This is a genomic window from Streptomyces sp. NPDC087440 (assembly GCF_044744005.1).
Taxonomy (GTDB): domain Bacteria; phylum Actinomycetota; class Actinomycetes; order Streptomycetales; family Streptomycetaceae; genus Streptomyces.
This window is the reverse complement of record NZ_JBIUXN010000030.1, coordinates 49017-102301: the sequence shown is the minus strand read 5'-3', so window position 1 is coordinate 102301 and position 53285 is coordinate 49017. Positions and strand designations below refer to the sequence as shown.

The 53285-nt window shown below is 70.0% G+C and carries 35 protein-coding genes; 20 read left to right on the top strand and 15 right to left on the bottom strand.

Going from position 1 to position 53285, the window contains the following annotated elements; all coding sequences use genetic code 11:
- Positions 1-530 precede the first annotated feature (530 nt).
- Positions 531-1229: a transglycosylase SLT domain-containing protein gene (locus tag ACIO3O_RS38925; RefSeq protein ID WP_401754435.1), complete on the top strand. Its 699-nt coding sequence runs from the start codon at positions 531-533 to the stop codon at positions 1227-1229.
- A gap of 82 nt (positions 1230-1311) precedes the next feature.
- On the opposite strand, the gene ACIO3O_RS38920 is transcribed toward ACIO3O_RS38925, so the two are convergent.
- Positions 1312-3975 carry an FHA domain-containing protein gene (locus ACIO3O_RS38920; protein ID WP_401754432.1) on the bottom strand — a complete coding sequence of 888 codons (2664 nt, stop codon included), beginning with the start codon at positions 3973-3975 and terminating at the stop codon, positions 1312-1314.
- A gap of 327 nt (positions 3976-4302) precedes the next feature.
- Between ACIO3O_RS38920 and ACIO3O_RS38915 the strand changes: the two genes are divergently transcribed.
- Both ACIO3O_RS38915 and serB read left to right on the top strand, forming a co-directional pair.
- Complete coding sequence (locus ACIO3O_RS38915) at positions 4303-6111, top strand: streptophobe family protein (RefSeq protein WP_401754429.1); 1809 nt, start codon at positions 4303-4305, stop codon at positions 6109-6111.
- Between the two features lie 364 nt (positions 6112-6475).
- The gene (gene serB / locus ACIO3O_RS38910; RefSeq protein WP_401754426.1) at positions 6476-7690 is read left to right on the top strand and encodes a phosphoserine phosphatase SerB; all 1215 of its coding nucleotides are present in this window, start codon (positions 6476-6478) and stop codon (positions 7688-7690) included.
- A gap of 65 nt (positions 7691-7755) precedes the next feature.
- Here the strand turns inward: serB and ACIO3O_RS38905 are convergent, their stop codons facing one another.
- The 4 genes from ACIO3O_RS38905 to ACIO3O_RS38890 all read right to left on the bottom strand — a co-directional run bounded on the left by ACIO3O_RS38905 (position 7756) and on the right by ACIO3O_RS38890 (position 10298).
- The gene (locus tag ACIO3O_RS38905; RefSeq protein ID WP_401754423.1) at positions 7756-8274 is read right to left on the bottom strand and encodes a SixA phosphatase family protein; all 519 of its coding nucleotides are present in this window, start codon (positions 8272-8274) and stop codon (positions 7756-7758) included.
- 72 nt (positions 8275-8346) lie between these two features.
- Complete coding sequence (locus ACIO3O_RS38900) at positions 8347-8562, bottom strand: hypothetical protein (protein WP_401754421.1); 216 nt, start codon at positions 8560-8562, stop codon at positions 8347-8349.
- A 172-nt stretch (positions 8563-8734) separates the two neighbouring features.
- Positions 8735-8851, bottom strand: a complete 117-nt coding sequence (locus ACIO3O_RS38895) for an SGM_5486 family transporter-associated protein (RefSeq protein WP_401754418.1) — start codon at positions 8849-8851, stop codon at positions 8735-8737.
- A 91-nt stretch (positions 8852-8942) separates the two neighbouring features.
- On the bottom strand, positions 8943-10298 hold the full coding sequence (locus tag ACIO3O_RS38890) for a CynX/NimT family MFS transporter (protein WP_401754415.1): 1356 nt from the start codon (positions 10296-10298) through the stop codon (positions 8943-8945).
- Positions 10299-10389: 91 nt separating this feature from the next.
- Here ACIO3O_RS38890 and ACIO3O_RS38885 point away from each other — a divergent pair, with 91 nt between their 5' ends.
- A complete protein-coding gene (locus ACIO3O_RS38885; protein ID WP_401754412.1) occupies positions 10390-11088 on the top strand; it encodes a FadR/GntR family transcriptional regulator in 699 nt (232 codons plus the stop codon).
- Between the two features lie 67 nt (positions 11089-11155).
- On the opposite strand, the gene ACIO3O_RS38880 is transcribed toward ACIO3O_RS38885, so the two are convergent.
- Positions 11156-11605: a hypothetical protein gene (locus ACIO3O_RS38880; RefSeq protein WP_401754409.1), complete on the bottom strand. Its 450-nt coding sequence runs from the start codon at positions 11603-11605 to the stop codon at positions 11156-11158.
- A gap of 200 nt (positions 11606-11805) precedes the next feature.
- Between ACIO3O_RS38880 and ACIO3O_RS38875 the strand changes: the two genes are divergently transcribed.
- The 11 genes from ACIO3O_RS38875 to ACIO3O_RS38825 all read left to right on the top strand — a co-directional run bounded on the left by ACIO3O_RS38875 (position 11806) and on the right by ACIO3O_RS38825 (position 27320).
- On the top strand, positions 11806-13236 hold the full coding sequence (locus tag ACIO3O_RS38875; RefSeq protein ID WP_401754406.1) for an amidohydrolase family protein: 1431 nt from the start codon (positions 11806-11808) through the stop codon (positions 13234-13236).
- A gap of 176 nt (positions 13237-13412) precedes the next feature.
- Complete coding sequence (locus ACIO3O_RS38870) at positions 13413-14951, top strand: nucleobase:cation symporter-2 family protein (protein ID WP_401754403.1); 1539 nt, start codon at positions 13413-13415, stop codon at positions 14949-14951.
- Positions 14952-14983: 32 nt separating this feature from the next.
- Positions 14984-15727, top strand: coding sequence for a GntR family transcriptional regulator (locus tag ACIO3O_RS38865; protein ID WP_401754400.1), 744 nt, complete (start codon positions 14984-14986; stop codon positions 15725-15727).
- An 84-nt stretch (positions 15728-15811) separates the two neighbouring features.
- Positions 15812-18052, top strand: a complete 2241-nt coding sequence (locus ACIO3O_RS38860) for a molybdopterin cofactor-binding domain-containing protein (RefSeq protein WP_401754397.1) — start codon at positions 15812-15814, stop codon at positions 18050-18052.
- Between the two features lie 118 nt (positions 18053-18170).
- Positions 18171-19121: an amidohydrolase family protein gene (locus ACIO3O_RS38855; RefSeq protein ID WP_401754394.1), complete on the top strand. Its 951-nt coding sequence runs from the start codon at positions 18171-18173 to the stop codon at positions 19119-19121.
- 128 nt (positions 19122-19249) lie between these two features.
- Entirely contained in the window at positions 19250-19996 is a 747-nt protein-coding gene (locus ACIO3O_RS38850) for a hypothetical protein (protein WP_401754392.1), read from the top strand.
- Positions 19983-21356: a UbiD family decarboxylase gene (locus ACIO3O_RS38845; protein ID WP_401754389.1), complete on the top strand. Its 1374-nt coding sequence runs from the start codon at positions 19983-19985 to the stop codon at positions 21354-21356. The genes ACIO3O_RS38850 and ACIO3O_RS38845 overlap by 14 nt, the downstream gene beginning before the upstream one ends.
- A gap of 113 nt (positions 21357-21469) precedes the next feature.
- Positions 21470-22213, top strand: a complete 744-nt coding sequence (locus ACIO3O_RS38840) for a 3-hydroxybutyrate dehydrogenase (RefSeq protein WP_401754386.1) — start codon at positions 21470-21472, stop codon at positions 22211-22213.
- 38 nt (positions 22214-22251) lie between these two features.
- Positions 22252-23616: an MFS transporter gene (locus tag ACIO3O_RS38835; protein ID WP_401754383.1), complete on the top strand. Its 1365-nt coding sequence runs from the start codon at positions 22252-22254 to the stop codon at positions 23614-23616.
- A 130-nt stretch (positions 23617-23746) separates the two neighbouring features.
- Complete coding sequence (locus ACIO3O_RS38830; protein ID WP_401754380.1) at positions 23747-25696, top strand: helix-turn-helix domain-containing protein; 1950 nt, start codon at positions 23747-23749, stop codon at positions 25694-25696.
- A 112-nt stretch (positions 25697-25808) separates the two neighbouring features.
- Positions 25809-27320, top strand: a complete 1512-nt coding sequence (locus ACIO3O_RS38825) for a carboxylesterase/lipase family protein (RefSeq protein WP_401754377.1) — start codon at positions 25809-25811, stop codon at positions 27318-27320.
- Positions 27321-27397: 77 nt separating this feature from the next.
- Here the strand turns inward: ACIO3O_RS38825 and fabI are convergent, their stop codons facing one another.
- The 6 genes from fabI to ACIO3O_RS38795 all read right to left on the bottom strand — a co-directional run bounded on the left by fabI (position 27398) and on the right by ACIO3O_RS38795 (position 34508).
- Complete coding sequence (gene fabI, locus ACIO3O_RS38820) at positions 27398-28165, bottom strand: enoyl-ACP reductase FabI (RefSeq protein ID WP_401754374.1); 768 nt, start codon at positions 28163-28165, stop codon at positions 27398-27400.
- Positions 28166-28170: 5 nt separating this feature from the next.
- Positions 28171-28887 (bottom strand): 3-oxoacyl-[acyl-carrier-protein] reductase, encoded by a 717-nt coding sequence (fabG, locus tag ACIO3O_RS38815; RefSeq protein ID WP_401754371.1) that lies wholly within the window; start codon positions 28885-28887, stop codon positions 28171-28173.
- Positions 28888-28996: 109 nt separating this feature from the next.
- Entirely contained in the window at positions 28997-30265 is a 1269-nt protein-coding gene (locus ACIO3O_RS38810) for an McrC family protein (RefSeq protein ID WP_401754368.1), read from the bottom strand.
- A complete protein-coding gene (locus tag ACIO3O_RS38805; RefSeq protein ID WP_401754365.1) occupies positions 30262-32469 on the bottom strand; it encodes an McrB family protein in 2208 nt (735 codons plus the stop codon). The genes ACIO3O_RS38810 and ACIO3O_RS38805 overlap by 4 nt, the downstream gene beginning before the upstream one ends.
- Positions 32470-32539: 70 nt before the next feature.
- Positions 32540-33439: a helix-turn-helix transcriptional regulator gene (locus ACIO3O_RS38800; protein WP_401754362.1), complete on the bottom strand. Its 900-nt coding sequence runs from the start codon at positions 33437-33439 to the stop codon at positions 32540-32542.
- Positions 33440-34037: 598 nt separating this feature from the next.
- Positions 34038-34508 (bottom strand): ATP-binding protein, encoded by a 471-nt coding sequence (locus ACIO3O_RS38795; RefSeq protein WP_401754359.1) that lies wholly within the window; start codon positions 34506-34508, stop codon positions 34038-34040.
- A gap of 197 nt (positions 34509-34705) precedes the next feature.
- On the opposite strand from ACIO3O_RS38795, the gene ACIO3O_RS38790 reads away from it, so the two are divergent.
- Together ACIO3O_RS38790 and ACIO3O_RS38785 are read left to right on the top strand one after the other, a co-directional pair.
- Complete coding sequence (locus ACIO3O_RS38790) at positions 34706-35575, top strand: helix-turn-helix domain-containing protein (protein ID WP_401754356.1); 870 nt, start codon at positions 34706-34708, stop codon at positions 35573-35575.
- Positions 35572-35790 carry a DUF397 domain-containing protein gene (locus ACIO3O_RS38785; protein ID WP_401754353.1) on the top strand — a complete coding sequence of 73 codons (219 nt, stop codon included), beginning with the start codon at positions 35572-35574 and terminating at the stop codon, positions 35788-35790. The genes ACIO3O_RS38790 and ACIO3O_RS38785 overlap by 4 nt, the downstream gene beginning before the upstream one ends.
- Positions 35791-35869: 79 nt before the next feature.
- Here ACIO3O_RS38785 and ACIO3O_RS38780 read toward each other — a convergent pair whose 3' ends face one another.
- The 3 genes from ACIO3O_RS38780 to ACIO3O_RS38770 are packed head-to-tail and all read right to left on the bottom strand — an operon-like array spanning position 35870 to position 48656.
- Positions 35870-40369 carry an Eco57I restriction-modification methylase domain-containing protein gene (locus tag ACIO3O_RS38780; protein ID WP_401754350.1) on the bottom strand — a complete coding sequence of 1500 codons (4500 nt, stop codon included), beginning with the start codon at positions 40367-40369 and terminating at the stop codon, positions 35870-35872.
- Positions 40366-43344 (bottom strand): helicase-related protein, encoded by a 2979-nt coding sequence (locus ACIO3O_RS38775; protein ID WP_401754348.1) that lies wholly within the window; start codon positions 43342-43344, stop codon positions 40366-40368. Before ACIO3O_RS38775 ends, ACIO3O_RS38780 begins: the two co-directional genes overlap by 4 nt.
- Positions 43341-48656 carry a DEAD/DEAH box helicase gene (locus tag ACIO3O_RS38770; RefSeq protein WP_401754346.1) on the bottom strand — a complete coding sequence of 1772 codons (5316 nt, stop codon included), beginning with the start codon at positions 48654-48656 and terminating at the stop codon, positions 43341-43343. Before ACIO3O_RS38770 ends, ACIO3O_RS38775 begins: the two co-directional genes overlap by 4 nt.
- Positions 48657-48802: 146 nt before the next feature.
- Between ACIO3O_RS38770 and ACIO3O_RS38765 the strand changes: the two genes are divergently transcribed.
- The 3 genes from ACIO3O_RS38765 (at position 48803) to tyrS (ending at position 53150) form a co-directional block, all read left to right on the top strand.
- Positions 48803-50326, top strand: a complete 1524-nt coding sequence (locus tag ACIO3O_RS38765; protein WP_401754343.1) for a TldD/PmbA family protein — start codon at positions 48803-48805, stop codon at positions 50324-50326.
- A 91-nt stretch (positions 50327-50417) separates the two neighbouring features.
- On the top strand, positions 50418-51809 hold the full coding sequence (locus ACIO3O_RS38760; protein WP_401754340.1) for a metallopeptidase TldD-related protein: 1392 nt from the start codon (positions 50418-50420) through the stop codon (positions 51807-51809).
- Between the two features lie 66 nt (positions 51810-51875).
- On the top strand, positions 51876-53150 hold the full coding sequence (tyrS, locus tag ACIO3O_RS38755; RefSeq protein WP_401754337.1) for a tyrosine--tRNA ligase: 1275 nt from the start codon (positions 51876-51878) through the stop codon (positions 53148-53150).
- Positions 53151-53285: the final 135 nt, after the last annotated feature.

The following is a 53285-nucleotide window of genomic DNA, read 5'->3' as shown; positions in this document are numbered from 1 at the left end:
AGGGGCGGCACCCGGGTGGGCCGGGAGCGGGAGGGGCCGCCCCCTTGCCCGCCCGTCCCGCCCCCGGGGGGCGGCCCCGCCGCCCAAGGGGGCTACGGGGGAGGGTGGGGAGGGGCGGCCCCGTCGCCCAAGGGGGCTACGGGGGAGGGTGGGGAGGGGCGGCCCCGTCGCCCAAGGGGGCTGGGGGGAGGGTGGGGAGGGGCGGCCCTGCCGCCCGAGGAAGAGGGAGGGCGGTTTCGACGGTGTGGGAGGGGTTACGGAAGTGTTTGCGGGGGTTACGGGGGGTGAGGTTGTTACGTGGTTGATGTGAGGCCGGGCATAGGACGCAGGTCACTTACGAAGGGGCGTAGTGGAGGGATAAAGGGCGTGTGAGCGGGGGTGGCAGCGGTCCGGGACGGTCCTTCGGGGGGACGGGTCCACTATCGGGGTTCGTATGTGGGGTCTTTGCGCAGGGATTTTGCGGGCGCTAAGAATTGCGGTCGTCGCGGAGTCCGCGGCACTCCCCCGTCCCCTCCGAGAGGTACGTCTGCATGTCCTCCGCCTCTGGCCATCGTCGCCGCCTGACCAAGACCCACCGGGTCTCGATCACCGGAGTCGCCGCGCTCGGCGCCGCCTCCCTCGCCCTGACCCTCCTGCCCGGTGGCGGTTCCGCCGAGGCCGAGGCCGGGACGCAGGACATGGCCGCCGTCGCGATGGTCGCCCCCGAGGGCACCGGCACCATGCAGGCCAAGGTCGTCGAGCAGCACGCCGCCGCCGACAAGCGGGTCAAGGACCAGGCAGCCAAGGAGAAGGCCGCCGCCGAGGCGAAGGCCAAGGCGGACGCGAAAGCCAAGGCCGACGCCGACGCGAAGAAGCGCGCCGAGGAGAAGGCCGCCGCGAGCCGTGCCGCCGCGCGCAAGCCGGTGTACGCGAACAACCTCGACGGCTGGATCAAGGAAGCGCTGGACGTCATGAAGACGCGGGGCATCCCCGGTTCGTACGACGGGCTGCACCGCAACATCATGCGCGAGTCCACCGGCAACCCCCGCGCCATGAACGGCTGGGACGTCAACGCGCAGAACGGCACGCCGTCGATCGGCCTGCTCCAGGTCATCCAGCCGACGTTCAACGCGTACCACGTGCCGGGCACCCCGCACGACATCTACAACCCGGTCTCCAACATCACGGCCGCGGCCAACTACGCCGCCGCCCGTTACGGGTCGATCGACAACGTCAACGGCGCCTACTGAGCGACGTACGCACACGAGGAAGGGCGGCTCCCGGATCACTCCGGGGGCCGCCCTTCCTCGTATCGCCGTATCGGCTACCGCGTCACTTGCGCATGACCTCGGGCTCGTGGCGGCGCAGGAAGCGCGCCACGAGGATGCCGCAGAAGGCGCCGATCGCCAGCAGCGCACCCATGTCGATGAACCACTGGAGCACCTCGTGGTCCCAGAGCGGGTCCGGGTTTCCGGGGTCGTCGAGGTTCGGGCTGACCTTGTTGAAGTCGAGCGTGGTGCCGGCCGCGGCGACCGCCCAGCGGGACGGCATGACGTACGACAGGTAGTTGGCGAAGCCGCCGTTCAGGATGAACAGGCAGCCGGTGAAGACGACCTGGACGATCGCGAACATCACCAGCAGCGGCATCGTCTTCTCGGAGGTCTTCACCAGCGCCGAGATGATCAGGCCGAACATCATCGAGGTGAAGCCGAGCGCCATGATCGGCAGGCACAGTTCGAGGAGCGGGAGGCCCTTGAGGATCAGGCCCTCCTTGGGGATCTCGCGCTGCGTGAAGCCGATGAGCCCGACGATCACGCCCTGGAAGGCGGTGATCAGGCCGAGCACGATGACCTTGGACATCAGGTACGCGGAGCGGGAGAGGCCGGTGGCCCGTTCGCGCTCGTAGATGACCCGTTCCTTGATCAGCTCTCGTACGGAGTTGGCGGCACCGGCGAAGCAGGCGCCGACCGAGAGGATCAGCAGGACGGTGGTCGCGGTGCCGTTGGGGGCGATGCTGCCGTTGGCGCGCGGCTTGTTGGGCAGCATGTCCTCGCCGGGCTGGATGAGGAGGCTGACCACGCCCAGGACCGCGGGCAGGATCAGCATCAGCGCCATGAAGCCCTTGTCGGACGCGATGACGGAGACGTATCGCCGGACCAGCGTGGTGAGCTGGGAGAACCAGCCCTGCGGCTTCGGCGGGCGCATCTGCTGCGGGGGCGGCATGTGGACGGGCGTCGCGGCGACCGCGTCGATGTCCGCCGCGTACATCTGGTAGTGCTGCGAGCCGCGCCAGCGGCCCGCCCAGTCGTAGTCGCGGTAGTTCTCGAAGGCGGAGAAGACGTCGGCCCAGGTGCTGTAGCCGAAGAAGTTCAGGGCCTCCTCGGGCGGGCCGAAGTAGGCCACGGAGCCGCCGGGGGCCATCACCAGGAGCTTGTCGCAGATGGCGAGCTCGGCGACCGAGTGGGTCACCACCAGGACCGTGCGGCCGTCGTCGGCGAGGCCGCGGAGCAGCTGCATGACGTCGCGGTCCATGCCCGGGTCGAGGCCCGAGGTCGGCTCGTCGAGGAAGATCAGGGAGGGCTTGGTCAGCAGCTCCAGGGCGACCGAGACGCGCTTGCGCTGGCCGCCGGAGAGGGAGGTGACCTTCTTCTCCTTGTGGATGTCCAGCTTGAGCTCGCCGAGGACCTCGTCGATCCGCTGGTTGCGCTCGGCCTCGGAGGTGTCCGAGGGGAAGCGCAGCTTGGCGGCGTACTTGAGGGCCTTCTTGACGGTCAGTTCCTTGTGCAGGATGTCGTCCTGCGGGACCAGACCGATGCGCTGGCGCAGCTCGGCGAACTGCTTGTAGAGGTTCCGGTTGTCGTAGAGGACGTCGCCCTTGTTGGCGGGCCGGTAGCCGGTGAGCGCCTTGAGGAGGGTCGACTTTCCGGAGCCGGAGGGGCCGATGACCGCGATGAGGGACTTCTCGGGGACGCCGAAGGAGACGTCCTTGAGGATGTCCTTGCCGCCGTCGACCGTCACGGTCAGGTGGCGGGCGGAGAAGGAGACCTCACCGGTGTCGACGAACTCTTCGAGCCGGTCGCCGACGACGCGGAAGGTGGAGTGGCCGACGCCGACGATGTCGTTGGGGCCCAGCAGGGCCGTCCCCGACTTCTGCATCGGCTGGCCGTTGATGTACGTGCCGTTGTGCGAGCCGAGGTCGCGGATCTCCATCCGGCCGTCGGGCGTCGCGTGGAACTCGGCGTGCAGGCGCGAGACCTGGAGGTCGGAGACGACCAGCTCGTTCTCCAGGGCGCGGCCGATGCGCATGACGCGGCCGAGTGCCATCTGGTGGAACGTGGTCGGGCTGCGGTCGCCGTAGACCGGCGGAGCCCCCGCGACGCCGCCGGGCTGAGCGCTCTGCGCGGAGGCCTGGGGATTGTTCTGCTGGTACGAGGGCTGCTGACCCTGCGGAGGGCGCGGGGCGCCCTGCTGCTGGGGCGGCTGGTGGCCCTGGCCCTGCGGGGGCTGCTGCTGCCAGCTCGGCTGCTGGGGCTGCTGACGGGCGGCTTGGTGCTGCGGGGCCTGGTGCTGCGGAGCCTGGTGACCCTGGGGCGGCTGGTGACCCTGGGGCGGCTGGTGCTGGGCGGGCTGCTGCTGCCAGCTCGGCACCTGCTGGCCGCCGCCCCCGCCCTGCGGCTGTCGGGCCTGCTGCGCGGAGCCGCCGCCCGAGCCGGACAGGACCAGCTGCGGGCCGTCGGTGGCGTTGCCCAGGTGCACGGCGGAGCCGGGGCCGATCTCCATCTGGTGGATGCGCTGGCCCTGCACGTACGTGCCGTTGGTGCTGCCGTGGTCTTCGATCACCCAGCTACGGCCGCCCCAGCTGATCGTGGCGTGCCGCCAGGAGACCCTGGCGTCGTCTATGACCACGTCGCCCTGCGGGTCGCGCCCCACGGTGTACGACCTGGACGAATCGAGAGCCCAGGTCCTTCCATTCAATTCCAGTACGAGTTCCGGCACTCCATGCCCCACTAGTTGTCCCCCGTAGTTACGCCCGTCACCGGGAGTCTAGGGATGGTGAACATCGGGGGGAACTATTTCAGGCCCGGACTCGAATACGAAAGTCGGCCCATGTGAAAAGGGGGTGCGCACGGCCTCCGCACGCCCGTTGACTCGGCAGAAACACCACCGGAGAGTGGTAAGCGGCCATGAGTGCGTACGTCTGCGTACGGATCATGCGGGAACCGGGCGAAGAGGACTTACCGGTACGGATCGGGTGGTCTGATGGGTGGGAACGGTCGGGTCAAGGTGCGCTGGGGCGATGTTCTTCTCGCCTCAATTGCCGCTGTGAGCTGGGCTTTGGTCGGAATGGCGGGCACCGCGGCGCTCGGCCTGCACCTGCTCGGGGCGGATGCCGCCGGGTCGCTGCGGTCGATGACGGCCGCGGTCGTCGTCCTGGCGGTGGGCGGCTCCGTCACACCGACCGGGAGCGTCTCGGCCTTCGGGATGGAAGGCGCGGCGGCGCGAACAGCCGTCGACATTGCGCCACTTGGGGTGGGTCTGGTCGGGGCCCTGCTGCTCGGATTCTTCTTCCTGCGCTCGCTGAAGCGCGCCGGGCGGGAGATTCCGGGGAGCGAACTCGCGGTGCGGGCGGGGTCGTTGGTGGTGTTGTTCCTCGTCACGCTCGGTGGTCTCGCGTGGGCGGGTCACGACGTCATCACGATTGACGGCGCGAAGCTGGGACTCGACAAAATTCCCGGAAACGATCTTCCCGGAGGGATCGCGGACAAGCTCCCCGGCGATCTCGGCGGGCTGCTTCCGGACCGGATCTCCGACCTGGTCGACGCGAAGGCCACGGTCGGTTTCTCCGTGAATACGGGGACATCGCTGGTGAGTGGTGCGGTGTGGGTGGTGGGGGTGCTGATCATCGCGCTGCTCGCGTCGCGCAGGACCCCGTTGCCCCGGGGGTGGGACGCGGTGCACCGGGTGCTGCGGCCGGCCACGTCGGCGCTGACGGCCGTGCTGGTGATGGCAGTGCTCGCCGGTCTCGCGGCCGCGCTGTACGCCGCGATCGGGGACGACCGGCCGGGGCGGGTGCTGGGGGCCGCGCTGCTGGGGGCGCCGAACGGGGTGTGGCTGGCGGTGCCGCTGGGGCTCTTCGTGCCGTGGGAGGGGCGGGTGACGGGGTCGCTGGCGGGGGCGCTGCCGTCGCCGGTGGACGACCTGCTGTCGGGTTCCGACGTACGGCCGCTCTCCGTGCCGCGGCTCGCCGAGCTCGACGGGCGGGTGTGGCTGCTGGCCGTCGCGGTGATCGTGATGATGCTGTACGCCGGTGTGCTCGCGGCGGCCAGGACCCCGCGGGAGGAACTGTCCCGGATCGGGTACGCCGGGCAGTGCGCGGTGGCGCTCGGGACGGTGACCGGGGCCGCGCTGCCGCTGCTGGTGTGGCTGACCGGGGTGTCGGCGGACGCGTCGCTCTCGGTGCTGGGGTTCGACGCGGTCGGGGCGGGGCTCGCGCTGAGCGGGAGCGTGCCGATGGCGTTGCTGCTGGGTGTGGTGTGGGGGGCCGCGGCGGGGGCGGCCGGGGCGCTGCTGGCGTGCGTGGCGGGGGCGGAGGGGTCGCGGGCGGCTCCGTTGGCGTTGCCGCCGGGGGGTGTTCCGGGGCGCGGGGACCGGACGTATCCGGATCTGGCATATGTGCCGGGGCCGTATCGGCCGTCGCCGTCGTACGGGGAGGGGGGTGTCGGGGACGGTACGAATCCGTATTTGCGGCCGGTGCGGGAGGTGGGGGACGCGGTGCGGCCCGGGGGGCCGCCGGGGGCGGGGGCGGGGAGTGGTTGGAGGGCTGGGCCGGCGGTCCCGGCCCGGCCGCCTTCCGGGGCGGCGTCCGGGGGGCCTTCCGGGGCGGCGTCCGGGGCGCCTTCCGGGGGGTCCGCCGGCTCGTCGGCCGAGCCGCCGCCGACGGGGTCGATGGGGTCGGTTCCGCATCGGAAGACGAAGGACGGGAGGCATGCGGTGCCGACGATCACGGGGATTCCGGGGCCGCCTGTGGCGCCGGGGGCGCCGGGGAAGGGGCGTGAGGGGGCGGGGGCCTCGGCTCCGCCGGAGGAGGAGGGGCCTCCGCCGCCGGGGACTCCTGGGAGGGGGCGGAAGTAGGGCGTTGTACGGGGGTGGGTGGGTTGTCGGTGGGCCGGGGGTGGGGTGGGCGGTGGTCGGTTTCGCCCCAGCCCCGCCCCTTCACCTAAACCCGCGGGGCTGTGGACGGTTCCGTGCGGGTGGGTGGGTGGCTGGTCGCGCAGTTCCCCGCGCCCCTGAAGGGGCGCTGCTTGGCGGTGGCGAGCGTGCTGGGCGCGCCCGTGCGGCGGAGCCGCACATCGAAACAGCCCCGCGCGCCCGATGGGGCGCCCGTGCGGCGGAGCCGCACGTTGGGACAGTCCCGCGCCCCTGAGCTGTAGCCGCCTGTCCGGGGGGTAAGACGGGTGGGGACTCGGGGGTGGGGGGCCGATACGGTGGGGGGACCATGAGCGCACTGCCGAGTAATGATGTTCCGACCCTTCTCGTCAAGATCTTCGGGAAGGACCGGCCCGGGATCACCGCCGGGCTCTTCGACACCCTCGCCGCCTACTCCGTCGACGTCGTCGACATCGAGCAGGTCGTCACCCGTGGCCGCATCGTGCTGTGCGTGCTCGTGACCGAGCCGACCGTCGCCGCCGCCGGTGAGCTGCGGGCGACCGTGCACAGCTGGGCGGAGTCGCTGAAGCTCCAGGCCGAGATCATCTCCGGTGTCGGTGACAACCGGCCGCGTGGCAGCGGCCGTTCGCACGTGACCGTGCTCGGGCATCCGCTGACGGCGGAGTCCACGGCTGCCATAGCGGCCAGGATCACCGACACGGGCGGGAACATCGACCGTATCTTCCGGCTGGCGAAGTATCCGGTGACGGCTGTGGAGTTCGCCGTGTCGGGGGTGGAGACCGAGCCGCTGCGGACCGCGCTCGCACTGGAGGCGGCGGGTATCGGGGTGGATGTGGCCGTCGTGTCGGCGGGGTTGCACCGGCGGGCGCAGCGGCTGGTCGTGATGGATGTGGACTCGACGCTCATCCAGGATGAAGTGATCGAGCTGTTCGCGGCGCACGCCGGGTGCGAGGCGGAGGTCGCCGCCGTCACCGAGCAGGCGATGCGCGGGGAGCTGGACTTCGAGCAGTCGCTGCATGCGCGGGTGGCGCTGCTGGCCGGGCTCGACGCCGGGGTCGTGGAGAAGGTCCGGGCCGAGGTGCGGATGACGCCGGGCGCGCGGACGCTCGTACGGACGCTGAAGCGGCTCGGGTATCAAGTGGGCGTCGTTTCCGGGGGGTTCACCCAGGTCACGGATGCCTTGATGGAAGAGCTGTCGCTGGACTTCGCGCAGGCCAACACGTTGGAGATCGTCGACGGAAAGCTGACCGGGCGTGTGATCGGCGAGGTCGTGGACCGGGCCGGGAAGGCGCGGCTGCTGCGCCGGTTCGCGTCGGAGGCCGGGGTTCCGCTGGATCAGACCGTGGCGATCGGGGACGGTGCCAACGACCTCGACATGCTCAACGCGGCAGGCCTGGGTGTGGCGTTCAACGCCAAGCCGGTCGTACGGCAGGCCGCCGACACCGCGGTGAACGTGCCGTTCCTGGACACCGTGCTGTACCTGCTGGGCATCACGCGTGAAGAGGTCGAGGCCGCGGACGGGGATTCCGGGCTGGAGCACTGAGGGGTACGGGAAAGGGGGTGCGGGCAGTGGATTCGCTGCCCGCACCCCCTTCTGCGTAACGCCGATCAGTCGTGCGGCGCCCAGTAGTCGGTCAGCCGGGCCATGCCCAGTTCCACGGACTTCCAGGAGCCGGTGAATTCGAGGACCGCGTACGTCGCGGTCGGGAAGCCGCCCTTGGTCATCCGGGCCAGCGCGTCCGGGTCGGCCTGGCCCGCGAGGGAGTCGGCGACCGCGTGCATGCCCGGGTTGTGGGCGATGACCAGCAGGTTCGTGACGTCGTCGGGGGTCTCGTTGAGGACGGTGATGATCTCGCCGGTGGAGGCTTCGTAGAGCCGGTCCTCGTAGACGGTCTTCGGGCGGTGGCCCAGTTCCTGCACGGCCAGCTTCCACGTCTCACGGGTCCTGGCGGCGGTGGAGCACAGGGCCAGGTCGAAGGTGAGGCCCGTGTCGGCAAGCTTGCGGCCTGCGGTGGCCGCGTCCCGGCGGCCCCGCTCGGCGAGCGGCCGGTCGTGGTCGGACACCTGCGGCCAGTCGGCTTTGGCGTGCCGGAGAAGGACGATCCTGCGGGGTGTATCGACGCTCATGCACCCCAGCTTCGCACGAAACGCGCGCCGGGGCCCGGGGTGTTGGCACGGTCCCCCACCACGGGTGACGGGTCAGAGGGGCAGTACGTCGAGGAGTCGGCCCACCAGGTACGCGATGCCGGGACCGTCCTGCGTGGCGGGCGACGCGTGCGCCTGCCCGGGGCCCGCAACGAGGACCAGGAGCACGGCGAAGGAGAGCGCCGGGAGGACCACGGACCACCACGGCAGGCGCTTGCCGGTGGAGGTCCGGCGCGCGGCGCGGGCGGGGCTGTGAGCTGGGGCCGACATGGCCGCCTCCGTGAGGTCTGCGGGCGGTACCCGGTGGATACCTAGAACCTACGGAGTGCGGGCGCCGGGGCCCATCCGGTGAACTACCCACTCGACCCTGAGTCCAGCCCCCTAGGGGATGGTGGGGACAACCCCACCATCGCCCCCGAAGGACCGCGTCAGAAGGTCCGGGTCAGGGGGAGGCGATCGTGGCGATGACCGCGATGATCACCGTGACGAGAAGCATGGCGCCGAGCACGATCAGCAGCTTCTTCTGGCCGTTCGGGGGATTCGGGTCGAGTACAGGCATGGTGCCCAGTCTCGCACCCTTTGCCCGCTCCCCCGCCGCCGGGTCGACGCTCCCCCGGGCCACTCGCCGGGCCGCCGGCCCGTGCCCGGATTCAGGCGGCCAGTTCCTTCTCGATGGTGCGGTTGCGGCCGGCCAGGACGCCGACGACCATCTGCGGCAGCATGAGCGCCGCCATCAGCGCGATCGGCAGGCCCCAGCCGCCGCTGGCGTCGTGCAGCACGCCGATGAGCAGCGGGCCGGGGATGGAGATCAGGTAGCCGATGCTCTGCGCGAAAGCGGACAGCTTGACGACGCCCTGGTGGCTCTTGGCGCGCAGCCCGATCATCGTCAGGGCCAGCGGGAAGGCGCAGTTGGAGACGCCGAGCAGCAGCGCCCAGGCCCAGGCGCCGCCCGCCGGGGCGAGGTAGAGGCCCGCGTATCCGGTCAGCCCGCAGAGGCCGAGGACGAGGACGACCGGGCCCTGGTGGGTCAGCCGGGTCGCGACGCGCGGGATGACGAAGGCGAGCGGGATGCCCATGGCCATGGTGAGCGCGAGGAGGATGCCGGAGGTGCCGGCGGAGATGCCCGCGTCCCGGAAGATCTGCGGCATCCAGCCCATGGTGATGTACGCGGCCGTGGCCTGGAGGCCGAAGAAGCAGGCCAGTGCCCAGGCGGTGCGGGACTTGACCATGCGCAGACCGGGTGCGGGCACCGAGGCGGCCGACTCCAGGGCCTCGACCTCGGGGGTCTCGGCCTCGGCCCGGGCGGTGGCGGCCTTGCGGTCGCGGCCGTGCTTGACCGCGAGCGGCAGCCAGACGCAGAGCGCGAGGGCGCCGAGGATGCCCCAGACGGCGAGGCCGGTCTGCCAGCTGCCGCCGAGCGCCTTGGTGAGCGGGACGGTGGACAGGGCGGCCAGCGAGGTGCCGATCGCGAGGGCCATCGAGTAGAGGCCGGTCATGGTGGAGACCTTGTCCGGGAACCACTGCTTGACGATGGCCGGCAGCAGGATGTTGGACACGGCTATGCCGACGAGGGCGAGCGCGCTCGCGACCAGGAAGCCGGGGGTGCCGCCGAGGAAGGGCCGCAGGAAGAGTCCGGCGGCGATGGCGGTCATGCCCGCGCAGACGATGGACGCCGGACCGAAGCGGCGGGCCAGCCGCGGGGCCATGATGCCGAACACCGCGAAGCAGACCGACGGCACGGACGTGAGCAGACCGGCGACCGTGCCGCTCATCCCGAGCCCCTTGCGGACCTCTTCGAGGAGCGGGCCGAGGCTGGTGATGGCGGGGCGCAGGTTCAGCGCGGCGAGCACCAGGCCGACGACCATGAGCCGCACGAGCCATACGGAGTACGCGGGCGCCTTTTTCCGGGCGCTCTGCGCGTCCAGGGTCCGCTTGTCCGGGGCGGTGCGGGGGGTGTGTGCGGTGCTGGGCTCGGGGCTCAGGGTCCGGGTTTCGTCGACTGGCATAAGGTCCATCATAGAATCATGGGATGATTGGTTGTCCAATCGACGTCCCGTCCCCGTCCACCGCCGCATCCCGCCCCGAACGAGGAGCACCATGACGCTGACCTCTCCCCGGCGTTCCGCACTCTCCGACCAGGTGATCACCGCCCTGCGCAACCAGATCACCTCCGGCGAGTGGCCCGTGGGGTCACGCATTCCGACCGAGCCCGAGCTGGTCGAGCAGCTCGGGGTGGCGCGCAACACCGTCCGCGAGGCGGTGCGCGCCCTCGCGCACAACGGTCTGCTCGACATCCGGCAGGGCTCGGGCACCTACGTCCTGGCGACGAGCGAGCTGGCGGGGGTGATGCACCGCCGGTTCGCGGACGCCGATCCGCTGCACATCGCCGAGCTGCGCTCCACGCTGGAGTCCTCGGCCGGGCGGCTCGCGGCGCAGCGTCGTACGGACAAGGACGTACGCCAGTTGGACGCGCTGCTCGCGCGGCGCGAGGAGGCGTGGGCGTCGGGCGACGCCGAGCAGTTCGTCACGGCGGACGCCTCCCTGCACCTGGCGGTGGTGGCGGCCTCCCACAACGACGTGCTGATCGGGCTGTACGCGGACCTCGGCGACCTCCTGCGCGACTGGCTGCGCCTCGACGTCGGGCACGAGCTGCGGCCCGAGGACCACATGGACCACGCGCGGCTGATCGAGGCCATCCGGGTGGGCGACGCGGAGAGCGCGGCGGCCGAGGCGGCGGGCTACTCGCTGAAGTGCCTGGCGGAGCGGGGTGCGCTCACCGAGGGCGCGGCCGTCTGACGGTCGGCGTGCTCAGCGCGGGCGCGCGCTTGATGGTCAGCGCGGGCGCGCTTGATGGGCGGCACGCTCAGCGCGGACGTTCGCGCCTGACGAGTGGTGGGTGCGGCGGGTCGGGGGCGCGTTCGTGGGTGACCCACACGCTGCCGACCTCCTTCCAGCACCGGCCGGTCAGCCGTACGGTCTGGGCCGGGCCGACCTCCACCGGGCCGCCGTCGCCGTCGAGGTCCCACCAGCGTGCGCACTCGGTGTGCAGCCGGACGAGGTCGGCCTCGGGGTAGGGGTTGTGGCAGTACGCGACGGCCTTCGACCGTTCGATCACGGTGCGGCAGGCGGACCCGAAGCGCGCGGCGGGCTCGGCGGCAGCGGCGTAGGTCGCGGCGGGCGCGGGGTCCTCGTCGGGGAGGGCGGCGTGCACGGCCGCGGTGCCCGCGGCTCCGGCCAGGACTATGGAGCTCAGGACGAGCGCCACGGCCCGCCTGGTGTGTGCCGACACCCGTCGCCTCCTCCCCGTACGCATCGGGCGCACGCCGTGGGGGCGCACGCACAGAACCGGGCCGGGTTTGCCCCGGTTCGATCAGTCTGCGGGGAGTTCGCGGGGTTTTCGACTTGAGAGGGCTCTGACGAGCACGTTCCGTCGAAGAGGGTTGACAGGCCGTTTGGCCTGAATATGTTACATGCAACATTGAGCATGTCCGTGACCCTTCCGGGAGGACCTCCATGCAGCCCAGGCACACCCCTGATGTCTCCCGCCCCCTGCGGTGCGACCTCCTGCTGTCGGGCGGGCGGGTGGTGACCGTCGACGGACGGCGGTCCGTGTACGAGCCGGGCTCGGTGGCGATCGCGGGCAACCGGGTCGTGGCGATCGGTCCCGCCGCCGAGATCGACGCCCAGTGGGAGGCCGTACGGACCGTGGACTGCCGGGGCAAGGCGGTGCTCCCCGGTTTCGTCGACGGGCACTCGCACCTCTTCCAGGCGCTGGCCAGGGGCATGGGCGAGGGGCTGTCGATCTGGCCGTGGCTGTGCGAGTTCATGTGGCCGTACTCGATAGCCGTCGACCCCGAGGACGCCCGGGTGGCGGCCACGCTGGGCGCCGTCGAGGCCCTGCGCTCGGGCATCACCACCGTGATCGACAACCACTACGCGCCGACCGACGCGGACACCGTGCTCGCCGTGGCGCGGGCCGTCGAGGCGGCCGGACTGCGCGGTGCGATCGCCCGCGGGATGCTCGGCCACAAGACCGAGGTGGCGGTACGACGCGGGCTGCCGGATGCGCTCTACCGGTATTCCACGCAGGAGGAGCTGGACATCACGCGGGACTGCATGCGGCGCAGGCCGCCGCGCAGCTCGATGGTGGAGATCTGGCCCGCGCCGCTCAACCTCAGTTACGTCGACCAGGACCTCGTCCGGGGGGCGGTGGAGCTGGCCGCCGAGTTCGGGACGCGCTGGCACACGCACTGCTCGGAGGGGTCCAAGGACCCGGCGAGCTATCTGGAGGCGTACGGCGTCCGGCCGGTGGAGTGGCTGGCCCGCGAGGGGCTGCTGGACGAGCGGGCCACCCTGGCGCACGCGATCTGGCTGGACGACGCCGAGGTCAAGCACGTCGGCGAGCGCCGGGCCGGGATCTCCCACAACCCCACCTCCAACGCCTACCTCGCCTCCGGCGTGATGCGCCTGCGCGAGCTGCGGGACGCGGGCGCGGTGGTGTCGCTGGGCACCGACGGGCCGAGCGCCGGGCACCGGCAGGACATGTTCGAGGTGATGAAGCAGACCCTCTTCGGCCAGCGGCAGCACCACCTCGACCCGGCGTCCGCGCGCTGCGAGGAGGCGCTGGAACTGGCCACCCGCGAGGGCGGGAAGTACGCGGGCACCGGCACCGGCACGCTGTCCGTGGGCGCGGCGGCGGACGTCGTGGTCGTGGACCTGGACCGGCCGCACCTGCGCCCCGTGCACCGCACGGTCGCCACCCTCGTGTACTCCGCGCGCGGCAGCGACGTCGAGATGACGATCGTGGACGGCCGGGTGGTGTACGAGGAGGGCCGCTGCACCCTCGTGGACGAGACGTCCCTGCTGGCCGAGGCGCAGGAGCGGGCCGAACGGCTGGTGTCGCGGGCCGGGTTCGACGCCCTGCGCAGTTCCTGGCGGCACTGAGCCGTCCCGTACCCCCAGAGATTTCCCCCCACCGGCTTCCTCCCGGGCCGCACAGACCTCCCGAGCACCACAGCCTCCCGAGATCGCAGGACCCACGGCTGCCCGTCCGCGGCCACCGTACGTGCGCATACAAGGACCCCTGCCGTCACGGGCGGCGGGTGGAGGGAGAACGCACAATGTCCCGCACCACAGAACAGGGCTGTTCGGACGAAGAGCAGGACCGGGGAGCCCCACCGAAGGACCAGGGAGTCCTGCCGAAGGACCGGGGAGTCCCGCCGGAGGGCCAGGCGGCCGCACCGCCGGAGGTGCGGGACCCCGTGGAGGCGGTGCCGTCGTTCTGGCGGCTCGCGGTCTACGGCTTCCAGCACGTCCTCGCCTTCTACGCCGGAGCGGTGGTGATGCCGCTGCTGGTCGCCCAGGGCATCGGGCTGCCGGACGAGGACATCGGCCTGCTGGTCAACGCCTCGCTGCTGACCTGCGGCATCGCGACGCTGATGCAGGCGGTCGGCTTCAAGGGGGTCGGCATCAAACTGCCGATCGTGCAGGGCACGTCCACCACGGCGGTGCCCTCGCTGGTCTCGGTGGGGCTCGCGGCCGGTGGCGCGAAGGCCGGGATGCCGACCGTGCTGGGGGCGGTGATCGCGGCGGGGCTCGCCCTGTTCGTGATCGCGCCGGTCTTCAGCAAGCTGGTGAAGTTCTTCCCGCCGCTGGTCACGGGCACCATCGTGACGATCGTGGGGATCACCCTGCTCGCGGTGGCGGCCCGTCAGGTGGGCGGCGGCGACCCGAGCGCGAAGACCTTCGGGTCGCCCGCGCAGCTGGGGCTCGCGGCGGTGACGTTCGTGGTCATCCTGCTGCTGTACAAGTTCTCGCGGGGGTTCCTGGCGACGATCGCGGTGCTGGCGGGGCTGGTCATCGGCACCGTCGTGGCGGCGATCGCGGGCAAGACGGACTTCTCGAAGATCGGTGACGCGTCGTGGGTCGGGATGGCCGCGCCGCTGCACTACGGGGTGCGGTTCGACACTCTCGCGATCCTGGCCATCTTCATGGTGATGATCATCGTGGCGGTGGAGTCGATCGGGCAGTTCTTCGCGGTCGGCGAGATCGTCGGGCGCAAGGTCGACGGCAAGGACGTCACCCGGGCGCTGCGGGCGGACGGCCTGGCCACGGCGGTCGCCGGGGTCCTGAACTCCTTCCCCAGCACGGTGTATTCGCAGAACATCGGGCTGATCCGGCTCACCCGGGTCAAGAGCCGGTGGATCATCGCCTCGGCCGGCGTGATCATGATCCTGTTCGGGCTCGTCCCGAAGATCGGGGCGGTCGTGGCCGCGATGCCCGCCTCCGTGCTCGGCGGCGCCACGATCGTGCTCTTCGCGACCATCGGCGTCGTCGGCATCCAGATCCTGCTCCAGGCGGACCTCACGGACCAGCGGAACACCATCCTGGTGGCCGCCAGCCTGGGCATCGGCTTCCTGCCGACGGCGTTCCCGCAGTTCGCCGAGCAGATGCCGACCCGACAGCTGCATGCACTTTTCGAGAGCGGCATCATTCTCGGCACCCTCACGGCTGTCCTTTTGAACCTGTTCTTCCATCATTTGCGACTGCCGGGCAGCCGCAAGAAGGAGGCACAACCCGTTGACCCGCCGGAACATTACATGCAACATGAAGTCCACACGGAGAAGGACCCCGTACAACAAGGCCCCGGCCCCGTGTAACTCCGACACCACGTAGGGATGGGGAGGCGAGGATGGCGACCGACAAAGCACAGCAGGCCGTGCAGCACACTGTGAATCCGGTCGCGGCCGGGAGTCTGCTGGCGGACCGCGCGTACGACGAGCTGAAGGCCGCCGTGCTGGCGAACCGCCTGCGTCCGGGCGACGCGCTGTCCGTGCCGGCCCTCGCCACGCAGATGGGCATCAGCCGCAGCCCCGTCCGGGAGGCCGTGCAGCGGCTCATCCACGACGGGCTCGCCTCCCACGTCCCGCACCGGGGCGCCGTGGTCTCCACCGTCGACCTGGAGGACGTGCGTCAGCTGTACGTGGTCCGCGAGGTCATGGAGGGACTGGCGGCGCGCCTGGCCACCGAACGGCTCGACGCCACCAAGGTCGGCGAACTGCGCGACCTGCTGGAGCGGCACGAGCGCGTGGTCACGTCGGACTACGACGAGACCGCGCACATCGAGATGGACATGGCGTACCACAGCCTGATCCGCGAGGTCGCCGGGAACACCCACCTCACCTCCGCCCTGGACACCATCCAGGGCAAGGCCCACCTGGCGCTGCACTCGCTGTGGCGCAGCCCGGAGGCCCCCCGGCTCGCCGTGGCCGAGCACCGCCGGATCTTCGAGGCGATGACGGCCGGCGACCCGGACGCGGCGGAACTGGCCGCACGGGAGCACATCAGACGCCTGCGCATCCGGCTCTCCCAGGCGGTGGCCGCGGGCCCCGACCAGGACGACGTGCGGGGCCCGGGCATCCACCCGGTGGCGTGACTCCCGTACCGCGCACAGCACCTGCTCGACACGCACCACATCGCACCACCCAACCCCATTGCCGTGGAAGGGAAGTGATCGATCGTGAGCACCGCTACCGGAATCCGGAATGGGGTGGGCGAAAGCGTCCGGCGGCCCGACGGCCGGCTGAAGGTCAAGGGGGACTTCGCGTACTCCTCGGACCTGCACGCGGACAACATGGTGTGGGGCGCGACCCTGCGCAGCCCGCACCCCTCCGCCCGCATCGTGCGCTTCGACGCGAGCCGGGCACTGAAGCTCCCCGGCGTCGTCGCGGTGCTCACGCACGAGGACGTCCCCGGGCATCCGCTGTACGGCATGAAGGTCGCCGACCAGCCCGTACTGGCCAAGGACGAGGTCCGCTACCAGGGCGAGCCGATCGCCCTGGTGGCCGCCGAGCACCCGGAGACCGCACGCCGGGCGCTGCGGCTCATCGAGGTCGAGTACGAGATACGGACCCCGCTGACCGACTCCGAGCAGGCGGTCAGCGGCGAAGGTCCCCGGGTGCACGCCCAACGGGTGGACGGCAAGGACGAGTTGGGCAATGTCGTACGGCACGTCCGCATCCGGCACGGTGACATGGCCGAGGCCGAGCGCCTCGCCGAGGTCGTCGTCTCGGGGACGTACGACGTGGGCATGCAGGACCAGGCCTTCCTGGGTCCGGAGTCGGGGCTCGCGATACCCGCCGAGGACGGCGGCGTCGACGTCTACGTCTCGACGCAGTGGCTGTACGACGACCAGCACCAGATGTGCTCCGCGCTCGGGCTGCCCCCGGACAAGGTCCGGCTGACGATGTCCGGCGTGGGCGGTGCCTTCGGAGGCCGCGAGGACGTGTCCGTACAGATCCACTCCGCCCTCCTCGCCCTGTACACCGGACGCCCGGTGAAGATGAGCTACAACCGCGAGGAGTCCTTCTTCGGGCATGTGCACCGCCACCCGGCGAAGATGTGGTTCGAGCACGGGGCGACCCGCGACGGGAAGATCGTGTACGTGAAGGCGCGGCTGGTCTTCGACGGCGGCGCGTACACCTCCACCTCGCAGGTGGTCATCGCCAACGGCTCGTACTTCGCGGCCGGTGCCTACGACGTCCCGCACGTCGAGATCGACGGCTACTCCGTCTACACCAACAACCCGCCCTGCGGCGCGATGCGCGGCTTCGGCGCCGTCCAGTCCTGTTACGGCGTCGAGTCGAACATGGACAAGCTGGCCAGGGCGCTCGGCATCGAGCCGGTGGAGCTGCGGCTGCGCAACGCCATGACGACCGGCACGATGCTGCCGACAGGCCAGGAGGTCGACGGCCCGGCCCCGGCGGCGGAGCTGCTGGAGCGGCTGCGCGACCGGCCGATGCCGCCGCCCGGCGAGGGCGCCTTCGGGCTCCCCGGCGGCCTCAACAACACCACGCGCGGCGAGGGCATCAAGCGCGGTGTCGGGTACGCGATCGGGGTCAAGGCCATCGGGTTCTCCGGCGGCGTCGACGACCGCTCGGTGGCCCGAGTGCGGCTGTCGCTGGCGGACGGCGAGCCGGTGGCGCAGGTGCACACCTCGGCCGCGGAGTGCGGTCAGGGCATCGTCACCATCCAGGCCCAGATCGTACGGACCGAACTCGGCGTCCAGCAGGTGACGGTCCTCCCGGCGGACACCCAGGTCGGCGACGCGGGCTCCTCGTCCGCCTCGCGCATCAGCTGGATGAGCGGCGGCGCGGTGCAGGGGGCGTGCAAGGCGCTCAAGGAACGGATCACCGAGCTGGGCGGGGACGGGGGTCTCGCCCAACTCCTCGCCGTACACGGGTCGTTGGAGAAAGAGTACGCATACTCCCACCGGCGGACCTACCCCGTGGACCCGGAGCGCGGGCAGGGGCAGGCGCACATCGCCTTCGCGTTCGCCGCGCACCGGGCCGTGGTGGAGGTCGACACCGACCTCGGCCTGGTGAAGGTGGTGGAGCTGGCCACCGCCCAGGACGTCGGCAAGGCGATGAACCCCCTTGCCGTGGAGGGGCAGATCGAGGGCGGGAGCGCCCAGGGCCTGGGGCTGGCCCTGATGGAGGAGCTGCACGTGAAGGACGGCAAGGTGCGCAACCCCTCCTTCACCGACTACCTCATCCCCACCATCGCGGACATGCCGTCCGTGCCCATCGACCTTCTCGAACTGCCGCACCCCGACTCGCCGTACGGCCTGAACGGGGTGGGCGAGCCGCCGACCCTCTCCTCCACGCCGGCCATCGCGAACGCCCTGCGCGACGCGACCGGTCTTGAGCTGGGCAGGGTGCCGGTGCGGCCCGACGACTTCACCGACCCGGTGCGGTCCTAGAACCCATACGAACAGCGAAGGGAGGTGAGGCGGGCCCTGCCCTGGGTCCCCAAACGGTTCACCACGGTCCACACACAGCTCCACGTACGGCCAGAACCCGCAGGGAAGGAACAGCACCTTGATCATCGACACCCACATGCACCCCACCAACATCGTCGACCAGGCATGGAGGCACGACGGCACGCCGTTCACCGGCGAGCGCACCCTGGAGATGATGGACGGCCCCTACATGATCAACGGGAAGCCGCGCCGGATCGACATGGGCTGCATCATGCCCCCGCCGGGCAACTCGGTGTGGCAGGACGGGATGCGCGGTGGGCGCGAGGGCATCCGGGACTACATGGCGTACATCACCCACCTGGTGACGACGTACCCGGACCGCTTCATCGGCAACTTCATGTACAACCCGCGCTTCGGGCCGGAGAACGGCGCGGCGGAGCTGCGGCACCACGTCAAGGAATACGGCTACAAGATGGTGAAGCTGCATGCCAACATGCACGCTTACCGCCCGGACCGGGCCCTGGACTGGCTGCGTCCGGTGCTGAAGGTCTGCGACGAGCTCGGCGTCCTCGTCCTGATCCACACCGGTGACGGGCCGTACTCGATTCCGACGCAGTTCTACCCAATCATCCGCGAGTTCCCGAACGTCAACTTCATCCTCGGCCACTTCGGTGTGCAGACGGGTGGCGTGTACTGCTTCGAGGCGCTCTACATGATCCTCGACTCGCCGAACGTGTACGGCGAGTCCGGCTGGCTCCTCCAGTCGCGCATCGTGGAGTTCGCGCAGCAGATGGAGAAGCACCAGCTGGTCTTCGGCACCGACTCGCCGCCCAACGAGCCCGGCATGTGGGCCCGTGAGCTGGAGGTCCTGATGGGCCCGCCGCCGCAGGGCATGAACCTCTCCGAGGAGCACCTGGAGGGGTACCTCGGGAACAACGTGGCGAAGCTGCTGGGCATCGACCCGACGCCGCCGCCGCGTGACCAGGAAGAGGCGCAGCTGCGCCTGAAGAGCTCGTTCGCGACGCTGGAGAACCCGTCGGCCAAGTCGGCGGCGGAGATGCGTCCGTAGCTCCCGGGACCGGGGCGGCTCCGATGCTCGGGAGGCTCGGGGCCGCCCCTTTCGCGTACAGCGTTCTTCGTCGCCCTCTTTGTCGATATGTAGCTCCATCTTCTTCGCGTGAGAAAAGTGGTGTCGCCATGCAGCAGCGCATCGGTCATCTCGTTCCCTCCACCAGCGTCGGCGTCGAGCGCTGGGTGGCCCAGATCTGCAAGCCGGTCTCCATCGAGGTGGCCCACCCGATCGCCCGCGCCTCGCTCCCGGAAGTGATGAGCGGCCCGGCGATCGCCCCGTCCCAGTCCGGTGAACTCACACGTGCCGCCTCGCAGTTGGCGGACGCCGGGGTGAGTGCGGTGGTGTGGAGCGGCAGCTCGGCGGACCTGCACGGGGCTGCGCACGGGCGGGCGATGGCGCGCTGGGTGGAGGAGGTCACGGGGGTACGGGCCTCGACGGTCACGCTCGGGCAGATCGACCTGCTGTCGCGGCGGGACATCGTGTCGCTGGCACTGGTGTCGGCGGGCAACGAGCAGACGGCGGGGCGGCTGGCGGACACCTACCTCGCCGCCGGTTTCAAGATCGCTTCGGTGACCGCACTGGGTCTGGCGACCGCGCGGGAGGCGGCGGAGCTGCCGGTGTCGCGTGTGCGCAGGGTGCTGAAGGAGGCGGACTCGCTGGACGCGCAGTGCATCGTGGTCGCGGGGACGGAGCTGCCGGTGGCGCCCGTGGCGGCTTTGGTGGAGCGGGAGTTGGGCAAGCCGGTGTACGACGGGGCGCGGGTGGCGATCCGTACCGGACTGGAGCTGCTGGGGCTTTCGGTCACGGCACCCGAGTGGGGCGAGATGTTCGGTGCGGAGAAGCCGGCCGGGGTGTGCTGTGACACGCACTGAACCCTCCCAGGACCTGCGGGACTTCCTGCGTGCGTACGCGGCGGAGCACCCGGAGGACGTCCTCACCGTCGAGGAGAAGCTGGACGGCGAGGACGTGGCGGCGCTGGCCATGGAGCTGGCGGCGCGGGGGCGCGCGGAGATGCTGGTCTGCCGGGACGTGGCGGGGCTGAGCACGTCGGTCGTCACGAACGTCTTCGCTTCGCGGCGGCGGGTGGCCCGGCTGCTGGGCACGGACCCTGCGGGCCTGCACGAGGCGTACCAGGCGGCCTCCGCACGCAGGTGCACGCCGCGCCTGGTGGCCGACGGGCCGGTCCTGGAGGTGGTGGAGTCCGGCGAGGACGTGGACCTGGCCGCACTCCCCCTCATCCAGCACTTCGCCTCGGACAAGGGCCCGTACATCACCAGCGGCATCATCGCGGCGGAGGCCCCGGCGGACGCGCCCGGCCGGGCGGGAAACCTCAGCTACCACCGTTCGATGGTGCACAGCCGCAACGAGCTGGCGACGAGCCTGCACTCCCGAGGCCACCTGTGGCAGCTCCTGCGCCTGGCGGAGGAGCGGGGCGAACGGCTGCCGGTCGCCCTCGTCCTGGGCGGCCACCCGCTCTTCATGCTGGCGGCCTCGGCGCGGCTGGGCGCGGACGTGGACGAGCGGGACGTGGCCGGGGGTCTCTTCGGGGCGCCGCTGGAGGTCGTACGCACGCCCCGGTACGGGATACGGGTCCCGGCGAGCGCGGAGATCGTGCTGGAGGGGTACATCGACCCGGCGCGGCACGCGGAGGAGGGGCCCTTCGGGGAGTTCTCCGGGTACTCCTCGGACCGGTCCACGAACGACGTCCTGACCGTGGAGACGGTGCTGCGGCGTTCCGACGCCCTGCTCCTTGACGTCGTCGGGGGCAACACCGACGAGCACCTCAACCTGGCCCGCATTCCCCGCGAGTCGGAGATGGCGCAGAAGCTGAAGGAGCGGTTTCCCGAGGTCACCGCGCTGTACTACCCCACCTCCGGGACGCACTTCCACGCGTACGTGGCGATGCGTGCCTCCCGGCCGGGGCAGGCGCGGCAGATCATGCTGGGGCTGCTGGGCTGGGACCCGTACCTGAAGACGGTCGTCGCGGTGGACGCGGACGTCGACGTCACGGACGACTCGCAGGTGCTGTGGGCGATGGCCACGCACATGCAGCCGCACCGGGACGTGTTCGTGGTGGACGGCCTGCCGGGCAGCCCGCTCGACCCGTCGTCCACCGCGAACGGGACGACCTCCCGGATGGCGGTGGACGCGACCCGGGGTGCGGACTTCCACGGCGTACGGATACGGGTGGACCCGGAGCGGGTCGAACGGGCGCGGGCGCTGCTGGGGTGAGACCCCGGGGAACCCGCATGAGGCACATGGGCTGAACCCCCATGTGCCTCACGGCAATTGTGGTGCCCCGCCCCATGGGTGCCGGGCGGCAACCCTCCCTACCGTTTCGGCCCATGACGCACCTCCCCCGCACCGCCCTCGTCACCGGCGCCGCCCGTGGCATCGGCCGCGCCTGCGCCCGCGCCCTCGCCGAAGCGGGCGCCACCGTGCACGTCGTCGACCGCGACGGCGACGCGGTCAAGGCCGTGGCCGAGGAGACCGGCGGTCACGCCCACGTGGTGGACCTGGCCGACCCCGACGCCGTCGCCGCACTCCCCCGCGCCGTCGACGTCCTGGTCAACAACGCCGGGCTCCAGCACGTCGCCCCGCTCACCGAACTGCCGCCGGAACGCTTCGCGTTGATCCAGCAGGTCATGGTGACGGCACCCTTCCTGCTGCTGCGGCAGACGCTCCCCCACATGTACGCCGGGCGCTGGGGCCGGATCGTCAACATCTCCAGCGTCCACGGCCTGCGCGCCAGTCCGTTCAAGGGCGCCTACGTCGCCGCCAAGCACGCCCTGGAGGGGCTGAGCAAGGTCGCCGCCCTGGAGGGCGCCCCGCACGGGGTGACCAGCAACTGCGTCAGCCCCGGCTACGTACGCACCGAGCTGGTCGAGGGCCAGATCCGCGACCAGGCCGAGGCGCACGGCATCAGCCCCGACGACGTCGTCGGCGACGTCCTGCTGGCCCGCTCCCCCGTGAAGCGGCTCCTGGAGCCCGAGGAGGTGGCGGCGGCCGTGCTGTGGCTGTGCGGTCCGCACGCCGCGTCCGTCACCGGTGTCTCCCTGCCCCTGGACGGCGGCTGGACCGCCAACTGACCCCGCCCCTCTTCTTCTTCTGAAACCGGTGACCTCTCATGACCACTGCCTCCCCGCCCACGCCCCGGCGCACCGGCATCGCCCGCATCGTCGGCGCGAGCCTCATCGGCACGACCGTCGAGTGGTACGACTTCTTCCTGTACGGGTCGGCCGCCGCCCTCGTCTTCAACACCCTGTTCTTCCCGACCTCCGACCCCCTGGTCGGCACGCTGATCGCCTTCGTGACGTACGCGATCGGCTTCGTCGCCCGGCCACTGGGCGGGGTCGTCTTCGGGCACTTCGGCGACCGGATCGGCCGCAAGAAGCTCCTCGTCGTGAGCCTGCTGATGATGGGCGGCGCGACCTTCGCGATGGGCCTGCTGCCGACCTACGGCTCCATCGGCGTCGGCGCCCCGATCCTGCTGACCGTGCTGCGGCTGGTGCAGGGCTTCGCGCTGGGCGGCGAGTGGGGCGGGGCGGTGCTGATCGTCTCCGAGCACGGGGGCGCGAAGCACCGTGGTTTCTGGGCGAGTTGGCCGCAGGCGGGCGCACCCGGCGGGAATCTGCTGGCCACGGGGGTGCTGGCGCTGCTCGCGGCGGTGCAGTCGGAGGAGGCGTTCCTGTCGTGGGGGTGGCGGATTCCGTTCCTGCTGTCGGGCGTGCTGGTGGTGATCGGGCTGTGGATACGGGTCTCGGTGTCCGAGTCGCCGGTCTTCCTGGCCGCGCAGGCGGAGGCGGCCGCCGGGCGCGAGGCGAAGGAGCAGGCCCCGGTGGTCGAGGTGTTCCGGCGCAGTTGGCGCGAGGTCCTCACCGCGATCGGCACCCGGTTCGGCGAGAACATCTCGTACTACCTCCTGACCTCCTTCCTCCTCGTGTACGTCACCGTGCACCTGGGCCTGCCCAAGAGCACCGCGCTGAACGCCGTCCTGATCGGCTCGGCGGTGCACTTCGTGACGATCCCGCTGTGGGGTGCGCTCTCGGACCGGATCGGGCGGCGGCCGGTGACGCTGATCGGCGCGGTCGGGATGGCGGTGTGGGCGTTCGTGTTCTTCGCGGCTCTGGACGGGAAGTCGTTCGCGGTGATCACGCTGTCCGTGACGGCAGGGTTGCTGCTGCACGGGGCGATGTACGGGCCGCAGGCGGCGTTCATCTCGGAGATGTTCGACACCAGGGTGCGGTACTCGGGGGCGTCGATGGGCTCGCAGCTCGCGTCGATCGTGGCGGGGGCGCTGGCGCCGATCATCGCCGTGGAGCTGCTCAAGGACTTCGACACGACCCTGCCGCTGAGCCTGTACCTGGGCGGGGCCGCGCTGGTCACTGCGGTGACGGTGTACTTCGCCAGGGAGACGCGGGGGCGTGACCTGACGCGGAACGCGGTGGGCGAGAGTGCGGCGCCGGTGCGGGCGACGGCCGACCACAGCTGACCGGCCCCCCGGTCTGTCGCGGCCGGGCCCGGCCCCGCTGACCGGAGCCCCCGGTCTGTCGCCGCCGAGCCCGGCGCGGCAGGCTGGGGCACCTCCCGTTGTCCTCTCGTACGGACGGACCCTCCGCCACATGCCCCACACCGCCGACGCCCTGCACGAACTGCTCGACCTGCTCGCCACAGGAGCCAGTGCCGAGGAACTCGCGGGCCCGGCCGCACGGGCGCGGGCGGCCGGGCCCGGTGCTGCGGACACCGCCCGGCTGGCCGAGGCCACCGAGGCGGCGCTGGCGGTGCGCCGCACCCTCGACCAGCACCGGCGGCGGGAGGCGGAGCTGGCCGCACTGTTCGACACGGCCGGTGACCTGGCTGCGCTGCGCGGCCTGGACGCCGTGCTGCGGGCCATCGTCCGGCGGGCCCGCACCCTGCTGGGCGCGGACGTGGCGTACCTGACGCTGAACGACCCGGCCGCCGAGGACACGTACATGCGGGTCACCGACGGCTCGGTCTCCGCCGCGTTCCAGCAGTTGCGCCTCGGCATGGGCGAGGGGCTTGGCGGGCTGGTGGCGCAGAGCGCCCGGCCGTACGCCAGCCGCGACTACCGCACCGACCAGCGTTTCCTGCACACGGCGGCCATCGACCACGGGGTCGGCGAGGAGGGGCTGTGCGGCATCCTCGGGGTGCCGCTGCGGCTGGGCGAGCAGGTGATCGGGGTGCTGTACGCCGCCGACCGGGCGCCCCGCGAGTTCACCCCGGACGCCATCGCCCTGCTCGGCTCGCTCGCCGACCACGCGGCGGTCGCCATCGACGGGGCGCGGCGGATGGAGGAGACCCGGGCCGCGCTGGTCGGCCTGGAGGCGGCCAACGCCACCGCCCGCGCGCACAGCGAGTCCCTGCGCCGGGCCTCCGACGCCCACGACCGGCTCACCGAACTGGTGCTGCGCGGCGGCGAGGTGGGCGAGGTCGCGGCTGCCATCGCGGCCCTCCTCGACGGCAGCCTGACCGTCCACGACACCGACGGCACCGAAATCGCCCGGGTCGGCGAAGGCCCCACCACCCCTCCCGAGAGCGCTCTCGCCGCCTCCCGCACGCACGGGCGCGCCGTGTACGCCGACGGGGTGTGGACCTGCGCGGTGCTGGCCGGTGCGGAACTGCTGGGCGCCCTCGTGCTGTCCGGCCGGGACGGTCCGCACGGACCGGCCGCCCTCTCCGGCGCCGACCTGCGCCTGTTCGAGCGGGCCGGTCTGGTCACCGCCCTGCTGCTGCTCCTGCACCGCTCGGTCGCCGAGACCGAGGACCGGGTGCGCGGCGAACTCCTCGACGACCTGCTGGCCGACCCCCCGCCCGGCCGCCGGGGCACCGGCAGCCTCGCGCTGCGCGCCAAGCGGCTCGGCGTGGACCTCGCGGTCCCGCACGCGGTCGCCGTACTGGACTGCGATCCGCCGGTACGGTCCCGGCTGGCCGCCGACGTGGCACGGCGGGCCCGCGCGCTGGGCGGTCTGGCCGGCACCCGGGAGGGCCTGGTCGTGCTGCTCGCGCCCGCCGCTCCCGGGGAGCCGGCCCGCGCGCTCGCGCACGACCTGTCGAAGACGCTGGGCAGTCCGGTCACCGTGGGGGCGGCCGGTCCCGCCACCGGCCCGGCAGGGTTCCCGCACGCGCACGCCGAGGCCTGCCGCTGCCTCGACGCCCTGCACGCCCTGGGCCGTACCGGCGACGGCGCGGACCTCACCGAACTCGGCTTCCTGGGCGTGCTGCTGGGCGACCGGGCGGACGTCACCGCGTACACCGCGCGCGTGCTGGGACCCGTACGGGACTACGACGCGGAGCGCGGCACCGAGCTGCTGCGCACCCTGGACGCGTACTTCGCGCAGGGCAGCAGCCTGGCGCGGGCCAAGGACGTGCTGCACGTGCACGTGAACACGGTGGTGCAGCGGCTGGAGCGGGTCGGGCGGCTGCTCGGCCCGGACTGGAACACGCCCGCCCGCGCCCTGGAACTCCAGCTCGCGCTGCGGCTGCACCGGCTGGCGGAGGGCGGCGGGTCCGCGTACGCCGCACCGTTGACGGACGACGGGGCTCCGGCCTAGCCTCGCCCCCTCAACCATTGACACGCGTAAGCGGTGGCGTGCGTACGCGCGTCGTGCGTCGTACGTACGCGCATCATGCGTCGTGCGTCGTGCGTCGTGGAAAGGCGGACCGATGACTCTCGCCCCGGAGCACCCCGTGGTCGACCTGCCCGGCGGCCGGCTGCGCGGGGCGGTGGAGGACGGGGTCGCCGCGTTCCGGGCGGTGCCCTACGCCGCGCCGCCGGTCGGGGAGCTGCGCTGGCGGCCCGCACGGCCGCACCCGGGGTGGAGGGGAACCCGGGACGCCACCGTCGACGGTCCGAGTGCGCCGCAGATGTACGGGGAGGGCGGGGACCCGGTGCTCGGCGGGCACGGGGCGCCGCCGTTCGGCGAGGACTGTCTGACGGTGAACGTGTGGGCGCCGGTCGAGGACGCGGGACCCCGCCCGGTGCTGGTGTGGATCCACGGGGGCGGCTTCGTCTCGGGGTCCGGGTCGCTGCCGGTGTACTCCGGCGAGACCTTCGCCCGGGACGGCGGCCTGGTGGTGGTGAGCGTCAACTACCGGATCGGGGCGCTGGGTTACCTGTACACGGGGCCGGAAGCGGGCAATCCCTGGCTCGGCGACCAGCTCGCCGCGCTGCGCTGGGTCGTCGCGCACATCGCCGCCTTCGGCGGGGACCCGCAGAACATCACCGTCGCCGGTCAGTCGGGCGGCGCCCTGTCCACGGCCGCGCTCGCCGGGCACCCCGAGGCTGCGGGGCTGATCCGGCGGGTGCTCCTCCAGAGCCCGCCGTTCGGGCTCGAACTCCCGGGCCCGGACGAGGCGTTGGAGCGCACCGCCGCCTTCCTGGAGCTGGCCGGGGTCAAGACGGTCGAGGAGGGGCGCGGGCTGCCCTGGCCCGCGCTGGTCGGCGCGACCGGTGCACTGTTCGCCCGGACGGCGCGCTGGGGGTACTGGCCGACGCCGTTCCTGCCGGTGGTCGACGGGGTCACCCTGGACCGGCACCCGGTGGAGGCCCTGCTGCACGGCCCGGCCCGGGACGTCGAGGTGATGATCGGGTGGACCCGCGAGGAGGCCCGCTTCGGCTTCGGCCTCGACGCGGGGTACGCGGCGGCCGACCGGGACCGGGTGACGGACCGGCTCGCCGAGACCTTCGGGGCCGGGGCCGCCCCCGGGGCGTACGCGGCGTACGAGCGGGCCCGTCCCGGCGCACGGCCCGTGGACGTCCTGACGGACCTGATCACGGACGAGCTCTTCCGGGTCCCGGCGCTGCGGCTGGCCGAGGCGCGGGCCGCGGCGGGGCGGCCGGTGCGGGCCTACCAGTTCGACCTGCCCACGCCCGCGCACCAGGGCCGCCTCGGGGCCGCGCACTGCCTGGAACTGCCGTTCGTCTTCGCCAACTTCGACCGGTGGGCGCACGCGCCCTTCCTGGCCGGGCTGGACCCCGTGGTGCGCGACGGGCTGGCCCGCACCATGCACCGGGCCTGGACCGCCTTCGCCCGCACCGGCGACCCGAACCATCCGGCGCTGCCGCAGTGGGACCCGTACGAGAAGGACACCCGTACGACGATGCGCTTCGACACGGTGGTGAGCGCGCTCGACGACCTCGCGGGGGACGCGCGGCGGCTGCACGTTACGCCCTGAACGCGGCGGACGGTACGCCCTGAACGCGGCAAGGGGCGGGCCGGTAGCGGCCCGCCCCCCAACTCGACCCCGGAGGGTCAGGCGCCGATCATGTGCACGCCGCCGTCGACGTGGATGATCTCGCCGGTCGTCTTCGGGAAGAAGTCCGACAGCAGCGCCACGATGCCCTTGCCCGCGGGCTCCGGGTCCGCCATGTCCCACTTCATCGGGGAGCGCGTGTCCCACACCGCGGCCAGGTCCGAGAAGCCCGGGATGGACTTCGCGGCCATGGACCCGATCGGGCCCGCCGAGATCAGGTTGCAGCGCAGGCCCTCGGCGCCCAGGTCACGGGCGAGGTAGCGGGAGGTGGCCTCCAGCGCCGCCTTCGCCGGGCCCATCCAGTCGTACTGCGGCCACGCGAACTGCGCGTCGAAGGTGAGGCCGACGATCGAGCCGCCCTCGCTCATCAGCGGCCGGCACGCCATGGCGAGGGACTTCAGCGAGAACGCCGAGACGTGCATGGCCGTGGCCACCGACTCGAACGGCGTGTTCAGGAAGTTGCCGCCGAGCGCGTCCTGCGGCGCGAAGCCGATGGAGTGCACGACACCGTCGAGCGAGCCGAGCTCCTCCCGTACGAGACCCTCCAGACGGTCCAGGTGCTCCTGGTTCGTCACGTCGAGCTCGATGACCTTCGCCGGCTTCGGGAGCTTCTTGGCGATGCGCTCGGTCAGCGTCGGGCGGGGGAAGGCCGTCAGGATGACGTTCGCACCCTGCTCCTGCGCCACCTTGGCCGCGTGAAAGGCGATGGAGGACTCCATCAGGACACCCGTGATGAGGATGTTCTTGCCTTCGAGGATTCCACTCATGGCGATCAGTGACCCATGCCCAATCCGCCGTCAACCGGGATGACGGCTCCAGTGATGTACGACGCGTCGTCGGAGGCGAGGAACGTCACCGCCGTGGCGATCTCCTCCGGCTGCGCGTAACGGCCGAGCGGCACCTGGGCGACGATGCCCTTGCGCTGCTCCTCGCTGAGCACCCGGGTCATGTCGGTGTCGACAAAACCGGGCGCGACGACGTTGAACGTGATGTTGCGCGACCCCAGCTCGCGGGCGAGCGAGCGGGCGAACCCGACCAGACCGGCCTTCGAAGCGGCGTAGTTCGCCTGCCCGGCCGAGCCCTGGAGACCCACCACCGAGGAGATGAGCACGACGCGGCCCTTCTTGGCCCGCAGCATGCCGCGGTTGGCACGCTTCACGACCCGGAAGGTGCCGGTGAGGTTGGTGTCGAGGACGGCCGTGAAGTCCTCCTCGGACATGCGCATCAGGAGCTGGTCGCGGGTGACGCCGGCGTTGGCCACCAGCACCTCCACGGGACCGTGCTTCTCCTCGATCTCCTTGTACGCCTGCTCCACCTGCTCGGTGTCGGTGATGTCGCACTTGACGGGCAGCAGGCCCGCCTTTTCGAGCTCCGCGGGGTCGCCCGAGCGGTAGGTGATGGCGACCTTGTCGCCTGCGTCGACGAAGGCGCGGGCGATGGCGAGGCCGATGCCCCGGTTTCCTCCGGTGACGAGAACCGAGCGGCTCAACGGATCACCCTTTCGAATAGCGGTCTGGTACTGATCGAAACTATCGGTACCCGGGCTCGTACGGAGAATCGGGCCCTGACAGCGCGCTCCTCCGGTCGCTGTCGGGTTCCTACAGAGCGGCTGTACGCCCCGATGCCGCTCCATCCGTCCTGGCGATCAGCTGCGCGAGCTGCTCGACCCTGGCTTCCAGCTCGGCGTACGGCAGGGTCAGGTCCAGGCAGTGCCGATGCAGTCTGATCTCGCCGCCCGGTACCGGGACGCGAACGGTGCTCGGCCGGCCGGACGCATTCGGCCGCCCCGGGGCGTACACCAGGTGACCGTCCGAGAGCCCGAGCCGCACGCAGTACACCAGCACCTGATACAGGTCGTCCCGGACAAAGTCCTTCTTGTATTTGGCGTCCACCACGGTGACCGCCTTGTCCACGCCATCTGGGCCGGGCAGGTAGTGGACCAGGTCGAGCTCTAGCTTGTGCCGCTTGCCCGCGTCGAGGTGATGCGCCGTATCGGCGGCCTTCGCCCGTCCGCCCACCGTGCGGACCAGTGCCTCGCCCACCGCCCGTGCCATGAAGTCCTCGTACACCCGCCACATCTGGAAGATCAGGCCGTCCACCGTGACAGTCCGCCCGTTCTCCAGCTCGTACGATGAACCGCCCATGATGAGCGCGGCCAGCGTCAGCACCGGCTGATAACGCAGGTTGAGCCGGGTCCGCTGCCAGGTGGGCAAAGGCGTGCCCGGCACGGGTGGCGTGACTCCGTCCAGTTGTACGGCGATCCCTTGGAGCTCTGCCCGGCGGACCGGATCCACGCCGGGGACGCGCAGCAGCCGACGGACCGCACCCAGCAGCAGCCGGTTCTCCGGGATGTCGGTGGTGTGGTCGTCGTACGTCACTTCCAGGGGCAGCGCGAGACCCGGGCGGCGACTGAGCTGTGCGGCGGCGCGTAGTCTGCCGCGCAGGAGCGGGAGGGTGTCGTCGACCTCCCGGTAGCCAAGGAGCACGCCGGCGCGCAGCGCACTTCGGGCAGCCCGGGTGAAGCCGTGGGCGACGGCCGGCAGTAGGTCGGGGCGTACGGCCACCTCCACCGGCTCCTTCTGCCAGGCAAGGCGCTGGGGGGCGTACCCGAGGAGGTACATCAGCCGGTCGACGGTCACCTTGGGGGCGATGGACAGCCTGACCCGCCCGGCACCTCGCCCGAGCCGTACCACTCCCACCTTGTCCCTGGCCCTTAACTTCCAGAGGTCGTCGCTGCGGGTGGGCCGCATCTCGACGAGTTCCGACTCGCCCAGTTCCCGTGCCTGGTCACGGTTGAGCTGCCACTCGGTCCACGGCTCCGACTGACGCAGCCGGATGTCCGGTTCCTTGCCCGTTCGCTCGCTCATGCGTCGGTGGCACCCGTGTCGGGAAGGCCCGCGGGCAGTCCAAGGTGTTCCCTGATCCCGTCCAGGCCGTACGTCTGCTGAATGTTGGTGTCGTCCCCCCAGTGGTATTCGGTGAGCAACGGGATGATCTGGGTACGCCACAGGCGGTCCAGGGACTCGGGTCCGCGGTGGGCGAGCGGCTGCATGAGGTACGAATGTCCGACCCGGAAGTCCCGGTCGGCCGACGGGCCGTCCGCGATACGGCGGTTGAGCTCGTCGAGGAGCAGCGCCGCATCCTGTGAATACCCCTTTTCTGTCAGCCAGTTACTCAACAGCCCCTTGAGCGGGGCGGATTCGGGGTGCAGTTCCTGGAAGGAGAAACGGCGACGCATGGCGGCGTCCATGAGGGCGACGGTGCGGTCCACCGTGTTCATGGTGCCGATGATGTACAGGTTGGGCGGCAGCCTGAACCCCCGGCCCTCGTCTGATCCGTACAAAAGGTGGACGTAGTCCTTGCGGTATTCGAGGAGGAAGTAGAGCTCACCGAAGACCTTGGCGAGATTGCCCCGGTTGATCTCGTCGATGACCAGGACGAAGACTTCGGCGGGCCGCTCTTCCGCCGAGTCGGCGAGCAGTCGCAACGGGCCCCGGATCAGGTCGAACGCAAGCCCTGTGGGGGAATCGGCCTCCTGCCCTCTCACCCCTGCGCCCGATGCGCTCTTCTCCGGTCGGCGGGGGCGGAAGCCTTCGAAGAAGTCCTCGTAGGTGTAAGCCGGATGGAACTGCACGAGGCGTACGGTACCGAGGTTGCCCCCGGTCAGGTGACGGGCCAGCGCCCGTGCCGTCAGCGTCTTTCCCGTTCCGGGCGGCCCATGGAAAATCAACTGCCGCTTGTCCCGTAGGAGTTCGACGCACTCCTGCAACCAGGCGGTGTCGGGGAGCGTGAGCTCGGCGGCCAATTCAGCAGTAACATCCGGGAGTTCGGCCTCGATCAAGGGCGGCGCGGCGGCCTTTTCGGGTTCCGGTCCGGCCCACGGTTCCAGCTGGGAGGCAAATTCGCTGATGTCGACGATACGGGCGTTCGCGTCGTTGACGCGGCCCGTCAACGCGTCGGGCAGATCACGGACAAAGTCGAGCGGCTCGCCCAGATTGCGCCAGTCGACGGTCCGCGCGTAGAGCGGCCCGCCGCTCTCTTTGGTGAGGTAGTCGACGGCGCCCCGCACCACCCCTACGTAGGCGCGCGGGCCGTCGGTGCACACCACGATGTCTCCCTCCTGTATCCGGGAGAGGAAGATGGAGAGTTCCTCGGCCTGCCGCTCGCGCTTGGCCGAGGTCGTCCCGGAGTACGCCTCGTCGACCGCCTTTCGGATCCGCTGCGGGCCGGCACCTTGGGGAAGGGGGCCGAGGCGGTCGGCGGAGAGGGTGACCATTCCCTTTTCCCGCCAGAGGGTACGGATCAGGCTGGCGCCGTCCGGGCCGGTGCCCCGAATGACCCAGACCCGGCGCGGTCTCGGCGGGATGATGTCCTGCCCCGACTCCTCGCCCAGCACCAATGTGGTGAGCTCGTCGTCCGGAAGGCGCAGCTCCGACTTGGCGCGTACGGTCTCCCGGGTGCTCCTGGTCTCGTCGAGCAGGCCGTCCCGGAGGAGCAGGCCCTTCCACGTCTCCGTCTCGGTCGGCAGCAACGGCATACCGAAACCGGCCGTTCCGTCCTCGGACAGCGCCAGGTGCCAGCCCTCGGAGCGGGAGCCCTGAAGTGATGCGGCAAGTGCCTCAGCGTCGACGGAGTACTCGTCCGCGAGAGACTGCATCCCGATCCAGCGGTCGTCAGGCATCTCCGCGAGGAGTTTGGCCGCCGCGTCGAAGGGGTTCCGCTGGGTCTTCCAGTGGGTGTAGCGGATGGTCGCCTCGGACAGGAACGTCACCGGGTCGGGAAAGCTGTCGAGCGCTTGGACGCCAAGGCCCGTCAGCCTCCACTTTCGGTTCGACCGGGTCAGCCAGCCCGCCTTCGTCATCCGGGTGGCGAGATAGTTGAGGTTGGTGTCGATCCCGCTCTTCGCACCGGACCCGAGCGCGTCCCACTCGTCATTCAGCGACGGGTCCAACTGATGTACCCGTGCGCGCACTTCACGGAAGCGGAGGCCCTCTTGAAGATTCGCTTCCTCAGCGAGGATCGTCGCGACACGGTGCAGTGCGCGAGCGGTGAGTTCGAAGGCAGTGGGCACGGCTTCCTCTCGTATGCCGCCCCACGGCCGCGACTTGGAACAGGGCGGGTACCGGGAAGGTACCCGCCCGTCACGCAGCGACAGTCACCGGGGTGGTTTCCGTGACCACACCATTGGTGATGACGAGGAGCAGGTCACCGACCGTCGCGTCCCGCCCCAGCCCCAGCTCCGAGATCGGACGCGAACCGGGGATGTAGCGCGTGGTGACAGGAACGAAGTGCAGCTGGTCCTCCTCGCCCTGCCAAGCGAGGATCGCCGTGGTCTCGTCCCCGCCGATCCGGGCCGCCACTTCGTCCAACCGGTCGGGCAGGACCGCGCAGATCACCGTCAGCCGTTGCCGTTCCATCCGTGGAACGGCGGCAATCATGTCCAGTACGCCCGGCGCGGACAGTGTGCCCTCCATGAGGCGGGCAACAGCAGCACGGCCCTCCGTGCCCTCGTCGTCCGGCACGGCATGGACGAACCGTACGATCGGCAGCCCGTCGTCGAGCACCTGCCGCCAGCGGGACAGCATGAAGTCGATGTGCAGGGCCTCCTCACGGGTGGCCCCCGCATCACCCACACCCTCGCCGATCAACGTCAGCCAGGCATTGATCTCCGCCCACCTCCATACGAGGGAGCGTCCGACCGTGCCTTCCGGCTCAGGGAAGGGCGGAGCCTCCTGCCGTCGCTCGGCATTGATCCACTGGAGGATGTTCTGCCTGGTACGTCCGGTGCGGTCCGCGATGTCCGCCACCCCGACGAGGTCGGGGTCAAGGCGCAGCAGCCGTAGCGTCGGCAGCTCCTTGTGGAACTTGACCACCAGGCGGTGCGCGGCGTCGATCGCGCTGTCACCGTCCATCGCCACGTCTAGCAGGTGCTTCCCCCGATGACTGGTGAGCAGTCCGTCGAACTCGTCGAAGATCACGCCGACCGCTACGTCGTCGTCCACGCTGATGCCGTCCACGACGAAGAGAAACTCGTATTCCATCGCGCTCCTGCCCCCCTTAGACCGTGCCATGAGTGCCCTCAAAAACCTCCGCACCAGGGTGCGCCACCCCCATGAGGGCAGACTTACCCAGCCATATCGCGTTGTCAAACGACAACACCGCCCCCGAGGGCACGGCGCGGGTCCCCTTCGGGGAGCGGGCACAGTTTCGCGCGCCGGGCAAGGTTTCGCGCAGTGCGCCCCGGGTTCTTGGCCGTGCCCGGGACGGGGATGGTGAGGCAGCCTCCTCCGGCACAGGGGCAGTACAGCCGACCCCAGTGCCCTTCCTTGCGGAGAACCCAGCCGACGGCAACGAGCCGCTTCAGGACTTCGCGTATCTCTTTGTCCTGGTGATCCGCCGGTGACAACTCACGCCCGACCATCCACCATCTCCCCAACGCTCGCCACTGTCACGGCCGTTGACAACCAACACCGCGTGGCCGAGAGGCTACTCCTTGGGTACGACAATCGACGAAATCGCACGTCGATGCGGCAATTGGGGCGCCAGTTCGGTCGGGGAGGGTGCGATTCCGGTCGCACGGTCCGGGCGGTTCGCGTGTGGTCCGCGGGGGTTGTTGCGCAACTTCAGGCGTCGCGCGCGTCACGTGGGCCACACGGGAGGAAGGAGGCAGCGGATCTGCTTGCCGACCGGCGTGAGGGCGACCTCCCAGCCGGGTGCGAGCAGATCCACCAGGGGGAGCCCGCGCCCCGATTCAGCTTCCGGGTCGTCGAGTTGGATACCGCTGCGGCGCGGGAGGCGGTGGCGGTCCGGGTCGTGCAGCCGGACCCACACTCCGGCAATGGTCGACTCGACCTCGACGACGAGCGGGACATAGTCGCCACAGGCCCGGACCGCGTTGCCGTACAGCTCGGAGAGGACGAGTTGGGCAGAGTCGACGAGGTCGGGTTCGACACTCGCACCGAGGAGCACCCGGCGAGTGAGAGCACGGAGGGCGCGGAGGTTGCGCGGCGAGGCGGAGAGGTGGAGGGCGAAGCCGGTGGGGGTGGGGGCGAGATAGTGGCCGAGGGTGGCGACGGGGCTCGCGGGGAGCGCCGGGGTGTTCGCGTTCATGAGCATCGAGGCACCCTTGCCTTGGTGGCATGTGCAGCCAACTGCCCTTATTGCTCGATCACTTGACGATCAGCCACACTTCTTCCTGAGCAGGATGCACCCATGAGAGCAGCACCTTCAACCTTGAAGGTGGAATTCACAAAAGTAGAACTTCCGTTCCATCGACTTGAGGCTGATTGCGGTGCCAAACTGCGCGCATGGCCAACTATCGAGTGCTTCCGACGGTCCGAAGGCGGCGTTTGGGCGACACCTTGCGCCGATTCAGGCACGAATCGAAGATGAGCCTGGAGACCGCCGCGGAGGCCATGGGATGGGACCCCGCAAAGGTGTCCAAGATCGAGAACGCGAAGGGGCGCATTCGGCCCTCGGATGTGGGCCCACTGCTGGAGAAGTACGGGGTGACGGATGAAGTCGTCGTGACCGCGCTGACCCGCCTCGCCGAGGATGCCCAGAAGACGGGCTGGTGGCAGACGTACGGCGACGTCGCCGCCCATGCGTACCGGGACTACATCAGTGTCGAGGCCGATGCGAAGAGCGTGCGCATCTGTACGCCGGCGATCCTCCCCGGCCTGTTCCAGACGGGCGAGTACGCGCGGGAGATCATCACCGCCACCGCCCTCACCAGGACCCCGGAGGAAATCTCCGCCCTCGTCGAAATCCGGAAGGCGCGGCAGGCGGTCCTCACCAGGCCACACGAGCCGCTGAAGTTCTGGGCCGTCATCGGCGAGGCCGCCCTGCGCCAGAGGTTCGCCTCCCGGCCGAATCTCATGCGCAGCCAACTCCTGCACGTCCTTGACATGACCGAACTGCCCAATGTGACCGTTCAGGTCATCCCGAGCACCACCGCCCCGAACCCCGCCATGGTGGGCGTCTTCACGCTCTTCGAGTTCCCAGTGCCGTGGCCGACAGTGGTGAACACCGAGAACCTTCGGGGCGGACAGTTCGCCGAGGACCCGGGCGAAGTGCAGATCTTCGAGGAAGCCTTCGAGCGCGTCACCGTAGCCGCACTCTCCGTGGACGACTCACGGGAAACCATCACGAGGATCATGGAAAGGCCCGAGAAGTGATCGACAAGACCGACCTGTACCCGAGCAACCTCACCGCCGCTGTCTGGCGCAAGTCCTCCTACAGCGAGACCGGCGAGAACTGCGTCGAGATCGCCGATCTGGCAGGTGGACGGCTTGCTGTCCGGGACTCCAAGGACACCCGGCTCGTGCCTCTGCGCTTCACCGGCGCTGGATGGGAAGCGTTCCGGGCGAGTGTGATTACGGGTGAGATCTGATCGGCTGAGGTTCGTGAACGGCCGCCGCCCCGAAGGCATTCCGGGGCGGCGGCCGTTCACGTACGGTGTGAGCGCCTGGCTAGCCCTCGCCGAAGAAGTCGAGCTGTATGTCGGCTCCCTCGACCTCCTCCAGGCTGAACAGTCCGCCCAGCTGGCCACCGCCAGAATGCCTTCTGCCCCTTCCCTTTGCCGGAGCGCGCAGAGCCCGCTGCGGCTGGGCCGGCGGGGTGGGCGGGGTCGGTCGGGCGACTCGGGTCAGAGGGCTGGTTCCCGGGTTGTGGCGGGGGCCTTGGCCTGGGGGTGGGCTGAGCGGGGTCACGTACGGGGTGCCGGACGCCATGGCCTCGTAGACGCGAATGATCTCGTCCTTGGTGCATTGGAAGAGTTCGGGTGTCTTGTTCCGGAATGCACGAAAGCTATCTAGTACGAGATCGAGATCTTCGCGCCCGATGGCATACAAGTGGAAATACGCGGCATCTAGTTCAGCTCGCATAGCAAATCGACGATCTTCATCCCAAACGAATGGAGAACCCACATCACCGAGATACTCAGCCCAGGGCCTCATCTCGTAGGAGGTATAGGTCAATTCGAGTACACGAGCATGAATCCACGATGCGGGAGTCTGACCAGAAAGCCACTCCACAGGCTTCACGTACTCATCAGGTTGCAGCACTGGCAGCTGCTCCAGGTATGTATACGTTACGTGAGACCCCTGGATCTTCTGACGTGCAGCAAAGTCAAGCGAAAGAGCCGATAGGTTCGCAATCAAGGCCTGCACCGGAAGGCTTGGGTCGTTCGGTACAATAAGCGGTTCAGTGTGGCCAATTGCCGTCCTCGGAAGCACCGACGGGATAACCGTACGCTGGTTAGCCGCTGGCGCTACATCCCGCCACCCCAGCAACCAGTCATGCGACCATTCGACACCCGGCCCTCCAGGGTCGGGCATGAACCATTTCTCGACTTCCGATTCCGCCATCCAATGCCGTGGCAGCGGCAGCTTATTCGGATCACCGTGCTCCTGAGCATCCAGCCTCGGCAGCGTTCCCTTGTTGATTTGTGCTTGGGTAGCACCCTCGTACGTCGCAAATCTGGCATCGAAGTGGTAGGCGAACTTCCCTTCATAGAGAGGAAGGCATCGGTCACCATCTTTGATGAAAACGGACTCCTGTAGCTCCCACCCATCCTTCCTGAGATCTTCACTCTTGCGGAATCGATCAGAATCATCGGCCATATGAAACATGCGAATTAGCAGCAGATCCCACGGATTCCCGTGAGGGTCCGCATGATTCCGCAGGACCGATGCCTTCTTATGCATAGCGTCGAGAATCTCAAAATGTTCCCGACTCTCACACACAGGCGACGTCAGACTGTTAGGGTTGATTCGACGAAAACCCGCCGCGTCCAGGGTGAACTCACGAGAATCCAGTTGGTCCGGCCTGCGAGCCCGGAATGCCAATCGGGCACGGTCCCTCTTGTTCGCTGGACCGCCATACGTGAACAAGCAATAGCGGTACTGGTTATGGACGTCCGCGAAGAGCTTCTCCTCGTTCTCCAGATCTAGCACGGTATTCAGCTGACGCCGCTCCACCAGATCCGAAAAGAACCCCGACGTCGTCTTGTCCGTCGCAATCCCCGTCGGCAGGACCAGCCCCGCCATCCCTTCCGGCCCCATCAGCATCCGCGCCTTCTCCGCGAAGACCGCGTACGTATTGACGTCGCCCCGGCCCGTCAGCGGGAAGATCCCCGAGTCCCTGAGCATGTTCGTCGTGCCCTTGGACTCGCGCTGCGCGATCAGGTACTCGCGGTGCAGCTTGCGGTCGGCTTCGATCGAGTTGCCGTGCTCGTCCTTCGTGTACAGGAGCTGACCGATCCGGTGTTCGCGCTCGCTCGCCGTTTCCGCGTCAGCAACGTACGGGTTCTGGGCGGCGAACCATTCCTTCTTCTGGATCTTGACCCGTTCCCACGGCGGGTTCCCCAGTACGCAGTCGAAGCCGCCCTGCCAGCCCGTCGCCGGGTTCGCGTCCGCCGCCTCGCGGTCCTCGACACGGAAGATCCGGGGGAATTCCAGGTGCCAGTGGAAGAAGCGGTTACGGGAGACGATCTCGCGGAGCACCCGCTCCCCCGCGTTCTCCCGCCGTTCCTTCTGCTCATCCGACTCCGGAGCCGGCTCCTTGCCCATCACCGGCAGCGGTGCCGGGATGCCCGGCAGCGGTTCGCCCTCTTCCAGCTTCTTCAACCGGGCCGTGGTGATCGGTTCCGGAGCATCCGACCGCTTGGGCCAGATGAACGCCGCGCACCACGCGTCGGCGACCCGCTTGAGCCGCTCCAACTCCGGGTTGTGCTCGAACTCCCGGTGCCGCTTTGCCAGTTCACGGATGGACGCCAGGTCCGTACCGACCTGCTTGGCCGCGGCCTCCGCGGCGACGCGCACCTTTGCCGTGCTGGTGTGGACCGGGGGCTCGCCGAGCCGGGTCTGTTCCCAGACCGCGACGCCCTTGAGCTCACTGCGGTTGCGGTCCCGGGCCTTGGTGATCACCTTTGGCTCGTCGCCCTCCAGCTTCTTGAAGGCGAGTTCCGGGATTCCCGCTTCCAGCAGCCGCGGCGTCGTACCGAGCAGCGCGTTCCCCACCTTGATCCGGTCGTCCAGGTACGCGAGCGGCTGCCCCGGGTTCAGGGACTCCAGCCACAGCGAGACCTTTGCGATCTCCGCGGCAAGGGGGTTGATGTCCACACCATGCACGCAGGACTTCACGACCTTGGCCATGGCCGCACGCACCTTTTCCGGTGCGGGTTCCAGCTCCTTGTCGTACATCTGGGCATAGCGGAGAGCGATCCTGCGCGCCGCCGCGACCAGGACGTGCCCCGAACCACAACTCGGGTCCACAAAGCGGATCTTGAGGAGGTCGTCTGGGTTCCCGGAGGCTCCATGGCGCTCTATCACCGGGTCGAGCGCATTGTCGAGAAGCTTCTCGATGAGCACCGAAGGCGTGTAGTACGACCCGGTCGTCTTGCGCTTGCTGCCGGCCACCAGGTCCTGGAGCCAGAACTCGATTTTTGCGGGGTTGTGGCGCGGGATGAGCTCCAGCAGGGACTCGTAGACGCTGCCAAGCTCGTCGGCGCCGAGGTGACGGTAGTCGACCCGGCTCTCACGGCCCTGCTTGTCGTGCACGCGTGAGAGGAGCCGGACCGCGTCGAGCAGGCTCTCGTTCGGGAGGCGGGCGGCACGGAGCGGCTCGGCGCCGCCGGGGAGGAGCGCGGGCTCGTCGGGGTCGCGGTCGTCGGCGCGGAAGTACAGGCCGCCGAGTTCGGGGAGCGCGAGGTGCTGGTGGCCGCCGATCCTGCCGAGGGAGTCCAGGACGATGTCGCCCAGGCTCTTCCACAGGTCGACGTTCTGGTCACCCTTGCGGCGGGCGGCGATGCGGCGCAGGCGGGCGGTGGAGAAGCTGTTGGTGTAACGGCGGCGCGCCTGTTCCAGTCGGGCGGCCTCCTTGCGGGAGATCTTCTCGTCGGCCCGCAGCAGCAGTGCGTCGCGGTCCTCGGCGACGAACAGGAAAATCAACTGGTAGGCGAGGCGCAGCAGTTCGTGATGGAATTCCTCGATCGCCGCCTTGCCACCCCGGGTGAGGGCCTCGCCCAGTTCCGGATTTGCTCGCAGGAATCCGGTGCCGAGGATTCCGAGGGCGTCCTTCACCTGGTTGCGCAGCCGGTCGCGGGAGCGGATGCCGGTCTCGATGGCGTAGCTGCGCCACCACTCGATACGGCAGTCAACGGGAGTGAGGGCGGCGATGTCGTCCGCCGGAGTGGCGGCCTCGTCGAGAGTGCCCTCCTCGGCCTCTCCCTCTTCCTCCTCGGCGACCGCAGCGGCGCCGCGCCGCTTCTTCTCGGGCTTCGCCACCAGCTCGAAGCGCGAGGAGTGGAGCATCGCGTACATCAGCAGGAAGTCGGGGAACTGCTCCCCGCCGAAAATCGCGTCGAGGTTGAACTCGATGTAGGCGGACCCGACGATCGCGGTGGAGTCGCGGAGCACCCGCAGCACCCGGCCGTTGGACAGCAGCCCCCACAGGTGCGCGTCGGAGACGTTGAGGAGTTCCTGCACCATGGACTGGGGTGCTCGGCTCTTGCCGACGTTCCGGTCGAGGTCGGTGTCCCAGCCGAGCAGGTGCACCGGAAGGTGGGCCTGCCACAGGTGGCTGACCTTGTACGGGTCCTCGCGGCCGGGCACCTTCATGCCGCGCTTGGGCTGCGCGGTGCGCCCCGCGTAGCCGAGTTCGTCCAGGAGGACGCTCAGCCACTGCTGATACGTGAGCTTCGTCGCCGCACCGGCGTCGCCACCGCCGACCTTCTCCAGTTCCGTGAGCTGTTCGCGGAAGGACTGGTAGGTGGCCCTGAGGTACTCCCACTTGCGGCTGGCCGCGTCCTCGACCCGTACGCCTCGCGGCAGGCCGTAGTCGGCGGGAGCGGCGCCGGGCAGCTCCCGGTCGCCGAAGCGGACTTTGTTGATGAGGTCCGCGGAGAGCAGGACGCCTTCGACGCGTACGGCCGTGCTCGCCGGGAGCTGGTCGGGGGCGAGAGTGGTCACTTGGATCCTCCGGGACGCTTGACGTACACGTAGACGCCGAGCAGGTCCGGAGTCCCTGCGAGTTCGGCGGTGATACGGCGGGCCGCGGCGGCGCCGCGCGCCCTGCCCCGCTCCCCCGCTGCCTCGCGGACGCCCTGGTGGGCGGCTTCGAGACGGCGGGCGACCTGCTGGCCGTGGTCCGCCAAGTGGCCCTTGACTTCGGGCAGTTCGTCCAGGGCGAAGGTGATCTGCTGGTCGCGCATGGACCCGATGGTGTTGCGGTCGGGTGCCGCGTTCAGCAGAGCGGCCGTCTCTTCGTCGGTGAGCCATTCCCGGGAACCGTCGGCGCCGGTGCGCCAGGCCAGCAACTGGGCGTCCTCGGCGACCAGTTGCTTCGGCTCCTCGGTGCCCCGTCGCAGCCGGCGGCCGGGCAGGGTGAGGCGGAAGCGGTAGCGGACCAGGAGCAGCACGGTGCGCGCGTCGACGTCGGCGGTACGGATGACGCCGAGCCTTCTGGCGGGGCGGTCGTTGTCGCTCAGGGAGCTGTCGAGGGCGGAGTCCAGTACGTAGCGGGCGACGGCGCGCACCGCAGGGTCCGTACGGAACAGGGCGTGGTCGCCCGCCGGGACCGGGAGGTCCTCGCGGAACACCAGCTCACGGTCGCCCGCCGCTTTGCCGCCGCGCCCCTTGCCCGCGGTACGGGAGAGAACTTGGGCGGCGCCGGGCGCGACGGCCTGGTCCGCGTCGTCGTAGATGCCCAGCGCGTGCCTGAGGCCCTTGGGGAGCGTCCCGGTGGGGGCGGTGAATCCGGCGCTGCGGGAGTCGGGACGTACCGCCGATCCCAGCGCCTTGAGCGCCTCCCGGGTGAACGCGGCGATGTCGGCGGGCTCGCCGAGTGCTTGGCGGAGGGCTTCCAGCTCGTCCTTGACCTCTTCCGGGCGCAGGCTGCTGTGGGCGAACTTGGTGAGGACCTTGGACTCCCGGTCCGCGGCGTCCTCCCACTCCTTGTTCAGCTCGTCGCGGGCGAGGCCGAACAGTTCCTCTGTGCCGAAGTCGAGCGCGAGCTGCTCGTCGTTGCCTTCGCGGCCCCGCAGCAGAAGGCTCTTGGCGAGAGCCTGGAGCACACCGTCTCCGCCCTTGGGGACCGGGACGACGACACCGACCTGTTCGGCGATGTCCTGGTGCTTGCGGATGAGCACGTCGAGCACGAGGCCGTCGACACCCGTGTCGGTGTCGTACAGGGTGACGGAGCGGACCTTCTCCCGGGCCTGGCCGAAGCGGTCGACGCGGCCCTCGCGCTGCTCGTGCCGGGTCGGGTTCCAGGACAGGTCGTAGTGCAGGACCGCGCCGAAGTCGTCCTGAAGGTTGACGCCCTCGGAGAGGCAGTCGGTGGCGACGAGGACGTGCCGGCCGGTCTTGGCGGTGAGTTCGTCGATACGCCCCTGTCGGGCGTCGGGGTGGAGTTTGCCGGTCACCGCGGCCACGTGCACCCCGCGCCCGAGGGTGTCGGCGAGGTGCTCGGCAACGTACTCGGCGGTGGGGATGTAGCGGCAGAAGACGACGGGGTCGTAGCCGTCGACGAGAAGGCCCTTCACCTCGTCGACGAGGATGCGCAGCTTGGTGTCGTACTCGGGCCCGGCCAGGGTCGCGGCCCGCGCCGCGAACGCCTTGAGTTTCCTGCTGCCGCCGGCGTCGTCCAGGTCGTCGAGGAGGGAGCCGGGGACAGAGTCGAGCTGCTCGCCCTCCCCGTCGTCGGTGAGTTCGAGGACGGCCGCCCGGCCGATCCTGTTGGCCTCCTCCACCGTGCGTGCGACGGCGACGGCGGACCGGACGGTGAGTGTCTGGGCTGCTGCTGCGGGCGAGGAGAGCACACAGCGCAGCAGCGCTAGTACGGACCACCAGGTGTGGCGCTGCCGCAGGGAGCCGTCGGGGCGGCGGACCTGTTCTCGGGCGTAGGCCAGTACGTCGGCGACGAAGCGGGCGTACTCCTCGTGCAGCTGGTAGGGGACTTCGCGCAGCATGCGGGCGCTGGGGAAGGGAGTGTTCTCGTCGAGGTAGTGCCGGATGTCGCGGCGGCGGCGCTGGACGAAGTGGCGGGCGAGCCGGTCGCGGTGGGAGGGGAGTGTCGGATCCAGCCCCTGGAGATCCGGGTCGAGCAGTCCGGTCAGCCGGGCGAAGGCCTCGCTGTCGCCGCTGTGCGGGGTGGCGGTGACGAGGATGAGGTGGCGGTCCTCGTCCTGGGCGAGCTTGGCGAGCAGCTTGTAGCGCTGCTGGCCTCCGGCGCCCGCGCCGACGCAGGTGTGCGCCTCGTCGACAATCAGCAGCTTGGGGCAGGTGCGCAGGAAGGCGTCCCGTCGGTCCGGCTGCTTGATGAAGTCGGTGGATACCACTGTGCAGGGGTAGCGCTGGAAAAGACTCTGCCCCTGCTCGACGCCCTTCTGGAGCCGGGCGGCGGTGGAGGGCAGGACGAGTTCGGCCTCCATGCCGAACTTGTCCCGCAGCTCGCTCTGCCACTGCTCGGCGAGCGCGGGCGAACAGAGCACCGTCATGCCCGTCGCCGAGCCCTGCTCGATGAGCTCCTTGGCGATGAGCCCGGCCTCGATGGTCTTGCCGATGCCGACGTCGTCGCCGATGAGCAGCCGTACGGTGTTCATCCGCAGCGCCATCATCAGTGGGACGAGCTGGTACTGGCGCGGCTGTACGGCGATGGAGGCGAGGCTGCGGAAGGGGCCGGCGCCGTGGGTGGCGGCGACCCGCAGGGCGGTCCGGAGCAGCCCGGCGGAGGCGAAGTCGCCGACCTCGCCCGGCACGGGGCGGGGCGGGCCAAAACCGGGGTCCTCGATCTCCTCGGGGAAGAGCGCGGTGACGAATTCGCGATCGCCGTCGAGAGGCTGGGCGAAGACGACGGGCTCGCTGTCCGGCGTCGGCAGCACCACCCAGTCGCGCCCTCGGGCAGAGACCAGGTCACCGGGAGCACGGCCGGCGGGAGAAGTCATCGGGCACTCCGTCCAGTACCGAAGACGTCCGGGTGTGCGCGCACGGTGCTTTCCCACTCCTTGCTGTCCGCGCCGGCCCGGATCACGAGCCAGCCGTCGTTGATCAGACTGATTTCAGCCTGCCTGTCCAGGTGCAGACCGGCCGCGGTGTCCAGGTAGACGGCGACGTCGGCCCCAGGGAGGCGGTAGACGATGTCCGGGTTGACCTGGGTCGATGCCTGGTCGGGCGCGGTTTCGTCGGGCAGCCGGTGCCCCGCCAGGCTCAGCCATTCTACGAAGTCCGCGACCGGCCCCTGAACCTGTTCCCTCGCCGCTGCCAGGGTCGAGGCGCGCCTGGCGGCAGGAGTGACCTGACGTTCACCGCTGGTGGTGGCGGTGGCGAGTCTGAGCAGGATCGGGACCGCCGCGTGCCGGTCGATGCGGGTGTGGAAACTCTGGTTGCTGTACGAGAGCAGGCAGTCGTAGCAGCCGAGCTCGCAGCGCTCGGACGCGTTCGGTGCGCGGTCCAGGTCCTTGCCGTCCAGGTCGTAGTGAATGATCGCCAGGGCCTGGCGTGCCACGGCTGCGACGGCCTTGGGGTCGTCGTGCAGCAGCCGCAGCACTCCGGCGCCACCCTCGGCGCCCTCGACGAAGAGCATCCGTCCCCGCTGCTCCTCATCGGGGAGGACCTGGCTGTCCAGCTCGGAGTCCTCCAGCTGGTAGTGGGCTTCGATGCCACGCTCCAGGGCGTACCGGAGGGTGACGGCCACGGTTTCGTTCTCGACCGGTTCCGACAGCCGGAGCACGGCGATGTTCTTGGTGTCCTCGACGTAGGGGATGACCTGGAGGGTGCGGTCGGCCGAGGAGAAGGGGGTCAGTACGTCGTCCTCGGCCGTAGCCTCCTGGAGCTCACCGGCCTTCTTGGCGCTGAGCCACCGGCCTTGGACCGGATCGAGCCAGAAGCCCCGGTCGGCAGGGTGCTTGCGCTTGCGGCGGCCGACGTTGAAGACGCGGATGCGGGCGGTGTCTCCGTAACCCACCTCCAGGACCGGCCCCTCTGCGTCGGCCGTCGTGGCGTCCAACCGGCCTCCTGCCGAAGAGAATTGATAACCCGTCAGCAATTCGAAGCCGGACTTGAGCCGCTCCTCCTCGTCCGAGGAGATCCGCCGTACCGGCGACGCCTGCACGGTGGAAAGGACCATGGTCCGGTTGAGGGTGAGCGAGAGGGAGACATGACAATCGTCGCACCGGTCCATGCCCGGGTCGTACCAGGTGCCGCAGCTGCTGCAGATCTTGACGTTGCTCGTCGCGACCTGGCCGGGAGCAGATCCCCGGGGGACCTGGACCCGGTCGACCGCGTACCGCTGGCCCTCGTGATAGATGAGCGCGCCCGGTCCGAACTCGGCGATGGCAATGAAGCGCGGGCGCTGGATGTACGCGCCGTTCTTCTGACCGAGCTTCCCTTCGGCCCGCTGACCGGGGATGTACGCGGCCAGCGGCAGCCGGGGGAAGGAGTAGCCCGGCAGGAAGCCTTCCGAGGCGAAGTAGCGATAGGTGTAGAAGTCGCTGTAGGACTCCTCGCTGCCCTCGTTGCGCAGCAGCTTTCCCTGGCTCTCGGCCTCGGCCCGGCGGGCCTCCGCCTGGCGTCGCTGCCTCGGCTCGACGGATAGATCACCGGCGATACGGTGTTGCTCCTCGCGTTCGGCGAGGGCCGCGCGGTAGAGGTTCCGCCAGCGTTCGCAGGCGTCGTCGAAGCGGCGCAGCGCGGAGCGCACCACGTCCTCGATCCAGCCGTCGTACCACCAGCTGGTGCGCTCCTGAAGTTCCGCAAGCATGGGGCCGAAAATCGATTCGGCCCGCTCGATGGCACGGCGGCGGGCGGTTTCGCTGTCGAGCTGTCCGCGCACGGTGTCGTCGAGCCGCAGCGGAACAGGCTCGCCCGGAGTGGAAGAGCGCGACTCCGCGTCGATGATCTCTGTCATCCGGGGGCCGAGGAACACTCCGGTCTCCGCGAGCCAGATGGCATTGACGTGGGAGCGCAGCAGTTCCTCGTTGGCGAGGTCGAGCCGGGGCGGGGTGACGTTGCCCGCGACCATCAGCTCGGGGCGACGGAAGTAGTACTGGTCGTGGGCACTGCCCGTCGAGCAGTACGTGGTGACCAGCGCGGGCTGGCCGGAACGGCCGGCGCGTCCCGAACGCTGGGCGTAATTGGCGGGCGTGGGCGGGGCGTTGCGCATGGCGACGGCGTTGAGGGTGGCGATGTCGACGCCGAGTTCCATCGTCGGCGAGCAGTAGAGCAGACTCAGGTCACCGTCGCGGAAAGCGGTCTCCCGGGCCTCGCGCAGCGGGGCCGGCACCTGTGCGGTGTGCTCACGGGCCTCAATGCCGACCAGCTCCGCGGCGGTCTCCCGGTAAAGGTCACGGAAGTACGTGTTGATCTGCGGCTTCGCACCCGGGTCGCTGACCTTGCGCAGCGGGTCCGGTTCGGGCGTGAGTCCGTCGCCCGGGAACCAGCGCAGCGCGGAGGCCCGGACCTGGTGCCCGAGAGAGCCGTCCCGTTCCTCCCGGACGATCGCGACCAGGCCATGGTTCTCCAGCACCCGGAGCAGGCTGCGGATCACCGCCCCGGCATCGGCGACGGACATCCGCTTCCCGGCCAGATCGGGAAGCTCCGAGAACTGGTCGGGGCGCCGCAGGAACCGGCCGAAGGCACCGAGCCCGCTGAGGTAGATGGCCTCACCGGAGGGCGCTCCCTTGGGTCCGCTGCCGGGGACAGCGACTCGGGAAGGGACTCGAGGCTCCCTCTGCGGTAGCGCCCAGACTCCCTGCAAATGCGCATCGGACTGGCGTTGTAGCTGGTCGAAGCCCTCTTGAGTGAGCAGCTGCTCGTCCACGGCCAGTGAGCGGCGCATTTCGTCGAGGAGGACCCGGGCAAGGTATTCGCGATGGGCGGGCGAGTTCCCGGTCAGGGCGGGGTGAGCCCCTTGCCAGCATTCCTCGTCGGCGGCGATCTCCGTCAGGTCGGTGTACTCGAAGCGCAAGAGCCCGGTCTGGGTGAGGTTGGGCATGGTAATCCGCCAGCCTCGTTCGAGGTCGGCGTTGACCCGGTAGGCGAGAACCGCGCGCAACGCGGAGCGTGCGAGCTCCCGCAGGTTGTACTTGGCGGCCGGGTTCTTGGCGAACACCTCCATCGGCAGCCCGAGTGCCTCTTCAACCGCTTGGGGCAGCAGATCGTGGCGGAGCCCTTGCGTCCCGGCGACGGCCAGAGCCCGGTACAGGGCCCCACGGATCTGTGTGACCTGGGCAAAGTCATTGAAATGGCCCGCTTGGAGGCTGGCGTCCTGCCGGTTGTCGACGAATGTCAGCAGCTTGCGGGCTCGCTCGTCGATGTCCTGTTGACCACGGAGGGAACGCACCACGCTGGCACTGATGAGGGACACCGCAGAGCTGCGGCCCTCGGCAGCGAAGGTCGCCAGTTTGGCGAAGTCCCTGGCTCGCAGCTGTTCATGGCTGACCCGGCAGCGCAGGCAGAACCGGAAAGGTGCAGCGATCCACCAGGCACGCAGCCCCTCGTGTCCCTCTGCGGGTAGGACAGTGCCGTCGGCCGCTACGCGCACTGCGCGAGGACTGTCGCCGCTGCGGGCCTTGACGATCGTGCGCGTACCGTCGTCGGCCGTCTCGACCCAACTATCCGGGAGCCGGGTCAGGATCTCTTCGGCAGCGTCGGGCCAGGGGCGCTCGGCGCTGACGTACACGTAGCCGTCGTTCTCCTCGGCCGGAGCCTCGGGGTCTCGGCGCGCCACGAAGCGCGGGCCCGCTGCCGCCTCCTCCCGGCTCACCACCAAGTACTCGTGGCCGCAATCGCGACAGAATGCCAGCGGAATCAACGGCTTGTGCCGCTGTTCAGGCACGCTGACCTGGTATTGGCTGGTCAGGTGGCGCTGTCCCGCGGGTTCGAAACTGGTGTAGACCGTGTCGCCCTTGGACAGAAACTGGTGCAGCCTGAAGGCGAACAGGGGGCGTTTGTGCACCGGGTGAACTACTTCGGCGCCAACTTTGAGCATTCCCTCGATGGCGGCCTGGCAGGTCGCTTCCGGCTGTCCGCTGTCTCTGGCGAGGGACTTCGCCGCTGTGGGCACGGTGACCGGCGTCCGGCGAATCAAGCGCCCGCCCGGACTGTTCTCCTTGTCGAGCCCGAAGGAGTCCTCCACCCACACGGCGAGCGGGTCGGTGCTCAGTTCCTTGTAGTCCCGGGTCAGCGCACCGGGGTCGTGAGCGGCCCGGCTGACCGCCTCGCCCAAGTGCCTCTTGCGTACGGCAGCCGAATGCCCCGACGAGGCATCGGGGTCGGTTGTCCGCTCCAGCGTCTCGCCAATGACGCGTTCCGGCCGTACCTCCGTACCGAAGAGCCGGGAGGCCACATCAGCGACCTTCTTCCTGGCTTCTTCGAAGGAGGCGGCGCTGGCCATGGTGGCGGACGTACCGATGCACTGGAGGTCAGGGGCGTTGCAGGCGTCACGCAACCGGCGGACCAGGAGCGCAACGTCCGCTCCCTGTCTGCCTCGGTAGGTGTGGAGCTCATCGAGCGCGAGGAAGCGGAGTCCCTGCGCGGCGCCGATGAGCTCTTCGCGCTCACGCGGCCGGGTGAGCAGGTATTCCAGCATGACGTAGTTGGTCAGCAGGATGTCCGGCTTCTTGCGGAGTACGGCAGCCTTCTTCTCACCGTCCTCCTGCCCTGTGTAGCGGTCGAAGGTGACCTTCCGCTCGGCTTCGGGAATGCCCCAGTGCAGATAGCGTTCCAGCTCCAGCCGCTGGCTGTTGGCCAGCGCGTTCATCGGATAGACGACGATCGCCGAGATGCCGTCGGGGTTGGGCCGTCGCAGCACCTCGTTCACGATGGGGACGATGTACGCCAGGCTCTTGCCGGAACCGGTACCGGTTGTCAGAACGTACGAATCCTTGGCGGCAGCGGCATCGATGGCCTCGCGCTGGTGCCGGTGCAGGGTCAGGGTCCTGGAGCCCGGGTCGTGCTCGTGCTCCTTCTTCCGGAAGTAGTCACGGCACGGACCCAACAAAACACCGGTATCCACGAGGTGGCCGACCGTCTCGCCACTACGAAAGCTCGGATTGAGAGAGATCCGGGGGTCCGGCCAACGGACCTTGCGCTCACGTTCGCCGTCCAGATGGCGCTGGATGTCCGGGTCCCGCACACCGACCAGCGAACTGGTGAATGCGTCGTAGTCCCTGATGAGATTCTGGTGGACACCGAAAACATCCATCGTGACGCTCTCTCCCCTGTCTGCTCTGCGGCGCCGCGGCAACTCGGACGGCAACCACTCGCACTCGAAACCCCCCGGCCGCCGGTAGTGATCAGCCTACTGCGCAGTGACGGGGGCAAGTCAGGGGAAACCTGTGGCCGGTCCCACGTGATGGCAGGACATGCTTCACTGCGGAGACATGCCGAGAAGGAGAGTTTTACGTGGCTCATCAGGTCGATCAGACTTTTCTGGCACTACCGTTGCGCGCCCTCGCCGACGCCGCGCTCGCGCGGGCCCGGGCGCTCGGGGCGGACCATGCCGACTTCCGGTTCGAGCGGGTGCGCAGTGCCTCCTGGCGGCTGCGGGACGCCAAGCCGTCCGGCTCCAGCGACTCCACCGACCTCGGGTACGCGGTGCGGGTGGTGCACGGCGGGGCCTGGGGGTTCGCCTCCGGGGTCGACTTGTCGATGGACGCCGCCGCGCGCGTCGCGGGGCAGGCCGTGGCCATGGCCAGGCTGTCGGCGAAGGTGATCAAGGCCGCCGGGTCCGACGAGCGGGTGGAGCTGGCCGAGGAGCCGGTGCACGAGGACCGGACGTGGGTGTCCTCGTACGAGATCAATCCGTTCGACGTGCCGGGCGAGGAGAAGGCGGCGCTGCTCGCCGACTGGAGCGGGCGGCTGCTGCGGGCGGACGGGGTGGCCCATGTGGACGCCTCGCTGCTGACCGTGCAGGAGAACAAGTTCTACGCCGACACGGCGGGGACGGTGACCACGCAGCAGCGGGTGCGGGTGCATCCGCAGCTCACGGCGGTCGCGGTGGACGCGGGCTCGGGCGAGTTCGACTCGATGCGGACGATCGCGCCGCCGGTCGGGCGGGGCTGGGAGTACCTGACGGGCACCGGGTGGGACTGGGACTCCGAGATCGAGGAGATTCCGGGGCTGCTGGCGGAGAAGATGCGGGCGCCGAGCGTGGAGGCGGGGACGTACGACCTGGTGGTCGATCCGTCCAATCTGTGGCTGACGATTCACGAGTCGATCGGGCACGCGACGGAGCTGGACCGGGCGCTCGGGTACGAGGCCGCCTACGCGGGGACTTCGTTCGCCACCTTCGACCAGCTGGGCAAGCTGGCGTACGGGTCGTCGGTGATGAACGTGACCGGTGACCGGACCGTCGAGCACGGTCTCGCCACCATCGGGTACGACGACGAGGGCGTGGCCGGGCAGTCCTGGGACCTGGTGAAGGACGGCACGCTCGTCGGCTACCAGACCGACCGGCGGATCGCGAAGCTGACGGGTCTGGGCCGGTCCAACGGGTGTGCGTACGCCGACTCCCCCGGGCACGTGCCCGTGCAGCGGATGGCGAACGTGTCGTTGCAGCCGGAGCCGGGCGGGCTGTCGACGGAGGACCTGATCGGGGGTGTCGAGCGCGGGATCTACGTGGTCGGCGACCGGTCGTGGTCGATCGACATGCAGCGCTTCAATTTTCAATTCACCGGTCAGCGGTTCTACCGGATCGAGAACGGGCGGCTGGCGGGGCAGCTGCGGGACGTCGCGTACCAGTCCACGACCACCGACTTCTGGGGCTCGATGGAGAAGGTCGGCGGCCCGCAGACGTACGTGCTCGGCGGTGCCTTCAACTGCGGCAAGGCCCAGCCGGGCCAGGTCGCGGCCGTCTCCCACGGCTGCCCGTCGGCCCTCTTCCGGGGCGTGAACATTCTCAATACGACGCAGGAGGCCGGGCGATGACCACGGAGCAGGGGCACGGGGGAATCGGCCGGGGGTCCGGGGGTCGTCCCCCGGGCAGGCACAGTCTCAATACGACGCAGGAGGCCGGGCGATGAGCCGCGCGAGCAAGCCGTACGAGATCGTCGAGCGGGCGCTGGAGCTGTCCACCGCCGACGGGTGTGTGGTCATCGCCGACGAGCAGTCGTCCGCGAACCTGCGGTGGGCGGGCAACGCGCTGACGACGAACGGCGTGACGCGTGGGCGCACCCTCACCGTCGTCGCCACCGTCGACGGGGCCGAGGGCACCGCCTCCGGTGTCGTGTCCCGGTCGGCGGTCACCGCCGATGAGCTGGAGCCGCTGGTACGGGCCGCCGAGGCGGCCGCGCGGGCGGCGGGTCCCGCCGAGGACGCCCAGCCGCTGGTCGAGGGGGTGCCGGTGTCCGCGGACTTCCGGGAGGCGCCCGCGGAGACCTCCTCGGTGGTCTTCGACGCGTTCGCGCCCGCCCTCGGCGAGGCCTTCGCCCGCGCCAGGGCCGGCGGCCGCGAGCTGTACGGGTTCGCGAACCACGAGATGACGTCCAGCTATCTCGGTACGTCGACGGGGCTGCGGCTCCGCCACGACCAGCCGAACGGCACCCTGGAGGTCAACGCCAAGTCCCCCGACCGTACGAAGTCGGCGTGGGCCGGGCGCTCCACCCGGGACTTCCGGGACGTCGACCCGCTGGCCCTGGACGAGGAGCTGGCCCAGCGGCTCGTCTGGGCCGAGCGGCGGATCGACCTGCCCGCCGGGCGGTACGAGACGCTGCTGCCGCCGACCGCGGTCGCCGACCTGCTGGTGTACCAGCTGTGGTCGTCGGGGGCGCGGGACGCCGTGGAGGGGCGGACGGTGTTCTCCCGGCCGGGCGGGTCCACCCGGCTCGGCGACGCCCTGTCCGCGCTGCCGCTGACGCTGCGCAGCGACCCGAACGAGCCGGGGCTCGAAGCCGCTCCGTTCGTGCTGGCGCACTCCTCGGGCGGGGACTCGTCGGTGTTCGACAACGGGCTGCCGCTGGCCCCCACCGAGTGGATCAAGGACGGGAAGCTGGAGCGGCTGATCACCACCCGCAACACGGCCGCCCTCACCAAGCTGCCGGTGACCCCGGACATCGACAACCTGATCCTGGACGCGGGCGGCACGAAGACGCTGGAGGAGATGGTCGCAGCGACCGGGCGCGGGCTGCTGCTGACCTGCCTGTGGTACATCCGCGAGGTCGACCCGGCGACGCTGCTGCTGACCGGTCTGACCAGGGACGGCGTGTACCTGGTGGAGGACGGCGAGGTGGTCGGCGAGGTGAACAACTTCCGGTTCAACGAGTCGCCGGTGGACCTGCTGTCGCGGGCCACCGAGGCGGGGGTGACCGAGAAGACGCTGCCCAGGGAATGGGGCGACTGGTTCACCCGGGCCGCGATGCCCGCGCTGCGGGTGCCGGATTTCAATATGAGTTCTGTCAGCCGGGGCGTATAACCTCGGGCGGTAAAGCCTTTCGGTGCGAACAAGCACTGTGTGTACATCTGAGGAGATCTGAGAATCGTGACGGACATCGTCGACGAGCTGAAGTGGCGCGGGCTGTTCGCCCAGTCCACGGACGAAGACGCACTGCGCAAGGCGCTCGCGGACGGCCCCGTCACGTTCTATTGCGGCTTCGACCCGACCGCGGCGAGCCTGCACGTGGGACACCTGGTGCAGGTGCTCACCATGCGCAGGCTCCAGCAGGCGGGGCTCAAGCCGCTGGCGCTGGTCGGCGGGGCCACCGGGCAGATCGGTGACCCCCGTCCGACGGCCGAGCGCACGCTGAACGACCCGGAGACCATCAAGGAGTGGGTGAACCGGCTGCGCTCGCAGATCGAGCCGTTCCTCGACTTCGACGGCTCGCAGTTCGCCCACCCGGCGACCATGGTCAACAACCTGGACTGGACCGGCGGGCTGTCCGCCATCGAGTTCCTGCGGGACATCGGCAAGCACTTCCGGGTCAACAAGATGCTCACCAAGGACTCGGTCGCCCGCCGGCTGGAGTCCGAGCAGGGCATCAGCTACACCGAGTTCAGCTACCAGCTGCTCCAGGGCATGGACTTCCTGGAGCTGTACCGCCGCCACGGCTGCACCCTCCAGCAGGGCGGCAGCGACCAGTGGGGCAACCTCACCGCCGGTCTCGACCTGATCCACCGGGTCGAGCCGGAGGCGGTCGTCCACGCGCTGGCGACGCCGCTGATGACGAAGGCGGACGGCACCAAGTTCGGCAAGACCGAGGGCGGGGCCGTCTGGCTGGACCCGGAGATGACCACGCCGTACGCGTTCTACCAGTTCTGGCTGAACGTGGACGACCGGGACGTCTCGAAGTACCTGCGCATCCTCAGCTTCCGCACGCAGGCGGAGCTGGAGGAGCTGGAGGCGCAGACCGAGGAACGTCCGCAGGCACGTGCCGCCCAGCGTGCGCTGGCGGAGGAGCTGACGACGCTGGTGCACGGCGCGGACCAGTGCGCCGCCGTCATCGCCGCGTCGAAGGCGCTCTTCGGGCAGGGCGAGCTGACCGACCTGGACGAGCCGACGCTGAAGGCCGCTCTCTCCGAGCTGCCGCACGCGCGGGTGGAGGGCCTCGGCCAGGTCGTGGACCTGCTGATCGCGGCGGGGCTGGCGCCCAGCAAGGGCGGCGCCCGGCGCACCATCAAGGAGGGCGGCGCCTACGTGAACAACGTCAAGGTCACCGCCGAGGACGCCGAGATCACCGCCGACCAGCTGCTGCACGGCCGCTGGCTGGTGCTGCGCAAGGGCAAGAAGAACCTGGCCGCGGTGGAGATCACGGGCTGAGTCCGTCCCGTACGGCACGTGTGCAACGGCGGGGGGGGGGGGGCCCCCCCCCCCCGGGGGGGGGGGCCCCCCCCGGGGGGGCGCGCCCCCCGGCGCCGGGGGAGTGGCGCCCCACCAGGAAAAAAAAACACACCC

What these genes read in the sequence shown, in the direction of transcription:
- ACIO3O_RS38895 (WP_401754418.1), bottom strand. Translation starts at nt 8,851, where the DNA reads ATGCCTGTACTCGACCCGAATCCCCCGAACGGCCAGAAGAAGCTGCTG.
- ACIO3O_RS38905 (WP_401754423.1), bottom strand. Translation starts at nt 8,274, where the DNA reads ATGAGCGTCGATACACCCCGCAGGATCGTCCTTCTCCGGCACGCCAAA.
- ACIO3O_RS38835 (WP_401754383.1), top strand. Translation starts at nt 22,252, where the DNA reads ATGACCACTGCCTCCCCGCCCACGCCCCGGCGCACCGGCATCGCCCGC.
- ACIO3O_RS38865 (WP_401754400.1), top strand. Translation starts at nt 14,984, where the DNA reads ATGGCGACCGACAAAGCACAGCAGGCCGTGCAGCACACTGTGAATCCG.
- ACIO3O_RS38825 (WP_401754377.1), top strand. Translation starts at nt 25,809, where the DNA reads ATGACTCTCGCCCCGGAGCACCCCGTGGTCGACCTGCCCGGCGGCCGG.
- ACIO3O_RS38875 (WP_401754406.1), top strand. Translation starts at nt 11,806, where the DNA reads ATGCAGCCCAGGCACACCCCTGATGTCTCCCGCCCCCTGCGGTGCGAC.
- ACIO3O_RS38900 (WP_401754421.1), bottom strand. Translation starts at nt 8,562, where the DNA reads ATGTCGGCCCCAGCTCACAGCCCCGCCCGCGCCGCGCGCCGGACCTCC.
- ACIO3O_RS38790 (WP_401754356.1), top strand. Translation starts at nt 34,706, where the DNA reads ATGGCCAACTATCGAGTGCTTCCGACGGTCCGAAGGCGGCGTTTGGGC.
- ACIO3O_RS38795 (WP_401754359.1), bottom strand. Translation starts at nt 34,508, where the DNA reads ATGAACGCGAACACCCCGGCGCTCCCCGCGAGCCCCGTCGCCACCCTC.
- ACIO3O_RS38885 (WP_401754412.1), top strand. Translation starts at nt 10,390, where the DNA reads ATGACGCTGACCTCTCCCCGGCGTTCCGCACTCTCCGACCAGGTGATC.
- serB (WP_401754426.1), top strand. Translation starts at nt 6,476, where the DNA reads ATGAGCGCACTGCCGAGTAATGATGTTCCGACCCTTCTCGTCAAGATC.
- ACIO3O_RS38850 (WP_401754392.1), top strand. Translation starts at nt 19,250, where the DNA reads ATGCAGCAGCGCATCGGTCATCTCGTTCCCTCCACCAGCGTCGGCGTC.
- ACIO3O_RS38775 (WP_401754348.1), bottom strand. Translation starts at nt 43,344, where the DNA reads ATGACTTCTCCCGCCGGCCGTGCTCCCGGTGACCTGGTCTCTGCCCGA.
- ACIO3O_RS38800 (WP_401754362.1), bottom strand. Translation starts at nt 33,439, where the DNA reads ATGGAATACGAGTTTCTCTTCGTCGTGGACGGCATCAGCGTGGACGAC.
- ACIO3O_RS38760 (WP_401754340.1), top strand. Translation starts at nt 50,418, where the DNA reads ATGAGCCGCGCGAGCAAGCCGTACGAGATCGTCGAGCGGGCGCTGGAG.
- ACIO3O_RS38870 (WP_401754403.1), top strand. Translation starts at nt 13,413, where the DNA reads ATGTCCCGCACCACAGAACAGGGCTGTTCGGACGAAGAGCAGGACCGG.
- fabI (WP_401754374.1), bottom strand. Translation starts at nt 28,165, where the DNA reads ATGAGTGGAATCCTCGAAGGCAAGAACATCCTCATCACGGGTGTCCTG.
- ACIO3O_RS38880 (WP_401754409.1), bottom strand. Translation starts at nt 11,605, where the DNA reads ATGCGTACGGGGAGGAGGCGACGGGTGTCGGCACACACCAGGCGGGCC.
- ACIO3O_RS38840 (WP_401754386.1), top strand. Translation starts at nt 21,470, where the DNA reads ATGACGCACCTCCCCCGCACCGCCCTCGTCACCGGCGCCGCCCGTGGC.
- ACIO3O_RS38830 (WP_401754380.1), top strand. Translation starts at nt 23,747, where the DNA reads ATGCCCCACACCGCCGACGCCCTGCACGAACTGCTCGACCTGCTCGCC.
- ACIO3O_RS38890 (WP_401754415.1), bottom strand. Translation starts at nt 10,298, where the DNA reads ATGCCAGTCGACGAAACCCGGACCCTGAGCCCCGAGCCCAGCACCGCA.
- ACIO3O_RS38810 (WP_401754368.1), bottom strand. Translation starts at nt 30,265, where the DNA reads ATGAGCGAGCGAACGGGCAAGGAACCGGACATCCGGCTGCGTCAGTCG.
- ACIO3O_RS38925 (WP_401754435.1), top strand. Translation starts at nt 531, where the DNA reads ATGTCCTCCGCCTCTGGCCATCGTCGCCGCCTGACCAAGACCCACCGG.